The sequence below is a fragment of the Aminobacter sp. P9b genome (assembly GCF_045345995.1).
Lineage (GTDB): Bacteria > Pseudomonadota > Alphaproteobacteria > Rhizobiales > Rhizobiaceae > Aminobacter > Aminobacter niigataensis.
The window spans coordinates 4472892-4528221 of record NZ_CP150082.1; the positions used below are offsets into that span (position 1 = coordinate 4472892).

Sequence of the window (55330 nt, forward strand, 5' to 3'; positions counted from 1 at the left end):
GTCCGCCTTCGGCGTCGCGCTGTTTTCCTTCGCGCTCGACCGGCGTGACGCAATTCAGCAGGCGGCATGACGCTTTAGCGATTGTCAGCACTTCGCAGCTGCTGTAGCCACCTCATTGATGGTTCCTGCTGCCTGACTCGGGCAGCGGATTAAATGGGAACACGGTGAGACGTCCCTGACGCGAAACCGTGGCTGCCCCCGCAACTGTGAGCGGATAGCAAATCGGAAAATGCCACTGGCCAAACGGCCGGGAAGGCTCCGAGGAGTGATCACCCGCAAGCCAGGAGACCTGCCATCATCCGATTAACTCAACCGGCCGGGGTGTGCCGCGGAGATGATGATGGTTGCGACTGCCTTTTTCCGTACCGGCGCGCTCACCGGATCGTTCTGCCACCTCCGCCTGACTGCGGAGACAGGGCATGCTCGATCGCGTCCACACCGCTAGCCGCCTCGTAGGCACCACCCCGACACTGCTCGAACTCGACGGCGTCAGTTGGGGGCCTCGCGGTTCCCGGCCTATTCTCGAACCAGTGAGCCTTGCCGTCGCGCCTGGCGAAATGCTCGCCATCGTCGGCCCCAATGGCGCCGGCAAATCGAGCCTGCTGCGCTGCCTCTACCGCTACCACAGACCGGTCTCGGGAACGGTCCGGCTCGACGGCACCGACATCTGGACGATGAAGCCGCGTGACTGCGCCCGCCGCATCGCCACCGTGCTGCAGGAAAGCGCCTCCGACTTCGGGCTGACCGTGGCCGAGATCGTCGAGCTGGGGCTGACCCCGCACGCAACCGGCATTCGCACCGGCGATCAGGACTACGACCAGGTCGAGGCAGCGCTTGCATTGCTCGGCCTGACCGCGCTCGCCGCGCGCGACTTCAACTCGCTGTCCGGCGGCGAGAAGCAGCGCGTGATGATTGCCCGCGCGCTGGTGCAGCGGCCCGATCTGCTGATCCTCGACGAGCCGACCAACCATCTCGACATCCGCCACCAGCTTGAAGTTCTGGAGCTGCTCGGCAATCTCGGCTGCACCGTCATCGTCTCCCTGCACGATCTGGCGCTGGCCTCCGCCCATGCCGACCGCGTGCTGGTGATGGACGCAGGCCGCGCGGTTGCTTGCGGCAGGCCGGCAGACATCCTGACGCCCGAACGCATCCGCTTGAGCTTTTCCGTCGGTGCGATCCTCGACGACCATCCCATCACCGGTCGCCCGCGCTTTTCCTTCCACCTCGAACGCTGACAACAACTCAAGGAGCCCCAATGCGCCTGCCCATCATCGCCGCCGCCCTGCTCGCCACCTGTGCTTCCGCCGCTGCCAGCGGCTTCCCCGCCACCGTCAAGAGCTGCAACCGCGACGTGACTTTCGAGGCCGCGCCCAAAAGGGCTGTCTCCCACGACGTCAACCTGACCGAGATGATGCTGGTGCTCGGTTTGGCTGACCGCATGGCCGGCTATTCCGGCATTTCTGGCTGGAAGACGCTGGACGAGAACCTGCGCAAGGGCGTCGGCGAACTGCCGGAGCTCGCGCCGAAATACGTCACCAAGGAAGTGCTGCTGGGTGCCGATGCCGACCTGTTTTTCGCCGGCTGGAACTACGGCATGAAGGTCGGCGGCGACGTCACCCCCGACACGCTCACCCCCTTCAAAATCCCGGTCTACGAGCTGACCGAGAGCTGCATCCACATCATGAAGAAGGACAAGTCGTCACTTCAGGACATGTATGCCGACCTGCTCAATCTCGGCGCGATCTTCGGCGTGCGCGAAAAGGCGGAAGCGCTGGTGGCAGGCTACGAGAAGGAGCTCGCCGATTTCCAGGCGTCGCTGCCCAAGCTGGACAGGCCGGTCAGCGTGTTCCTCTATGATTCCGGCGAGCAGAAACCCTTCACCGCCGGCCGCTACGCCATGCCGACAGCGATCATCGAGGCCGCCGGCGGCAAGAACATCTCCGACGACGTCGAGTCGAGCTGGGTCGAGATCGGCTGGGAGCCGGTCATCGACCGCAACCCCGACATGGTGGTGATCGTCAACTATGGCGAGGTCACCGCCGAGCAGAAGATCGAGTTCATGCGCTCCAACCCGGCCTTCAAGGACATAACCGCGGTCAAGAACAACAGCTTCTTCGTACTCGAATACATCGAGGCGACGCCAGGTCCGCGCAACATCGCCGCCATCAAGCGGCTGGCCGCCGCCTTGCGGGCCGACTGACCGTGTCGCACCGCCACCTCGTCGCGGGGCCAAGGCACGCCCTGATCCATGCCATGCCGGCCCTGATCCCGGGGCTGGTCATACTGCTCGTCGCCGCCATGGTCATCGCTGTCGGCGTTGGTCCGGTCGCGATCCCTCTTGAGACCGTGTGGGGCGTGATCGCCAACAAGCTGGTGCCGGGAAGCGTCGAGGTGGCCTGGTCCAGCGGCCGCGAGAATATCGTCTGGGACGTGCGCGCCCCACGCGTCATCCTGGGCGCGGCCGTCGGCGCCTCGCTGGCGCTGGTGGGTGCGGCGCTGCAATCGGTGACGCGCAACCCGCTCGCCGACCCGCATCTGCTCGGCGTCTCGTCCGGCGCTGCCTTCGGCGCGATCATGGCGCTGATCCACGCCGGCATGATCTTCGGCGCCATCACGGTGCCGGTGTTCGCCTTTGCCGGAGCGCTGGCGGCGACAGCGCTGGTGCTGGCGATCGCCAATTTGGCACGGGTGCAGTCGGCCGGCCAGCTGATCCTCGCCGGCGTGGCGGTGAGCTTCATCATCAGCGCCGCCGGCAATTTGTTGATCTTCATCGGCGATCCCAAGGCCGCCCATGTCGCAATCTTCTGGATGCTCGGCGGGCTCGGCCTGGCGCAGTGGAGCCACCTGCCCTACCCGCTTGCAGCCCTCCTTGTGGGCGGCGCCTGGCTGATGACGCAGACGCGCAACCTGAACGCCATGACGCTCGGCGACGAGAGCGCCACTGCGCTCGGCATCCCGGCCCGGCGATTTCGGCTCAATGTGTTTGTCGTCTGCGCGCTGTTGACCGGATGTGCCGTCGCCTATTCCGGCGCAATCGCATTCGTCGGCCTGATGATCCCGCATATCGTGCGCTTCTTCGTCGGCGGCGACTATCGCCGCGTGCTGCCGCTGTCGGCGCTGGTGGGAGCCATCTTCCTGATCGCTGCCGACATGGCCGCCCGCACGGTGATGCCGCCGCAGGACATGCCGCTCGGCATCGTCACCGGACTGATCGGAGGCGTGGCATTCGTGGTGCTGATGCGGCGCCGGACGACAAATTGAGCGTCAGTTGGTAATGCAATGCAAGACGACGCAAATCCAGTTGCACCCCCGGTTTTTCCTAGCTATGGATTTGCCATGAACACGACTTCGCTCCAGAACATTTGGTGGCGGGCCAGCTGACAGCGGCCTCTTGAAGCGCGTGCGCGTGAAAATTGTGATGGCCGCAACGGGATTTCCGGGCGGCCATTTGCTTTTTTCGAACCAGGCTCCGGACGCTCCCACGGCAACAGATGGAGACGGGAATGACGTTGGAACTGCTTGATAACGGTGCCGAGCGCTACGTGACCGGAGGTGGTGTTTCCATCACCAGGCAGCGCCATGAGACCGCCTATGCCGGGGCGATCGAGACCTATCTCGATGGGCTGAACAGCCGGCGCGGCGCGGTCTTCTCCTCCAACTACGAATATCCCGGCCGCTATACCAGATGGGATACCGCGATCATCGACCCGCCTGTCGTGATCTCGGCGCGCGGCCGCGCCATGAAGATCGAGGCGCTCAACGCCCGCGGCGAGGTGTTGCTGCCGGTCATCCACGCGGCACTGGCGCCGCTCGAGGAACTGACCATCGGCGAGACGACGAAGCGCCTGATCGCGCTTCAAGTGGCAACGCCCGGGCGTGTCTTCACCGAAGAGGAGCGTTCGCGCGTGCCGTCGGTGTTCACCGTGCTGCGTGCCATCACCGCACTGTTCAAATCGGACGAGGACAGCAATCTCGGCCTTTATGGCGCCTTCGGCTACGACCTGGCCTTCCAGTTCGACCCGGTCGAGCACAAGTTGGAGCGTAAGGAGAGCCAGCGCGACCTGGTGCTGTTCCTGCCCGACGAGATTCTGGTTGTCGACCACTATTCGGCCAAGGCCTGGCACGACCGCTACGACTATTCCGGCAAGGGTTTCTCGACCGAAGGCATCGCCCGTGACAGCGCTGCCGAGCCCTTCAGGGCTTCCGACCGCATTCCCCCACGCGGCGACCACGAGCCGGGCGAATATGCCCAACTGGTGCGCCGGGCGATGGACAGCTTCAAGCGCGGCGACCTGTTCGAGGTCGTGCCCGGCCAGATGTTCTACGAACGCTGCGAGACCGCACCGTCCGAAATCTCGCGCCGGCTGAAGACGATCAACCCCTCGCCCTACTCGTTCTTCATCAATCTTGGTGAAAACGAATACCTGATCGGGGCGTCGCCGGAGATGTTCGTGCGCGTCAACGGCCGCCGCGTCGAGACGTGCCCGATCTCGGGCACCATTAAGCGCGGCGACGACGCCATCTCCGACAGCGAGCAGATCCTCAAGCTGCTCAACTCGAAGAAGGACGAATCCGAGCTGACGATGTGCTCGGACGTCGACCGCAACGACAAGAGCCGCGTCTGCGAACCGGGCTCGGTGCGCGTCATCGGCCGCCGCCAGATCGAGATGTATTCGCGGCTGATCCACACCGTCGACCACATCGAGGGCCGGTTGCGCGAGGGCATGGACGCCTTCGACGCCTTCCTCAGCCACGCCTGGGCGGTGACCGTCACCGGCGCGCCCAAATTGTGGGCGATGCGTTTCATCGAGAGTAACGAAAAGAGCCCGCGCGCCTGGTATGGCGGGGCGATCGGCATGGTGCATTTCAACGGCGACCTGAACACCGGCCTGACCCTGCGCACCATCCGCATCAAGGACGGCATCGCCGAGGTGCGCGCAGGCGCCACATTGCTCTACGATTCCATTCCCGAGGAAGAAGAAGCCGAAACCGAACTGAAGGCCTCAGCCATGCTTTCCGCCATCCGCGACGCCAAGACCGGCAACTCCGCAGGCACCGAGCGCACCACCGCGCGCGTCGGCGAAGGGGTCAAGATCCTGCTCGTCGACCACGAGGACTCGTTCGTCCACACGCTGGCCAACTACTTCCGCCAGACCGGCGCCGACGTCTCGACCGTGCGCTCGCCGGTGCCCGAGGAAATCTTCGACCGCATCAAGCCGGACCTCGTGGTGCTTTCGCCCGGACCGGGCACGCCGAAGGATTTCGACACGGCGGCGACGATCAAGAAGGCACGCGACCGCGACCTGCCGATCTTCGGCGTGTGCCTGGGCCTGCAGGCGCTGGCCGAAGCCTATGGCGGCGAGCTGCGCCAGTTGGCGGTGCCGATGCACGGCAAGCCGTCGCGCATCCGCGTCTCCAAGCCGGGCATCATCTTCTCCGGCCTGCCCAAGGAAGTGACCGTCGGCCGCTACCATTCGATCTTCGCCGATCCGGTGCGCCTGCCCAGCGATTTCGTCGTCACCGCCGAGACCGAGGACGGCGTCATCATGGCGTTCGAGCACAAGAAGGAGCCGATCGCCGCGGTGCAATTCCACCCGGAATCGATCATGACACTCGGCCACGACGCCGGCATGCGGATGATCGAGAACGTCGTCGCGCACATGCCGCGCAAGGCCAAGGACAAGGCGGCCTGAGCGGCCGCCGGGACTGCAAGCAGAGATCATGAGCGAAACCGAAACACAGAGCTTGTCGGCCACGCGCGGTGGACAGCCATCGTCCAAGCGGCGTGTCGCCAGGCTCGCCTTCTGGTCGATCATCATCGGCGCGGGGGTCATGGGCCTGAAATTCGTCGCCTGGTGGATGACGGGTTCCGTGGCGCTGTATTCGGACGCGCTCGAATCGATCGTCAACGTCGTCGCCGCCATGGCCGCCTTCTGGGCGATCAAGATCAGCCACAAGCCGGCGGACATGGGCCACCAGCACGGCCACCACAAGGCGGAATATTTCTCGGCCGTGCTCGAAGGCGTGCTGATCGTAGTTGCCGCCTTCCTCATCCTGTTCGAGGTCTGGCGCAGCTGGGGCGTGCCGATGGACGTCGAGCAGCCCTGGTTCGGCCTCGGCATCAACGGCGTCGCAGCAGTGATCAACGCGATCTGGGCAAGCGCGCTGATCCGCGTCGGCCGGGCCGAACGCTCGCCCGCCATGGTCGCCGACGGCCATCACATCATGACCGACGTGGTGACCTCCGCCGGCGTGCTGATCGGCCTCGTCGCTGCCGTTGTCACCGGCTGGAAGATCCTCGATCCGGCACTGGCCGTGATCGTGGCGCTCAACATCCTGTGGCAGGGCTGGCACGTCATCAGCTCGTCGATGGACGGGCTGATGGACCGCGCCGTCGAGCTCGACGAGCACATGCGCATCCGCGACATCATCTCGGCCAATTCCAAGGGCGCGATCGAGGTCCACGACCTCAAGACCCGCATCGCCGGCCGCGCCACCTTCATCGAGTTCCATCTGGTCGTCGACGCCGACATGACCGTCGGCGAAAGCCACGTCATCTGCGACCGCATCGAGGATGCGCTGCGGGCCGACATCCCGTCGGTGCGGGTGATCATCCATGTCGAGCCTGACGACGAGGCCAAGCTGCCCAGGGGCACTGTGGCGGTGCCTTTCGCGTGATCTTGAGCTGATGTAGCCCGGCCTGGCATGCGAAAACAAAGAAGAACGCGCACCGGCTCGAGGAAACGCCCCGCTCGAACCGATGCGCCCGGCCCCCCGCCGGATTAGTTGAACTGCCAGCTCACTCGCGCCATGATCGCGTGAAATGCGGTGTCGACATTGTGGGTCGAGCCGCGGGTGTCGATTTCACCCGTTTCGGAATCTCTGGCAAAGCTTGAAACAGTGAACGACCCCAGGTCTACATAGTTGTAGTCGAGCCCGAGGATGATGTTGTTCGTCCAGGCGTAGTTGACGCCTGCGCCGATGGTCCAGCCTGGCCGGGAAAACGTCTTCGTAACATCGAACCTGCCCGCGTCGCTGTAAGCGTCAATGCGGCTGCGCACCTGGCCATAGGCCAGGCCGCCCTTGGCGAAGAACAGCCATCTGTCGGAGGCATAGCCGAGCCGCGGCGTCAGCATCCCAAGCCAGTCGAGCCGCGTCGATATGGTGTCCTGCCGAGTGTCATTCCAATTGAACGGACTGTGGATGCCGGACCTGCCGACATTTGCGAGGGAAAGCGACCCCTCGAGGCCGAGCACGAGATTTTCGTGCTGCTGGTTGTAGCCGGCATGGACACCGAGCAATCCGCCGCCCATCCGATGTGAGAAGGTGTCTCCAGCTTCCCAGTTGAAGTAATTTTGCGAGGGAAAATCGATTCCTTCGTCGTTGGCGAAGGTGTAGTCGGCGTCACCCCAGCCGACCCCTGCATGGCCACCGGCGTAGAAGCCGGTCCAGTCGAACGGGACCACCGGCTCTGTTGCGAGAGGCTCTGCTGCAGACGCGATTGCGACGCTGCCAACCAGGATCGTCGCCGCCAAGACCAGTTTATGCATCTTACGCACTGCATTTCCCCCTGGACGCCGCAGCCGGCGTCCTGTCCCCGAATCCGATCGGCCAATCCCTATTGCCGTGCTGACCGATGCGTCTCGCGCAGCGAGCGGAAGTCTCCGGAATTGAGCGGAAATCGGGGCAAAGCATCTGTCAGCAGCCTTTCAGCCCAGCCACTTGCGACACTGGACATGAAGCTCCTGCACGCGCTCAATCGCCTGCGGCGGAGATTTGGATGCGAGGATACCGGGTATGTTCGGATTGATAGGCAAGATGCGCGCGCAACCCGGCAAGCGGGACGCGTTGCTGGCAATACTGCTCGACAGCACCGGCAGCATGCCCGGCTGCCTGAGCTACGTCGTCGCCAAGGATCCGGCCGATCCCGATGCGATCTGGATCACCGAAGTGTGGGACAAGAGCGAAAGCCACAAGGCCTCGCTTTTGCTGCCCGAGGTGCAGGCGGCGATCAAGCAGGCGATGCCGCTGATTGCCGGTTTCGACAGCAGCACCGAGATCGAGCCGGTCGGCGGCTTTGGGCTTCCGGGTTCCTGAACCCACCCAATCAGATCTTCACCAGCATGGCGGTGAGGTACATGAGGCCGGCACCTGCGGCGAGGCCGGTCATGGCGGCAGGGCTGAACAGCCCGCCAACGTCAACGCCGTCGCGCCGGCGCAACAATGCCGTAACCTCGACGATGACCTGCAGGATGGCCCCGGCGCCGATGGCGAGCGCCAGTGCCGACCATTGCGGCGCAAAGGCGAGGCTGCCGATCCACAGGCCAAGCACCGCCGGCCCGCCGGCGAGCAGCGTCAGCCAAACGAAGGTCCACAACGTCACCCTCTGGCGCAGGATGGGTGCGGCGATGCCGATCCCTTCGGTGACATTGTGCAGCGCAAAGCCGATCACCAGGAAAGTACCTAGCCCGGCAGCACCGGCGGCGAAGGCGGCACCTATGGCGAGCCCCTCGCCGAAATTGTGCAGCCCGATGCCGATGGCGATGTAGGTGGCGAGCGCAAGACCCTTCGGCGCGCCGTTGCGCCGGCCGATCCCCATCAGGATCAGGAAGCTGGCCGTTGCGGCCAGCACCACCATCACCTGCCCCTGGAAAATCGCGGCGGATTCTCCTGCCAACTCGAGGGCTTCGCTCAACGCATCGACCATCAGGAAAGCGAGCAGGCCGACGGTGAGCGCAAGGAGGAAACTCATGCCGGAGCGACCGACGCCGCGCAGCGCCGGATAGAACATCAGTCCGACCGCAACCGGCACGATTCCAACGAAGATGCCGAGGATCGCCTGCGTCAGCAGGCTCGAGCTGTCGGGGACCGGTGTCGCCACGGCAACGGGAATTTCGTGAGCGAAGGTGGCACCCGTGCTGGTCACCAGATTGACCGCGTGCGCTTCGCCAAGCACCCACGGGAAAGGCACGTGGATCCAGGCGGACGACCCTCGCGCCAAAGGCCCGGGGGGATCTTGCGTGAATTGCCAATAGGCATCGTCGACCTGGACCTGGGCGATGGTCATCGGTTCGGACCCGCCGGCACGGACTAGGACGCTGATGCCGTCGCCGGCAAGGATGACGCGTTCGAAGGCAATGTCTTCAACCGGCGGCGCACCGCTGTTGAACCTCGCCATCGGGTTGGTCGCAATCAGAACCGCGATGGCAGCCGCAAAGGCCAGCAGCGGCAGGACGACCCACCACAGCGCCCGGCGCGGCGAAGGCGTGCCGGGCAATTCGGCTTCGGTTTCGACGATCGGAGCGTCCCTCATGCGACTTCCTCCACGACGTCGAACATGCCGACCCAGCCAAGCTCGGTGAATTCCGACTGATGCGGATGGAACATGTAGAGGCCTGGCTCGTGATCGGCGAAGCTGAACTCGATGATGCCGCGCTGGGCCTGGCATTGGGTGATCAGGTCGACGGTCTTCAACGTCGGCGTCAGCGTCGTTCCCTGGTCGAAATAGTCGAAGAAGTTGCCGTGCAGGTGAAACGAGTTGATGGGATCGAACTCGACGACGTTGATCAGGTAGATCCGCACCGGCCTGTTCTTTGCGATCCTGATCGGCGAATTCATGTAGGTGTGCGCCACCGTGTTGACGGCATAGAACTCGTTCTCGCCGTCGAAATTGGTGTCGAAGGCGTTCATCACCATGACGAACTCCTGCCACTGCCTGTTCTCGGGCGTGCCATAGAGCCGCGAACGGGCGACATCGGCCTGCTCGGGATGGCGTGCGGGATCGGGATCGATGACGAAGGCGCCGTACATGCCCTTGTGGATGTGCCGTTTCAGCGGCAACGCGTGGCAGTGGTAGAGGTGGCAGCCGAAGGGCTTGGCGTCGAACTCGTAGACGAACTCCTCGCCGGGATTGATCAGGCCGGCCCCAGGCACGCCGTCCATGCGCGCCGCATGAATGCCATGGAAATGCATCGAATGCGGGTGCGAGCCGTAGTTCTTGAAAACGATACGTAAGCGCTCGCCTTCGGTCGCCCGCAGCGCCGGGCCGGGAACGCGTCCGTTGTAGGTCCAGGCCGGGAACATGACCCCCGGGGCGATCTCGATCTCCTTGTCCTCGGCAACGACCTCGAAGGTCCGGAGCGTGCGACCGTCGGGCAGAACCGACGTCGTTCCAACATCCCAGTCGGTAAGCATCTTGGCCGGGTCGAAGCCGTTGCGGACACTGTCGACCTCGCCGACCGTGACCATCGCGCCATGGGCGCCGCTGTGCCCGGATATTGGAGCGGCCTTATAGGCGCTGTCGGCACCAGCCGCGCCAGCGGCATCATGCCCGCCGTGCGCAGCCTGGCCCACGGCCGAACTGACGCTGACGGCGGTCGCGCCAGCCGTGCAAATGCCGCCGGCCAACAGCAACCTGCGGCTCAGCCGTTCCCGCAACCAACCTGGTGTTTCCACCTTACCCTCTTTTGCAAATGCGAATGATTTGCATCATGCACTCGCAGTCGCCAGTGCACAAGTTGAATCTGAGCGGCAGCGCCATGGCTCAAACCAGTGCCGTGCAAAGACAATCCAGCACGGGCGGAGAGACGCCCTCGCAAGCTACAGAGGAGAGGAGTTGCCTGTATTGCGCACATCGCTGGTTTCAGAGCCGCAGCCGACCGCGACAAACACCTGTTCCGATTCATCAATTCGGCGTCCACAGGTCGCGAACCGCAATTGCCTTTGTTGCCGCCAAACGCATGGCGCTCACGAAGATAATTACCCTTGGACAGGGCTGACACCGTCGGCCGAATAGGTCTAAGACGGCCGCATGAAGCCAGACCCGCAGCCTGCCGCCCCGCTGTCCGAAACGAAGCCCTGGCTGCAATGGCTGCTGCTGCTGGCTTGCTCGGCCCTGGTTGGCGGCGTGCTGGAAATGGTCCACCTGCCTGCCGCGCTGCTGGTCGGCCCGATGCTGGTGGCGATCGCACTCGGCAGCAGCGGCGCCACGGTCCGCGTGCCCAAGCCACTCTTCGTCGCAGCACAGGCGCTGTTGGGTTGCCTCGTCGCCAACTCGATCTCGCCCGGCATCTTCACCACATTCGCCGCCGAATGGCCGCTGTTTTTAGGCGCGGCGATTGCCACGGTTGCCGCCAGCAGCTTCCTTGGCTGGTTCATCTCGCGGCTCAAGGTGCTGCCGGGCACGACGGCGGTTTGGGGTTCGGCGCCGGGAGCGGCAACAGCGATGGTTCTGATGGCCGACGCCTTCGGCGCCGACGCCCGGCTTGTCGCCTTCATGCAATATCTGCGCGTCATCATGGTCTCGCTTGCCGCCGCGGTCGTCGCCCGGCTCTGGGTCGACACGTCGGGCGTCGAAACGCCGCCGATCGAGTGGTTCCCCGCGTTCCAATGGCCCGCCTTCGGCGCGATGATCGGGGTCGCCGTGGCCGGCAGTGCGCTTGGCGTTCTGCTGCGCATCCCCTCGCCCTACTTCGTCGGCAGCATGATCGTCGGTGCGACCCTGCATCTCGGCCTGGGCGTGCCGCAGCAACTGCCGGAGTGGCTGCTTGCCATCGGCTATACGCTGATCGGCTGGTCGATCGGCCTCAACTTCACCCGGCCCATCCTGCGCCACGCCGCGCGTGCCTTGCCTCAGGTGGTCGGCTCGATCGCGGCCTTGATGGCCTTCTGCGGCGCCCTGGCCTGGGGGCTGCACCAAATCCTCGGCGTCGATCCGCTGACCGCCTATCTCGCGACCAGTCCCGGCGGCATGGATTCGATCGCCATCATCGCCGCGGCGGCCGACAATGTCGACCTGTCGTTCGTGCTGACACTGCAGATGCTGCGCTTCCTGATCGTGCTCATGTTCGGACCCGCCCTGGCAAAGCTGGTGGCCAAGTCGATCAAGGATTGAGACGCCACGCGCACCGGCCAGCGCTCCCATTTCGACAAGATCGATCGCCCCTGTAGCATCGGCCACCCGTCGCTCGTCCTTTGGTCACTGGCACTGAAACCAACGGAAGGGACAATGGCGATGGCGCGCACCGGACCAGCAAGAGTCGAACTGGAAAACGTCAATCACCCCGGCCAGGTCAGTTCAGCCGATGCCGCCATGTATCATGCGATGAAGCAGGCGATCCTCAGGGTGCTGCCGGCAAAGTCGCCTGGGCTGACCGTGGCGCAGATGCAGGACGGCGTGCGCGGCCACCTGCCTGAAGACCTTTATCCCGGCGGCGCCAAGGCAGGCTGGTGGGCCAAGGCGGTGCAGCTCGACCTCGAGGCAAAAGGCATCATCGCCCGCGAGCGGGTGAGCCCCCTGCGCCTGCACAAGGCCTGACGCCCGACGGCATCACGCCGGAGTTGCCCGGCTGACATCCGCCCTGTCGCGGACGGCCGCCCTTGCGCACGCCCTGCGCCTCCTGTAAGAGAGCGGCCATGACTTCGCGCAAGATCATCGAAATCTCCCGTCCGGCCGCTTTTGCGGGCGAGACGCTGCGCGCGCTTTCTTCGGCTCTTCTTCTTCTCGGCCTTATCGGCGATCGCCGGGCTCGTTAAGGGAGCGTCCGGCGGTCGAATTGCCGCCGAGGCATCTGCTCCTTTACTCTTCACAACAGATCCGAAATTCTGATTTAAGACCGCTGAAGCATGCGCGCTATGTCGTGCATGGCGGCCAAGAGAACGAGACCGACAATGAGCAAGACCACCCCAGCTTCCGGCCGGAGCGCCGGCATGCCAACCGCCGCCGTCAAGTATCAAGCCTATCACAAGATCAACCTGCCCGACCGGACCTGGCCGTCCAAGGTCATCGACAAGGCGCCGATCTGGTGCTCGGTCGACCTGCGCGACGGCAACCAGTCGCTCGTCGACCCGATGGGTCACGACCGCAAGGCGCGCATGTTCCAGCTGCTGCTCGACATGGGTTTCAAGGAAATCGAAATCGGCTTCCCCTCGGCGTCGCAGACCGATTTTGATTTCGCCCGCTGGTGCATCGAAGACGGCAACGTCGCCGACGACGTGTCGCTGCAGGTGCTCGTGCAGTGCCGGCCGGAATTGATCACACGCACCTTCGAGGCGCTGAAGGGCGCGCACAAGCCGATCGTGCATTTCTACAACTCGACCAGCGAGTTGCAGCGCCGCGTGGTGTTCGGCAAGGACGTCGCCGGCATCAAGCAGATCGCCACCGACGCCGCCAAGATGATCACCGACATGGCGGCCAAGGCCGGCGGCGGCTACCGTTTCCAGTATTCGCCGGAAAGCTTCACCGGCACCGAACTCGAAGTCGCGCTTGAAATCTGCAACGCGGTCACCGAGATCATCAGGCCGACGCCCGACAACAAGCTGATCATCAACCTGCCCTCCACCGTCGAGATGGCGACGCCCAATATCTATGCCGACCAGATCGAGTGGATGTGCCGCAACCTCGACAATCGCGAGAACCTGATCATCTCGCTGCATCCCCACAACGATCGCGGCACCGGCATCGCTGCCACCGAGCTCGGCCTGATGGCGGGTGCCGACCGTGTCGAAGGCACGCTGTTCGGCAATGGCGAGCGCACCGGCAACGTCGACGTGGTGACGCTGGCGCTCAACATGTTCACCCAGGGCGTCGACCCTGAACTCGACTGTTCGGACATCGAGCGGATCAAGGCCGTCTACGAATATTCCAACCAGATGGTCATTCCCGAACGCCACCCCTACGTCGGCGAACTGGTCTACACCGCCTTCTCCGGCTCGCACCAGGACGCTATCAACAAGGGCATGAAGGCGATCAAGGTCGCCAACAAGCCGTTGTGGGAAGTGCCTTACCTGCCGATCGACCCGCAGGACGTGGGCCGCAGCTACGAGGCGATCATCCGCATCAACTCGCAGTCGGGCAAGGGCGGCATCGCCTATGTGCTCCAGGCCGACTACGGCCTCAACCTGCCGCGCAGCCTGCAGGTGGAGTTTAGCCAAGACATCCAGGCGATCACCGATGCCGAAGGCAAGGAAGTGTCGGTCAAGCGCATCCATGAGCGTTTCCTCGAGGTCTATGTAGACCAGCCGGCCGCACGCCTCAAATTCGTTGATCACCAGACCTTTCCCGATACGGTGATGAAGGGCCGCCGCGTCGTCGAGGCGACCATTGTCGACAACGGCAAGGAAGTGGTGATTTCCGGAACCGGCAACGGCCCGATCGACGGATTCGTCGATGCCCTGTCCCGCCATATCGGTATCGACCTTTCGGTGCTCGACTATTCCGAGCATTCGATCCAGCGCGGCTCCAACGCTTCGGCCATCTGCTACATGGAGGTCGAACATCCGCGCGGACGCCTGTTCGGCGCCGGAATCAACACCAATATCGTGGCGGCTTCCCTTGAAGCGGTGGTTTCGGCGGCCAATCGCATCCTGGCGCGTTAGGGTTAACGCCACTCCGGACACGCCTCGCCCGTGGATAACGGGCGAGGCGTTTGTGCATCGGTGCGCTGCATGCTTGTGCGCCACCGCCAGCCGACTATGATCCGATCATTCGTACCGGTTCGAAAAGGGTCGATACTTGGTTGCCTCCACGCCTGCCGCCCCCGCAGTGCGCGAAGCGCTTGAGCGGCTTGTTGCCAGCGAGACCTTCGGCCGGTCCGATCGGGCACGAAAACTGCTGCGCTATCTCGTGGAGCGCGATCTTGCCGGCGAAGCCGAGCGGCTGAAGGGCTTTGCCATCGCCGTCGATGTCTTCGGCAAGGACGCCGAATTCGATTCGGCAACCGATGCCGTGGTCCGCGTCCAGGCCGGACGCCTGCGCGAACTTCTGGCCCAGTACTATGCCGTCGAGGGCACGGCCGACCCGATCCGCATCACCATTCCCCGCGGCAGTTACGTGCCCGCCTACGAGGCGGTTGCCGAGAGCCCGCCCGACGTGCCCTCCCCTGGTGAAATCGAGGGAAACGAGACAATTGCGTCACCAGCCAATGTCGAGCTGGGGGCGGCGTCGCTACATGCCGAGGACCAGATGGACCCGGTGTTGCAGGGCACCAGCGTCAAACGGCAGCTCAGGTATTTCTGGGCGGCGATGGCACTGGTCATCGTCATGCTCGGCATCTTGGTCTTCCGCAACATCGGCGGCCCGTCCGCCACCAATTCCGCCAGCGTGACCGACTTCCGCAACTCCACCGCCAGTATCACCGATGCAGTCGACCAGTTGCCGGCCGTGCATATTCACCTCGGCCCGGAGGGCGGCGACACCGCGCGGGTCGCGACAGTGCTGCGGACGGCGCTGTCGGGCTTCGACACCATCGATCTCATCGCCCGCGACCGTTCGGAACGAGCCAGGCGTGCCGACGCAACCGATTTCGATTTCGCCGTGAATGCGGGCCCCTCGCCGGGCTCCGTGCTGATCGAACTGCAGCACATGGCCAGCGGCCGCATCCTCTTGTCGCGCGTACTGTCGCCTCAGGAGGTCCAGCCGGATGCGATCGACGACCGCATGGCCGAAATCGTCACCTCGGCGATTCCGGTTTCCGGCATGATCTATGGCTACATTGAGCAGAACGGGCTTCAGCGCGGGCTGGTGGCCTGCCTTCTGCTCAGCGACGACTTCTACATGGACCAGACAGCCGCGAGGCACCGCGCCGCTTATCAATGCATGGAAGAATTGTCGCGGCGCGGCGCCAAGTCTCCCATCGTCTATGCCGAACTCGCTTCGCTGCAACTCGAAGCCGTGACCGACAACTACCGCTATCCGCCCAACGCCACCGCTGACGGAGCCTATGCGCAGGCCCACAACGCGGTACAGACCGGTGCCACCAGCCCCTATGCGCATCGTGCCTACGGCTATCTGCAGTCACGCCTCGGCGACCGCACGGAGTCCATCCGCTGGATGCGCAAGGCCTACGAACTCAATACCTACGACCTGACCATGGCGGCCGCTTACGGCTATGCGCTGGTCCTGTCGGGGAGCTACAGCGACGGCGTGCCGATCATGAAGCGCGCGGTGGAAAGCACCAGTGCCCGTCCCGGCTGGTGGGACTATGGCCTGTTCCTCGGCGAATTCATGCTCGGCAACCGCTACGCCGCGGCGCGCGCCGCCAATTCGCTTACCGCGAACAAGAAGCCGCACTATCTGGCTGCACGCCTCATCGCCGCGGATTTCGCCGGCGACGAGAAGCTCACCGCATCGCTGGTGAAGGAGATTTCTGCAATCTACCCTGCCTTCGCCACCGACCCGGCCACCGCCTTCAACAAGGGCAAATATCCCGCGGAGCTGATAAAATCGCTGACGAAGGCCCTGCGCGCGGCCGGACTGGGCAACCAGACTTGAGTTTCGGTTTATTTTTAGACGGTTTTTTGCATATTGGGCGCGCTACAAACGTCCAACGGCATTTGAAATCCAACGAATTATACTTATAGTTGCAGTCGATTTCAGGCTTCGGGTTATTTCAGGGACGATGAATTACTCCATCCATGCGGCCGTTCGGGGAAACGGCACCAACGTGGTGGTCTTGCTTCACGGCTTCGGCGGCTGCTGCGACATCTGGGAGGATGTCGTCGACACGCTGGGTGATGCATTCAGGACCATTGCCTATGACCTGCCGGGACACGGCCGTTCGCTCGACTATCCCAAGGCCGGCTCGGCCAAGGTGGCGGCAAAGGCCGTTCTTGCCGATCTTGCGGCACGCGGCATTGCCGGCGCCCACTTCGTCGGCCACTCGATGGGTGGCGCGGTGGCAACGCTCGCAGCATTGCTCGACCCCGCGCGCGTCGCATCGCTGACACTGCTTGCGCCTGGTGGCTATGGACCTGAGATCAACGCTCCCCTGCTCCGGCGCTATGCGGCAGCCACCTGCGCCGACGAGATCCGCGCCTGTCTCGCCGAAATGTCGAGCCCTGACAGCACAGTGCCGGATGCCGCCATTCGCAACCTTACCGAGATGCGCGCCCGGCCCGGCCAGACCGAAAAGCTGGTCGCCTTTGCCGAGGCAATGACGGCCGACGGCAGGCAGGGAGTCATCCCGCGTCAAGACCTTGCCTCGCTGGCCATGCCGGTGATGGTGGTCTGGGGCACCGACGATGCCGTGCTGCCCTACAGCCATGCCGACGATCTCCCGCCTGGGTTCCTCGTTCACCACGTGCTGGAGATCGGTCACATGTTGCCCGAGGAGACGCCGGGCCTCGTTGCCGACATCGTGCGCCGCATGAGCCGCCGGCGCCAGCGGCGCCAGCCGACATTCACCGACCACAAGGCCTGATGAATCGGATTCTGCACGGCTGCCGGTAAAGGATTGTACAGAAACCGTTTTGACCGCGTCGCATCTGCGGCAGGACATTTCGGCGGGATACAATTCCGCCGCGATCGTGATTATGTTAACTCTTGCTTAACCGACACCAGAGGCAAGAGGCGATGAGCGACGACAACGTGACCGCGATGAAGCCGGCACGCGTGCTGTCGGACGCCATTCGCGATGTCAAGAACGCGACGGCGGATCGCACCGACGTCGTCGTCGACCTGCGCGAGGCCCATCGCATGCGGCTCGAATTGCTTGCCGCCGAGCTCGAGCAAGTCTTCGCCGACGTGCCGAAGGACATCGACAATTTCGACTTTGCCATATCGTCGGGCCTGCAGCCGCGACTGTGGATCGACGCCGTGAGCCATGTCGCCCTCGGTCGCGACCGCCGCACGTTCCGCTTCGTGCGCGACACCCGCATCGGACGCGTCGTCCTGGCCGAGACGACCGACACCAAGCGCGTCGCCGCCCAGGTCACCCGCTACATCGCCGAGCGGATCGTGGAGCGGCAGCAGATGATGGACGGAGGCGCCGAACTGGCGCTGCCGAGCTTTGCCAGGGACCCTGTCGCCGAAGCGGAGCCGCCGTTGCGGCCCATCGCCCGGCCGATATGGCCACGCTTCCTGTCCGGCTTCGGCCTGCTTGTCGCCGGCGCCGTCGCCGGCATCGCGGTGATGGCCGCGCTCTACTGGCTGCGCCTCGCCGCGACCGGCGTCAGCTTCTGACCTCGACGGTCGAACGCGGAACCATTGCCGTCAGGTCAAGGCTTGCGATCTCCGCAGGCGCCATCGCAGGTCCCACCAGGCCGCGCCGCGTCAGTTTCACATTCCAGCCGCCTGGCTCGCCCGAGATATCGATCAGGTTGAACTGCGCTGCCGGCCTATGGCCGCCGGGCGCCTGCCCAGCGGCTGCAACGCCGACCACCGGCACCCGGCCGGCCGGCCCGTGAATCCAGTGCAGCGTCGGCAAATGCGAATGGCCGTGCAGCACCAGCTCGGTACCGTAGCGACCGACCAGGCTCTGGAACTTGCCGATGCCGAACAGCCGCTTGTGCTGGCCCACGGCACCGCGCACCGGCGGATGATGGATCATCACCACCCGAAACAGCCCCCGCCTGCCCGTCTCCTCCAGAATGCGCGCCAGCCGTGCGGCCTGGCCTTCGCGGAAAAAACCGCTGGCCATGAAGGGTGCGGTCGCGCGCGCCGTCGACACGCCGATCAGCGCCACGTTCTTGCGCACGCGAAGATAGGGAAAAGTGTGGCGGCCGACGGGATCATGGGAGCCGTCGCCATTCATCCATGGAGCCCAGGCGTGACAGGCCTTGTCGAAGGCACCGGGCACATAGGCGTCGTGGTTGCCCGGCACGACCGAGACGTCGGCCGGCGTGCCAAGCGTTTCGAGCCACATCCGCGCCAGCTCGATCTCGCCGTCGAGCGCTAGGTTGACCAGATCGCCGGTGACCGCGAGATGGTCGGGTGCCTGCGCCTTGAGGTCGGCGACAATCGTGTCGACGATGCCGTCGTGATGGTGGCGGCTCCGGTTTCGCTGCCAGTTGACGTAGCCGACCATGCGCTTGGAGGCGAGGTCGCGATAGGTTACATCCGGAAGCGGACCAAGATGGACGTCTGAGATATGCGCAAGCCTGAACATCCTTCCCTTTTAGGTGACGCTGCTCCGGCTTTCCACCCATGGCGGCTCGCCTGATGGGGAATCGCATCAAGGCCGCTCCGCAGCGCCAAAGCCTGTGGGCGCGGCTGCGAGGCAGGCTGTTTCACCTCTATTTTCTGCTGAGAAGGCCGATGACGCTCGGCGTGCGCGGCCTCGTTCACGACAAGGCGACCAACGCCGTCTTCCTCATCCGCCACACCTACGTGCCCGGTTGGCAATTGCCTGGCGGCGGCGTCGAGATCGGCGAGACTTTTGTCGAATCGCTGACACGCGAACTGGAGGAGGAAGGCAACATCAGCCTCACCGCGCCGCCCGTGCTGAAATCGATCCACCTCAACAAGCAGGCGACCCGGCGCGACCATGTCGGGTTCTACCTGATCGAAGCATTCAGGCAGGACCGGCCCAAGCTGCCCGACCATGAGATCGCCGAGGCGGGATTCTTTCCGCTCGACGCCCTGCCGGAGGGTACGACGCCAGCGACGCGGCGGCGCATCGCCGAAATCTTTCAGGGCGTGATAGCGTCGCCGTATTGGTGACGGACTCCTCAAACCCTCACGGCGAGCTGTCGAACCACGGGTTTGGGCAAGCAGAATAGAGCCAAGCGCCCTCGTGGTTCGACAGGCTCACCATGAGGGCTACTGAGCGCCAACAGGGGACGCTCAGGCCGCCTTCAACAACTTCCCGCGGTTGTGCGGTGCCGAAAAATCGACCTCCGGGCCGACCGGCACGACCCCGGTCGGATTGATGCCGGTGTGGCTGCCGTAATAGTGCGACTTGATGTGATGCAGGTTCACCGTCTCGGCAACCCCAGGCACCTGGTAGAGCTCGCGCAGATAGTTCGACAGGTTCGGATAGTCGGCGATCCGCCTGAGATTGGTCTTGAAATGGCCGACATAGACCGGGTCGAAGCGAACCAGCGTCGTGAACAGCCGCCAGTCGGCCTCGGTCAGCGTGTTGCCAACGAGGTAGCGTTGGCGCGACAGGCGGTCTTCCAGCGTGTCGAGCGCTGCAAACAGCTCGCCGAAGGCCTCTTCATAGGCGGCCTGGGTGGTGGCAAAGCCGGCACGGTAGACGCCGTTGTTGATCGAGGGATAGACGAGGTCGTTCATCGCATCGATCTCGCGGCGCAGCGCCTCGGGGTAGAAGTCGAGCGAGGCATCGCCCCATTCGTCGAACGCCGAGTTCAGCATGCGGATGATCTCGGACGATTCGTTCGAGACGATCGTGTTTTCCTTCTTGTCCCACAGCACCGGCACGGTGACGCGGCCCGAATAGGTCGGGTCGGCCTTGGTGTAGAGCTGGTGCAGGAAGTCGAGCCCATAGAGCGTGTCGCCAGTGGCGCCGTCGTCGGTGCGGAAGGTCCAGCCGTTCTCGCCCATGAAATGATGCACGACCGACACCGAGATGATGTCCTCGAGCTTCTTCAGCGCGCGGAAGATCAGGGTCCTGTGCGCCCACGGACAGGCGAGCGAGACATAGAGATGGTAGCGCCCCGGCTCGGCCTTGAAGCCGCGCGTGCGGCCTTCCGCCGGCTTGCCGTCAGCGGTGATCCAGTCGCGCCATTGCGCATGCGAGCGCACGAATTTGCCGCCTGTCGACTTGGTGTCGTACCAGCGGTCCTGCCATTTGCCTTCGACCAGCAATCCCATCGTGAAATCCTTTCGTTTGCCAGCATGTAGGGCATGACACCGGCAATCCGAAGGTCCGCATCCTGAACGCATCGTTCAACGTTGCGCGCACATCGGCGAAATCCGCGATGGACGACCACGCGAAATGATGATAGCGGGCATTTCGATGTCACATTGCTTTGCAAATATCCGGATTGACCGACGACGAATGAGCGCACGCGCCTGAGGCGCTGACTTGCGAACGCTGCGGCTTGGCTCGCGGCACCTCATCCCAGGACACCGGACTGCAACGAACATGACCCTCGCCGACGTCACCTATCTGCCGGAAGCTCCGGCGCACGACCTCGAAATCGACGACATCAACGCCGAGGCCTTCGGCCCGGGCCGTTTCACCCGCGCTGCCTACAAGATCCGCGAAGGCGGCCCGCACGACCGCTCCTTGTCTTTTGTCGCCATGCACGCCGGCCAGGTCGTCGCCTCTGTGCGCATGACGCCGATCGCTGCCGGCGAAGGCCGCGCCCAGATGCTGGGACCGCTCGCCGTGCGGCCCGACTTCAAGAACCTCGGCATCGGCCGCAAGCTCGTCGCCATGGCGCTGGCTGCAGCCGCCAAGGCCAATGAGCCGGCGGTGATCCTGGTCGGCGACGAACCCTATTACGGACCACTTGGTTTTGCCCGCATTCCACGCGGGCAGATCGAGATGCCTCGCCCCGTCGACCTCAACCGCCTGCTCGCACACGAGGTCGTTCCCGGTGCGGTCGCGCTGCTGTCGGGCGAAGTCTGCCACGCCGACCTGGCCAAGACCCCGCAACGCGTGGCCGAGCCCGCCTGAACCCGACTGCCCTTTCCGTGCAGAGCGCGGTCTTAATACCGATTTCGGTTTTCAGGCCGATGCGATAGACCATCCGTTCACAGCAAGAAGAGGACAGGCTGACATGAATCCAAACGGGCAGATCGCAGTGGTCACCGGCGCCGGCTCCGGCCTTGGCGAGGCAACCGCACGCGCACTCGCAGCCAAGGGCGCCAAGGTTGCGATCTTCGACCTCAGCCTCGAACGGGCCGAAAAGGTTGCCGCCGACATCGGTGGCGTGGCGGTTCGCTGCGACGTCAGCAACGAGGAAAGCGCTGTCGCCGCCTTCGCCGAAGTCGCCGCCAAGCTCGGAACCCCGCGCATCCTGGTCAACTGCGCCGGCATCGCCGTCGGCGTGAAGACAGTCGGCAAGGACGGGCCCCACCCGCTGAGCGTCTTCCGCCAGGTGGTCGAGGTCAATCTGATCGGCTCGTTCAACATGATCCGCCTGTTCGCCGACGGTGCGGCCAAGCTCGAGCCGTTGCAGGGCGGCGAGCGCGGCGTCATCATCAGCACGGCATCGGTTGCCGCCTATGACGGCCAGATTGGCCAGGCCGCCTACTCCGCATCCAAGGGCGGCGTCGTCGGCATGACGCTGCCGATCGCCCGCGACCTCTCCCGTTCGGGCATCCGCGTCGCCACGATCGCGCCCGGCATCTTCAAGACGCCGATGATGGCAGCAATGCCGCAGGAGGTGCAGGATTCGCTCGGTGCCGCCGTGCCGTTCCCGCCGCGCCTCGGCGAGCCGTCGGAATATGCGGCCCTTGCCCTGCACATCGTCGAGAACCAGATGCTCAACGGCGAAACCATCCGCCTCGACGGTGCCATCCGCATGGCGCCGAAATAAGCTCCTGACGTCTGCAATTCGTCTATCGTACAGCCCCGGACGCGCAAGCTCCGGGGTTGTCTCGTCTTGGACAAGGCACGCCCTTGCCAAACCTGCGAGGATAAAGATAAGTAGATTGAATTATTCATATTTGATGGTGAAGGTGTTGGAAGAGCGCAAGAAGGATGTCATCCGCGAAACCGATGCAGAGGCGATCGCGCTGGCGCGTTCGCTGATGCGCACCGCGCGGCATGGCGCGCTCGCCGTCATCGAGCCGGAAACCGGCGCCCCTCTCGCCAGCCGCGTCGGCACCGCAACCGATGTCGACGGCACGCCGCTGATCCTGATCTCCGGCCTCTCCGCCCACACCAAGGGCATCGTCGCCGATCCGCGTTGCTCGCTTCTCGTCGGCGAGATCGGCAAGGGCGACCCGCTCGCCTATCCGCGCATCACGCTGTTCTGCCGGGCGGTTCGCCTGGAGCGCGGCACGCCGGAGCAGGCCCGCGCCGAACGCCGCTACATCAACCGCAACCCGAAGGCCAAGCTTTATGTCGGGCTTGGCGACTTCGCCATTTATCGGCTCGAACTGGATCGCGCCAACCTCAATGGCGGCTTCGGCAAGGCCTATCTGCTCAGCCGCGACGACCTGCTGCTGCAAGGCCCGGCGGTGGACGCCATTGCCGGCGCCGAACAGTCGGCGCTCGATCACATGAATTCCGATCACCGCGAGGCGATCGCCATCTACGCCAGCCATTTCGGCAAGCTCACCGACGGTGCCTGGACGCTCAGCGGCTTCGATCCGGAGGGGATGGATCTTGCCGCCGGCGACGAAACCGGACGGGTAGTTTTCCCGGAAATGCTTGTCGAAGCCGCCGATCTCAGACGCAGCCTTGTCGAAATGGCAAGAGTAGGCCGCGAAGCAAAGTCTTGATTTTTTAGAGGAAAGCTGATTTCTGCTGGTTTTGTTAGATCATTCATTGATTCCATTGAGGATCTGGCGTGGTAATTCGGTGTTGTTGCCCCCATGACGCCGGAAAGCATTGAAGATACACGGGGTTCGCATGAAACCGAAGAAATTGACGGCAAACGCGGAAGCCGCAGCCTCATTGCTCACGCTTATGGGCAATGAAAAGCGGCTGATGATCATGAGCCACCTGCTCGACACGGAGATGTCGGTCGGGGCCATCGCTGAAAAAGTGTCGCTGAGCCAGTCGGCGCTTTCGCAGCACCTTGCGCGGCTGCGCAACGAGGAGCTGGTCGAGACACGTCGCGACCGGCAGATGATCTATTATACCTGCAAGTCGGAAGCCGTGCGCAAGCTGCTCGGCACGCTGGAAGGCATTTTCGACGACGCCTGACGGGCATCCATGCCTTTTCGGCTCCCATAGCGGCCTGCCCTCCGCTATGGAGCAAGCCATGAACATCATCCGCATCGAAGACCCGGCAGACCCTCGTGTCGCGCCCTATCTCAGCATCCGCGAGCGCGATCTGGTCGGCCGCGAAGGGCGCTTCATTGCCGAAGGCAAGGTTGTGCTGAACGTACTGTTCGCCGCCGGCAGGTTTCAGGCAGAATCGGTACTGGTCCTCGAAAACCGCCTCGCCGGCATGACCGAGACGCTCGGCTTCGCGCCCGAAGGCATGCCCGTCTACGTCGCCTCCGCTGCCGTCATCGACGCCATTGCCGGCTTCCACATGCATCGCGGTATCCTCGCCATCGGCAACAAGGGCTCAGCCCCTTCGGCCGACGAGATGCTGGCCGCCCTGCCCGAGCGCGCGCTGGTCGCGGTTCCGGTGGGCATTTCCAACCACGACAATATCGGCTCGATCTTCCGCAATGCTGCAGCCTTCGGTGCAGATGCGGTGCTGCTCGATGAAACCTGCTGCGATCCGCTCTACCGCAAGGCGATCAGGGTCTCGGTGGGCGCCGCACTCAAGGTGCCCTTCACCACCGGTGGAACGGCCGGCGAACTCGCCGACGCGCTGTCGCGCCATGGTTTCGAGCAACTCGCGTTGTCGCCGGCTGGAAAAGCTGATATCCGCGACATTCGACGCCCGAAGCGCCTGGCGCTCTATCTCGGCACCGAAGGCGACGGCCTGCCGGAACCGCTGCTGAAGCGGCTGACGACGGCAAGGATCAGGATGGCGCCGGGCTTCGACAGCCTCAACGTCGCGGCCGCCTCGGCGATCGCGCTGCATCATTTCACGGATGCAACCGGATAGACCTATTCGGCAGGCGGGGACTTCTGCAGAGCCCTGACCCGATCGGCGAGGCTGATCATCGCCGGCCCGTCATCATTGGTCGGAGCCGTGGTGCCGCCCGCCTTTGCGAGTGCCTGGGCGATGGGCGATTCCGGTCCCTCGAGCCGCGCCGTGAGTGCCACGACTTCGGCCGCGAGTTCGTGCATCTGCTCGCGCAGCACAGAGTCTTCGCCCGCAACCGGCGCAGATCGCCCTGCCCGGGCAAGTTCGCCCTTCAGCCGCTTGTTCTCGCGCAGGAGCGTAGTCAGCCGGCCTTCGAGACGTTCGCGCTCGGCCGATGGAGCGGTTTCATTGTTCATGCTGCCGGCCTCCTGCGCCGCCGGCGCGCTTTTCAGTTGCGCGCGTACGCGGGCAAGTTCGCCCTCGCGCCGCTCTATCTTGTCGTCGCGATCGCTCAGCGACGTCACCATTTGCTGCAACTTCTTGTCGAGGTCCGCAGCGCGCCGGGTTTCCGCCGTCAACGCCTCGCGCACGGCCTTGTTGTCGGCTTCGAGCTCGCTCACGCGCCGATCCGTGTCTTTTCGCTGATGGCGCAGCGCCGACATGTCGTCCGACAGCTTTCCCATCTCGCTCTCGCGGCTCACCAGTTCGATCTGACGATTGCTGGATGAAAGGCTGGCTTCGTCATAAAGCCTGCCCATCTCCTCGATTTCCTCGGAGCGCTTCTCCAGCAGCCGCTCTGCCTCGGCGAGCTGGGCGGCGAGCGCCTTGACCTGCTCGTCGCGCTTGCCGACCTCTTCATGCAGATTGCCGCGCTTGGCCTCGAGCTCGCTGACAACCCGGTCCTTCTCGGCATGCCCGTCGGCGACCAGCTTCTTTGCCTCGCGGTGGCGGCTGAGCTCAATGGCTTGCGCCAGCACCTTTTCCTGCGAAGCCTTGAGTTGGACCTCGACCTTGCGCAGGGCCATGGCATGTTCGGCGCGGAGACTGTCCTTGTCGGCGCGAATCTCATCCAGGGTCATGGGAAGCTTCGCCTGGACCCTTTGCCGCGTAACCGAAACGGCGCGCCGCCATACCGACGGCGCGACCAGAAGCACGAGAAACCCGGCGGTCAGGAAGCCAAGAACGAAAAACAGGATCGACTGGACCAAGGCACATTACCCGTTACGGACAGGCCGACTTTGCCATGTTCCCATGGCAGGAATCCAGCACCGCTGCAAACGCTATGGCACCCGACCAGCCTGTTCTTCACACAATCAGAAGGGATTCCACGTCGGCTGCTGCGTCAACTTCAGGTAGCCGAGATTGACCCCCAGTCGCGCCCCCACGCCCGTGCGCACCGGCACCAGCAGGATGTTGCCGCGCTTGAGCACGTTGAAACCGACGCCGGCAACGATGTAGGCCGAGCCGGCCACACCGCCGTAGCGGTCGTAGAGATTGTTGATGTCGTCCAGATTGTAGACGAGGATCATCGTCCGCGAGCCCTGGCCACCGAAATCCCAGCCAAGCGAAGGCCCCTGCCAGAACACCTTATGGTCGCCGGCATTCTTGGTATAGAGCGTGCCTTCGCCATAGGTCAGGCCGCCGACAAAGGCGCCGGAACCCTCTTCGCCAAGCACATAGCCGTTAGGCAGGCCGTAGGACGCGAAAACCTTCTCGACGACGCTGGCGAGACCGCCCGAGGTCGAGCCGAAAAACCGGTGTCCGGAATCGAGGATCTCCTGCGCCGTGTATTGCTGCGCGCGAGACGCAGATGTCGAAAATGCCAGAACGCCGACAAGGACGAACATCGCGGCAACTAGCCGGGCGAACGTCCGGCCATAGAATCGGGAAATCATGCTTCCAAATCTCCGTCAGGGAGCACACTTTCTCCGACGCCCCGGACTGCTGCTGCTCTTGATCGGCAGCTGGCTCGTCCAACTCCGGCAAACTATGCCGTAATCCTTTTTCAACCATTAAACTGCCTGATGAAGATGGCGGATCGAAGGCATAAAACCCTGTGGAAAGGCCGGATTTGCGCCCAAATGTAGGCGTTTTAATCAAGTGCAGTATGCTGATTCTTGCCGCCGCAACGGGCGCTGTGTAACCAAGAGTACCGTCGACCAGCCCTGATTCGCATTGTGGGTCCTGGTCTCATTTTGAACTTAAGCTGCTGCCGAGGGATGTCGTTCATGGCCGAATTGATGATGCTTTCCGCCCCCGATCTCGCGGCGCTGCTGTGCAGCAGGGTCTGCCACGACATCATTTCGCCGGTCGGCGCCATCAACAACGGCCTCGAACTGCTTGACGAGGGCGGCGCCGACGAAGACGCCATGCGCCTCATCCGCACCAGTGCGCGCAACGCATCGGCGCGATTGCAGTTCGCCCGCATCGCCTTCGGTGCCGCCGGTTCGGCCGGCATGCTGATCGACACCGGCGACGCCGAAGCGGTCGCCACCGCGTTTCTCAAGAACGAGAAGCCGGAACTGGCATGGTCGGGCGGGCGCGCGCTGTTGCCCAAGAACAAGGTCAAGCTGCTGCTCAACCTGCTTCTGGTTGCCCACGCCGCGATCCCGCGTGGCGGCAAGCTCGGCGTCACGCTCGAAAACGTCGAGACCGCGCCGAAATTCACCCTGTCGGCCAGCGGCCCGATGCTGCGCGTGCCGCCGAAGTTCCTCGAGCTGCATTCCGGCCAGAAGCCGGAAGAGCCCATCGACGCCCATTCGGTTCAGCCCTATTACACGCTGCTGCTCGCACGCGAGGCTGGCATGACGATCTCGATCCACGCCACGCCGGAAGAAATTCTGCTGACTGCCGAGTGAAAAGGCTCCGCGCGCCACTATTCGCAGAGTAAAATTGGCCGCCTTGCCCCTTCTGGCGGCATGGAACCTGGTGGCACCGCGTCCTGCACGGTCGCAGCCCTTATTGACCGGCGTCGTTTCCACGAATTTTACCATTCGGGTTTTCAGCTTCTTTACGAGGTCGCGCTAGGGTGAGTGCATCACCCCGGCGCGCCTGGCGCGTTCGGCCCCCGCAAGAAGGACCGGGCCATGAAGCGCTGCCTGTTCGTCGATGACTCCAGCGTCATCCGCAAAGTCGCCAAACGCATCCTCAACAGCCCCGATATGGCCGTCGTCGAGGCGTCGACCGGCGCCGAAGGGCTCGACATGTGCGCCTATGACATGCCTGACATCATCGTGGTCGACGGTGCGCTCGAGGACATGGCGACCGCCGACTTCATCCGCCGCGTCCGTGCCCTCAACAGCCGGGTCAAGCCGCAGATCGCGATCTGCCTGACCGAAGTGGACATCGGCGCCATCATGCGTGCCAAGCGGGCCGGCGCGCAGGGTTATCTCCTGAAGCCGTTCACCAGGCCGCAACTGCTCGACCGCTTCCGCGCCTTCGACGTCGCCGCCTGATTCGCGGCAAAGAAAAACCCGGCACGGAGGCCGGGTTTTGACTGAAATCGGAACAAGAAATCAGGCGATTTCGCGAAGCTCTTCCGGCTCGCGCAGAACATAGCCGCGGCCCCAGACAGTTTCGATGAAGTTCTGTCCGCCGGATGCGGCGTCGAGCTTCTTGCGCAGCTTGCAGATGAAGACGTCGATGATCTTCAGCTCAGGCTCGTCCATGCCGCCATAGAGGTGGTTGAGGAACATTTCCTTGGTCAGAGTCGTGCCCTTGCGCAGCGAGAGCAGCTCCAGCATCTGGTATTCCTTGCCGGTCAGATGCACGCGCTGGCCACCGACCTCGACCGTCTTGGCGTCGAGATTGACGATCAGGTCGCCGGTCATGATGACCGACTGGGCGTGGCCCTTCGAACGGCGGACGATGGCGTGGATGCGCGCTACCAGTTCGTCCTTGTGGAACGGCTTGGTCATGTAGTCGTCGGCACCGAAGCCCAGGCCACGCACCTTGTCCTCGATGCCGGCCATGCCGGAGAGGATCAGGATCGGGGTCTTGACCTTGGACAGGCGCAAAGTACGCAGAACCTCATAGCCCGACATGTCGGGCAGGTTCAGGTCGAGAAGGATGATGTCGTAATCATAAAGCTTGCCGAGATCGACGCCTTCTTCGCCGAGATCGGTCGTGTAGACGTTGAAGCTCTCCGATTTGAGCATCAGTTCGATGCTCTGTGCGGTTGCACTGTCGTCTTCTATCAGCAGAACGCGCATTCAAATCCCCTTTTCTGCTGCCGGAACATCTTCGCGGTCTCGTCCATACCGGCCCAGTGCTACTGAATCGGAGGCTGCCATCGAATGGTTAACAAAACCTAATTTCGTATGGAAGACCATATCAGAAATTTTAACCGGCGCATACACCCTCTTGAATCCAAACATGAATCACACGGTCAACATCTTAACGCGACGCATTAACTAGGTTGACTAAGCGACTCCAGAGAAGGACCGATCACATTCGCGGCGAAAACCAGAATCTTTACCGGGCCTTAAGTCTCGATGGGTATGATTAACGATGCCCGTAAACGAATGGTTACCGGCGGAGAAAAACTTTAAAAGTTTGTTTTCCATAGCCGGGAGTTCAGAACCGGTTCGGGTGCGGCAGGGTCCCTCGGGGCCAAAGTAGGCGAGTGCAAGTGCGTTTTTCGTTGTTCGGGAGTGTCGGGTCATGAAATCACGTGAGAACCTGGTCAGGCTCAAGCAGTTTCAGGTGAACGAAAAGCGCCGCCAGCTGATGCAGCTTGATTCGATGATCGCCGAGTTCGACCGGATGGCGAACGAACTCGAGATGCAGATCGTCGCCGAGGAAAAGAAGGCGGGGATCACCGATCTCAATCATTTCGCCTACCCGACCTTCGCCAAGGCGGCGCGGCAACGACGTGACAACCTGAAGAACTCCCAGCATGACCTGGCGCAACAGCGCGCCGCTGCCGAATCCTTACTCTCCGAAGCTGAAGCGGAGCTGTCCAAGGCGGAAATGCTGGAATCGCGCGACCGCACCACCCGCGAGGCCGAGACGGGTGGCCGCAACGCGATGATCGGCTGACAAGCCGCTCCTTTAGACAGATTCTGGCCCGGCGGCGCCCGGCCGGCAATTACACGACGAGTTCGCCTTCGAGCGACCTTGCCCGCGCGTCGCGAATATCGGGCGCGTGCTGCTCCGACCACACCCTGATCTGATTGAGCAGGTCCGCCAGGTTCCGGCCGAGGTCGGTCAACTCATATTCGACCCTTGGCGGAATGACCGGGAAGATTTCGCGCCGCACCAACCCGTCCCGCTCCAGCACGCGCAACGTCTGCGTCAGCATCTTGGGCGTGATGCCCTCGACCTTGCGCTGCATCTCGCCATAGCGCCGCTTGCCCGGCTTCAACACCCCGACAACCAGATAGACCCACTTGCTAGCCAGCATCTCGAGCACGGTGTGCGACATGCATTGACGCCGGAAGGCGTTGTAGCCGAATGGGGTATCGGGAGCGCATTCACTATCCATGGGGTACCTATATATCATTGGGGTACATTCTCGACAATCGATTGATACTATCCAAATGATAGTGGCACATGCATCATCCCAAGGAGGACAATCCCATGCGTGCCATTACCCAGGCCACAGTCGGCGGCCCAGAAGTGCTTGAGCTTGCCGAACGCCCCGCCCCGCAGCCCAAATCAGGCGAAGTGCTGATCCGCGTCAGGGCAGCAGGCGTCAATCCGGTCGATGCCGCCGTGCGCGGCGGCTATTACCCCCTGCACGGCGAACCGCCCTTCGTGCTCGGCTGGGACGTCTCGGGTACGGTCGAGGCGGTGGGCCCCGGCGCCAATGGTTTCGCCCCCGGCGACGAGGTCTTCGGCATGCCCAACTTCCCGGCGGAGGCCGCGGCCTATGCCGAATTTGCGACCTCACCGGCAACTGAGGTCGCACACAAGCCAGCAGCGCTTGATCATGCCTCGGCTGCGGCCCTCCCCCCTCGCCGGACTGACCGCCTGGCAGGGTCTCGTGACATCAGGAAAGCTCAAGGCCGGCGATCGCGTCCTGATCCATGCTGCCGCCGGTGGTGTCGGCCATCTCGCCGTGCAGATCGCCAAGGCGCTCGGTGCCCATGTCGTTGCCACGGCAAGCCCCGGCAAGGTGGAGTTCGTCCGCTCCCTCGGCGCCGATGAGGTAATCGACTATACATCGAGCGACTTCGTCGCCGTGGCCGGGCAGGTCGACCTGGTGTTCGATCCGCTTGGCGGCGAGCATGCCGAGAAATCGCTCAAGGTGCTGCGTAAGAGCGGTGTGCTCGTTGCCCTGCTCGACCCCAGCGAGAAGGCAAAGTCGGACGCCGAGGCCCTGGGCATCCGGCTCGAGCGCATCCTGGTGCGGCCCGACCGCGAGGGGCTGGAGGAACTTGGCCGATTGGCCACCGCCGGCAAGCTCAAGGTGCATGTCGCCAAGAGCTTTGCGCTCGAGGACGCAGGCGCAGCCCACACTTTCCTCGCCACCAAACCGAGGGGCAAGGTAGTGCTGGCGATCTAGCCCTGCAGGAAGGCAGGGCTCAAACGAAAAAGGGTGCGGCAAGCCGCACCCTTTCTTGTTGGTTGGCCGTAACGGCCGGTGTCAATGACGGTATTGCTGGATGCGCGTGGTGCGCAGTCCGGCAAGGCCATATTCGTCAATGGAAGCCTGCCAGGACAGAAACTCCTCGGTCGTCAACTTGTAGCGTTGGCACGCTTCGTCGAGACTGAGCAGCCCTCCCCTGACCGCTGCGACCACTTCCGCTTTGCGGCGGATAACCCACCGGCGCGTATTGGTCGGGGGCAGATCGGCAATCGTAAGCGGGCTGCCGTCCGGCCCGATAACATATTTGACACGCGGTCTAACCAGATCGGTCATCGTACTCTCTACTAAAAACTCAAAGACCCAATCACCTGCCACACTAGCGCCACAGCTTTAAAAATTGCCTAAGCGTGTCCTAAGAGCTAAGTAACGAACGTGAACAGAACGTTAGACTCTCAATCCGCAATTTAACCACCTGCCCAGTTGGCGGGTTTGCCGCCGAAAAAGGTGGACCAGACCGCTTCGGGTGGCACTGCGGCGAGGCTTGACCTATATTGCAGCCATTGGCATGCAGCCGACCTAAAGACAGCGGAACGCAATCCCGATGAACAGCCTGGACCTGCCCGGACGCCCCGAAGACACCCGCGTGGTTGTAGCCATGTCGGGCGGTGTCGACTCTTCAGTTGTGGCAGGCCTGCTCAAACAAGAAGGCTATGACGTCGTCGGCGTCACGCTACAGCTCTACGACCACGGTGCCGCCACCCATCGCGCCGGTTCGTGCTGTGCCGGACAGGACATCGCCGACGCCCGCCGCGTCTCCGAGACGCTCGGGATTCCCCATTACGTGCTCGACTATGAAGAGCGCTTCCGCAAGGCCGTCATCGACCCGTTCGCCGAAAGCTACGTCGCCGGCGAGACGCCGATCCCGTGCGTGTCGTGCAACCAGACGGTCAAGTTCGCCGACCTGCTCGCCACCGCACGCGAGCTCGGCGCTGATGCGCTGGCTACCGGCCACTACATCCGCTCCAGGCAGAATGGCGCCCATCGCGCGCTGTATCGCCCGGTCGACGCCGACCGCGACCAGAGCTATTTCCTGTTTGCCACCACCCAGGAACAGATCGACTACCTGCGCTTTCCGCTCGGCGGCATGTCCAAGCCCGAGGTTCGCGCCGCAGCCGAGCGCATGGGCTTGACGGTTGCCGCCAAGCAGGACAGCCAGGACATCTGCTTCGTGCCGCAGGGCAAGTATACCGACATCATCGCCAAGCTGAGGCCCTCCGCCGCCAATCCCGGCGACATCGTCCATATCGACGGCCGCGTGCTTGGCCGCCACGAAGGCATCCTGCGCTACACCATCGGCCAGCGCCGTGGCATCGGCATCGCTTCCGGCGAACCGCTCTACGTCGTCCATATCGACGCCGAACGCGCCCGTGTGATCGTCGGCCCGCGCGAGGCGCTGGAGACGCACAAGATCTTCCTGCGCGGCATGAACTGGCTGGGCGACGAGGCGCTGTCTGCCGTTCCCGCGGGCGGCCTCGAGCTCTACGCCAAGGTGCGTTCGTCGCGCCCGCCCCGCCCCGTGGTTCTGCATCATCGCGACGGCGCGACCTGGGTCGAACTCGTCGATGGCGAGTCGGGCATAGCGCCCGGCCAAGCCTGCGTGCTTTATTCCGACGAGGTCAACGAAGCGCGCGTCTTCGGCGGCGGTTTCATCGAACGTTCCGAACGCCATGCCGACGCCGAGGCGATGCTGTCGCGGCTGGCGGCAACGCCGGGCTCCATAGCCGCAGAATAAGCTCGATATCCGTGCTGGAAGCGGCCAAGCGCTGGGCGCGGCTCCTCAAGCGCGATGTCGTGGCCCTCTACCTCGCCGCGCGCAGCCGGTCGACGCCCTGGTATGCCCGCGTGGCAGCCGCCTGCGTGGCGGCCTACGCGCTGAGCCCGGTCGATCTCATTCCCGACTTCGTGCCGGTTCTCGGCTATCTCGACGACCTGCTGATCGTGCCATTGGGCATCTGGCTGGTCATCCGCATGATCCCGCCCGAACTGATGGCCGACTTCCGTGCCAAGGCAGCCGAAATCAACGCCAAGCCCAGGAGCTTGGCAGGCCTCGCCTTCGTCGTGACGGTATGGCTGGCAGCTCTCGCCCTTGCCGGGTGGTGGGTGATGAGGGGAATAAGGCCGTAGGAAAGAGGCACCAGGTTCCCCTATTCCCCTATTCCCCTATTCCCCTCACTTCAGTCGTGCGTAACCGTGCCCGCGGTCAGGATCCTGAGCACACCCAGCGCCTCCTCGGCACCGGTGCGCGGTTCTTCGCGCGTCTGGATGCAATGGATGAAATGCTCGAGTTCACGCGTCAGCGGCATGGCATTTTCGAGCGCGATATAGGTCGGCTCGTTCATCGTCGAGGTCCATTGCCCTTCGTCCCGCCACACCGCATGCCGGTAGAGCGCCAGCTTGCGCTCCTGCGGCTCGACGTCGTCGAACACCGCCATGCCCTTGGTCCCGACCACCGTCAGCCGGCGCTCGCGATACGGATTGAGGCGCGAGGCAAACAGGTGTCCGCGCAAGCCATTGGGGAAACGCATGTGCAGGTGGGCAAAATCGCTGAGGTGATTGAGCACTGCAGCGCCCTCGCCGCGCACCTCGATCGGGGCCGTGCCGGTAATCGCCAGGATCATCGACAGGTCGTGCGGAGCAAGATCCCACAGCGCGTCGTTTTCGGCGTGGAACTTGCCGAGGCCCAGACGATGCGAATGGATGTAGCCGACTTCGCCGAGCTCGCCCTTGTCAACCAGCGCCTTGAGCCCTTCGAAAGCCGGATGGAAGCGCAGCACGTGCCCGGTCATGAACACGCGGCCATTGTCGCGCGCGGCTTTCACCGCGCGTTCGGCATCGGGCACGGTCAGGGCGATCGGCTTTTCGACCAGCACGTCCTTGCCCGCCTCGACGGCACGAATCGCGAAATCGGCGTGGAACTGCGGCGGCAGCGCCATGACGACGGCGTCGACGTCGTCGCGGGCAAACAGTTCGTCCGGCGTCAGCGCAAGGCAGCCCTGCTCGGCGGCAAATCGTTCGGCGCGGGCCGGGTCGACGTCGGAGACGGCATGAAGGGCGCCGAGCGACTTCAGGGTGCGGATATGATTACCGCCCCAATAGCCGCATCCAAGAACTGCAATACGCGGATTCATCAGGCTCTTTCCAGGGGGATTTATGTCGGCAGACATAATGTCCGAGCCTCTCTAACTCAACCCCGCAGCCTGCGCCAAAATCACCTAGCTCGCATGCACGCGGGTTCAAGCATACGCCAAAGATCGTTAACCGCACGCTCTACGGCCAGGCTCCCATCATGCGCTGCATATTAACGTTGCGGGCCGGCGCAGGAGCAATACCGCCCAAAAACCAACCGCAAACAGGCTGAATAGCAACCGGCGATGCGTCCTTGGCAATTATCCGGAATTGCGCAATGTCACTGCTTGACAGGTTCGTCATCCAGACATTATATCCGCCCGACCTTGGCGAACGCATCGACGCCTGCCTCTTCCGAGACAGTTTTTCGAGCCTTCTCCACCCTGGCGGGATAGCTCAGTTGGTTAGAGCACGGGAATCATAATCCTGGGGTCGGTGGTTCGAGTCCACTTCCCGCTACCACTTCCCCTCCGGAATCATGCCTCTAAAGTGTGAAGCCTCTCGGCATCTGCGAGGCGAACTGGCCGCGATGATTCCGGCCAAGCGCACGATCGCGGATCTCACGCCACGGACATTCGTCGGACCCGACATATTCTGGCAACGATTTTTACACCCCCCGGCAGGGTGGCATGCCTGTCCATGATACTTGCCGCTATAATGTCGCTCGTTTCGAATGGGCCGGGATGGTTCGGCATCGGCGCTGGCACGCATGTGAGGCAAGATACTGGTGGGTTTCCTGAATTTCCGGCAGCAGAACAGGCCGCAGGGGCGCGAACGGGTCGAACTCGACCTGTCCGACACGGTCGTCTATGCCGTCGGCGACGTGCATGGCTGCTTCAGGGAACTGCGCGCGCTCGAGGCGAAGATCGTTGCCGACGCGGCAACGCTGCCAGGGCGGAAACTGATCGTCATGCTGGGCGACTACATCGACCGCGGCCCGGATTCGGCGCGCGTGCTCGACCACCTGATCGCCCCACCGCCGGCCGGCTTCAAGCGCATCTGCCTGATCGGCAACCACGAGGCCCAGGCCCTCGACTATCTCGACGGGAAACTCTCGCTCGAACGCTGGCTCGCCACGGGTGCACGCAGCGCCTTGTTTTCCTACGACATCGATGCCGAGCACCTTGCCGAACTCTATGGCAGCAGCGGCAAGCTCGACGAGTATATCCGCGCCAACATTCCGCGCGACCACATCCGGTTCATGCGCTCGCTGCCGATCATGGCCTATTCGGAACGTTTCCTGTTCGTGCATGCCGGCATCCGGCCAGGCGTGCCCCTCCTCGAGCAGAAGGACGACGACCTTCTCTACATCCGCGAGGAGTTCTTCGAGGCGTCCCGGCGGCTCGACCGCTGGGTGGTGCACGGCCACACGCCGACTGACTTCCCGCGCATCGAGGGCCGCCGGCTCGGCATCGACACCGGCGCCTTCAAGACCGGCCGGCTGACGGCGGTGCGGATCGCCAACAAGGGCGGCCGACTGCTGTTTTCCTAGGCCACGCCCCGAAAGGCGGTCCCGGTTCTCGGGAGGCCCATGCGGGCTCCGTGCCTCAGCTGGCGACCTTCACCTTGGGCTCGCTCTTGTCGACATAGTAGCTGGAATATCTCTCCAGGAACTGCTCCGAGCCGCCATAGGCGCCGTAGCGCGGCAGCTTCTTGAGATCGACCTTGTTGAGCACCAGGCCAAGGATCTTGCTGGCGATCTGGGGTTCGGCGTTGAGCGCCGAGCGGACGAGCGGCCGCGGCGTCGCACCCCATTCGGCGACCAGCACGAAGCCGTCGGCGAGTGGCGCGAACGCCTTGGCGTCGACCACCGGGCCGAGCGGCGGCAGGTCGACGATGATATAGTCGAAGGTCGCCTTGGCGTCGTCGATGAAGCGCCGCATGCCGGCGGACGAAAGCAATTCGCTGGTGTGCGAGAAGCGGCCCCGAACCACCGCGGGAACGATCGCCATCTTGGTCTGGCGATCGACCTTGATCACCGATTGCCAGCCCTGGTCGTTGACAACCGCCTCGACCAGCCCCTGCTCGGCATCGATGCCGAGGCTGCGGCTAAGACCGGGATTGCGCAGGTCGGCGTCGATCAGCAGCGTCTTGGCGCCATTGCTGGCGATCAGGCCGGCGAGATTGGCGGCGACCGTCGACTTGCCCTCGCCCGGAAGCATCGAGATGATCCCGATTACCTTGCAGCCCACATCCTGAAGCACGATGTCGCCGGCGATTTTGGTGCTGCGCAGCGTCTCGGCGAACATCGAGGCCGGGGCATCGACGGCGATGCGCATCTTGGCCCTGCGTTTCGCCGCCTCGGCGGCGCGCGTCGGGGGCTGTGGCGGCGGCGTGCCCATCTTGCCCTTCTCGGGTTTGGTCGCGTCCTTCTTGTCGTCGCTCGACCCGAGCAGCGGCAGATAGCCGAGGAACTTGACGCCAAGCCGCTCGCGCACATCCTCGGCGGTGCGGAAGAAGCGCTCGTTGAACTCATTGAGCGCGCCGAAGGCCGCACCGATGACGACGCCGAGCACGAGCGCCAGCCCGAACACCATCGAGGTTCGCGGGCTCGACGGGCCGCGCGGCGTCGTCGCCTCCGAAATCACCCTGACCTTGGCGATCGGGAAGGAGCGCTGCTGCGACGCCTCCTCGTAGCGCGACAGGAAGGTCTGGTAGAGCGTGCTGAGTGCGGTCGCCTGCTGCTGCAGTTCGCGCAGGCGCACCTGTGCTTGGTTGGCGCTGGAGTTCTGGCCGGTCGCCTCCATCACGCTGTTGCGCAGCGCGGTCTCGCGCGACTGTGCCACTTCATATGCGTTGCGGTAGGTCTCGGAAAGCTGGCTCAGTTCGCGAAGAATCTGGTTGGACAGGTCCGCCTGCTCCTTGCGCAGGGCCACGGCCTGGGGATGGTTGGGCCCGAAGCCGGCCGAAATCTCCTGCTCGCGCTTGGACACGCCGGAATAGCGTTTCTTGAGTTCGGAGATCAGCGGATTTCCCGCCTCTTCCGCCGACAGGGTCGAATTGCCGACGGCAGCTTCCGGCCCACTTTCGACGATGGTGCGGTATTGTTCGTAGCGCGCCCGGGCCTTGGCGGTGTCGGCCTGGGCAAGGATCAGCTGGGCATTGAGATCGGACAGCTGCTGTTCGGCGATGGTTTCGCCGCGCGCCGCCGCAAGACCGTTCTCGGCGCGGAACTTCTCGACCTCGAGTGCCGCCTTCTGCGAACTCGTGCGCAGCTCCTCGAGCCGGCCCTGGAGCCAGACGGCGGCCTTTTCGGTGGCGTCGAAACTGGCGTCCAATTGGTCGGCGACGAAGGCGTCAGCATAGGCCTTGGTGATGGCTGCCGCCAGTTGCGGATCGTGCGAGCGGTAGCCCATGGAAATGACATAGCTGCGGCCGGAGCGCTCGGCCATGATGTCCGCCTGGAGCATCGCCACCGCCTGCTCCTTGCGCGACGCTGCCGCCATTGCCTTGCGCTGCGCTTCGGTGAGTTCCGCGCCGCCCGCGACATCGGGGGCGGAACGGAAGATCTGCAGGAAGCCGCGTGCGTACCCCACCAGGGTCGACAGCAGCGACTTCGGCGGCTGCATGAAATTCTGGTTCTGGTCGAGCTTTTCCTTGTCGACGACCACCGCGGCCAGTCGCGCCGACTTGATGATCTCGATTTGGGAGAGGATCGCCGCATCGGTTTGCATGTTGACCGGCGTCGCCGAAACCTCGTCGACCATCTTGTTCATGCCCTCATCGATCAGCACGCGGGTGGAAGCGGTGAAGGTCGGAGGGGTGGTCTGGAGGTAAACGAGACCGAGCAGCAGGCCGATGATTGCGCCGACGCCGACGACCTTGGCCTGGCGCTTGGCCATGGAAAGAAGGCGTTCGAGATCGATGAAGTCGCTGCCTTCCCGCGGGTCCTCGCGAGACGCGGGTATGCGGTTGTTGAAGGGAAAGCTGGCGTAGTTCATCTGCATTCCAGTTCTTGCTGAGCAGCGTCTGCCGCTCGATGGGTTCTGGCGGAGCCGACTTCAGCTACGCAACTGCGGTGCCGACCGGGCACGCGTTATCTCAAATGTCGTCGAAGGCGAACCGTTTCGCCCGCCTCCGACAACGGTTCATGGCTTCAGGCCGCAGCGACGTGATCGTGCTCGGCGACCATGTCGCGGATGGCATCGAGCACGGAATCGCGGATGTCGGCCCGCTTCAGCGCAAAGGCGACATTGGCCTGGATGAAGCCTTCCTTGGAGCCGCAGTCGAACATCCGGCCATTGAACGGCCGGGCGAAGAAGGCCTGGCTCGCGGCAAGGCGAACCATGGCGTCGGTCAGCTGGATCTCGCCGCCGGCGCCGCGCTTCTGGGTGCCCAGCAGGTTGAAGATTTCCGGCTGCAGGATGTAGCGGCCGTTGATGTAGAAGTTCGACGGCGCGTTGGCCGGCGCCGGCTTTTCGACCATCGCCGTCACCTCGAATCCCGAGCCGACGTCGGGCCCCTTGCCGACGATGCCGTATTTGTTGGTTTCGCTCGGATCGCACTGCTCGACGGCAATGACGTTGCCGCCTGTTTCGGCGTGCAGGTCCATGATCTCGGCCAGGCAGCCGCGCTTGCCGAACGACACCATGTCGGGCAGCAACAGCGCGAACGGTTCGTCGCCGATGATGTCGCGGGCGCACCAGACGGCGTGGCCGAGGCCATGCGGCGCCTGCTGACGGGTGAAGCTGGTGGCGCCCGGAATCGGCAGTAGGCTCTCCAGCGATTTGATCTGCTCGACCTTGCCGGCCTGTTCGAGCGTGCCCACCAGTTCGGGATGAAGGTCGAAATAGTCCTCGATGACCGCCTTGTTGCGGCCCGTGACGAAGACGATGTGCTCGATGCCGGCTTCCAGTGCCTCGTCGACTGCGTACTGGACGACGGGCCTGTCGACGACGGGCAGCATTTCCTTGGGCATGGACTTGGTCGCGGGAAGGAACCGCGTGCCGAGCCCCGCCACCGGGATCACCGCTTTCCTGACTTTCTTCATCGTGCCAATCCTCTCGCTCATTTCAGTCTCCTCGTCTTGGTCTTGGCCGTCCCGGCTGTCGCATCATTTGCTGGGCCGGTATGCGAACTGCCTGGCAACCCGGCGCAACCGGACTGCGATCGGCATTCGCAAATGGCGAACCGCCGCCGGGTCCCCCAGGGCGGTTCTGATCGCCTTGAGCGGCGACCGCTGCTTGATGTGCTCAACCAGTGACAGGAATGAGGCAGCCTGAGAGAGGCTGCGTGTCCGTCGCGTGAACGCTTTTCGTGCCTCGCCGTCGAGCCTGTTGCGCGCCGCGAAGGCGGCATCAGCGCGCTGCATCGCCTCGATGTGGCGAAGCTCCAGAACCCTTGAAATCGAGCCGCTGCGGACATGATAGGCATAGCCTACGGCGGGTTCGACGGTGCAGCGCCCACCATTGGCGAGCGCGCTGGCGAGCAGGATGTAGTCCTCACCGATGCGCAATTCCTCGTCGTAGCGAAGGCCATGGCGCTCGAGATATTCACGCAAGAATATCGGCTTCATGTAACCAAAATTGAACGTGGATTCGAAGACGACATTGCCGCCGATGAAGTCGGCCAGCGTGAGATCTGCCAGTTCTTCGAGATAGCGCTCGGGAAACATCACCTCGGGCGGCGTGCCGTCTTCTCGAATCACTGCGATGTTGTCGACGGCCATCTCGGCAGAGCTCTGTTCGGCTCGGGCGATCATTGCGGCAAGCCTGCCCGGCAGCACCGCGTCGTCGGAATCGAGTACGGCGACCCATCGGCCCCGCGCGGCATCGAGACCGGCATTGCGCGCCCCGCCCGGGCCACGATTTTTCTCCAGCGCCACGACGCGGACGCGCGCGTCGTCGTAAGAGCGCGCAAGCGCAAGCGTTGCGTCGGACGAGCGGTCGTCGACGGCGATCACCTCGACGGTCACGCCACGTTGCGCCAATGCGCTGTCGATGGCGCGGCCGAGCGTCACCTCGGCGTTGTAGGCGGCGATGACGAAGCTGACGTCAGGCTGCATCCTGGCCTCCTTCGTTGCCGTAGAGGCGCAGTTCGCGTGCGCCGACCAGCCCGCTGAGCACGCCGACATGCATGACCCCGCGCAGCAGGCTGCGGTTGCGGCTGACCGGCTGGAACGCGGTCAGCCCTGCAGCGGCGAAGCAATAGCTGGCCTTGGCCGAGGCGCGAGCCAGTTCGCCGACCCGGCCCATGCCCGGGCGCTTCGAGCCGAGCAGCCGGCCATGCGTCTGGCCGACGCGGAAGCGCCTTTTGGTGAGCCAGCCGAACGAGGCACGCGACGATGGAACAGGCTCCTCCACCCAGGCCTCGGCGGCATAGGCAATGCGCCCGCCAGCGCCGTGGACCTGATCGAAGAACTCGGTGTCCTCGCCGCCAGACTGGCCGCGCGCCAGGCTGAAGCGGCGGCCGGAGATGCTGGGCGAACCCATCCTGAGCAAGGCATTGCAGGTATAGCCGGTGCGTATCTCGCCCTGGACGAATACCGGATAGGTCGAATGGAAGTCACCGACCTGCATCCAGCCCGGCGCCCCTGCCCCGTAGCGCGCCTTGACCGGTCCGAGCACCACGTCGGCGCTGGTCGCCTGGGCGGTCTCGACCAGCCGTTTCAGCCACGTGCCCGTCGCCTTTTCGTCATCGTCGATGAAGGCGACGAAATCGGCCGCGCTGGCATCGAGGCAGGCATTGCGGGCGAGCGAGATGTTGCGTGCCGGGCAATGGATGTAGCGGACCGGCAGCGGCAAGTCCTGCGCAAGCTCCGAGACCAGCGGCGAAGCACTCGGCACCTCGTCATTGTCGGCGACGACGATGCCGATGCGATATCCCTCGGGCAGGTCCATCGCCGCCAGCGAGCGCAGCGTGTCGGCAAGTTCGCGGCGCCTGAAGGTGCAGACGCAGATGTCGATGCCTGGCATCCCGGTCATGCGGTTCGCCCTCCTGCCGGCATGCCGAGCAGCTGGAGCCAGAAGCCGAGCGACCATGCGAAATGCATGACCATTGCCGACACGCCGGCAAGCGCCAGCCCGGGCCTGCTTTCGCGCAAGGCAAGGGCCGCGCCATAGCTAAGGCAGATCGCCACCCAGACGAGCAAAGGCACTGTGAATATCCAGTGGACGACGGCAAGGCTCGCCAGAAGTGCCGTGGGCACCACCATCAGCGGCACCATCTGCCGGAGCTTGGGGATGACCCGGTGCTTCAGCACGTTCTTCGCCCGGCCCCGGCCGTAGCCGAGATATTGCCGGAACAGGCCGGCAAGGGAGGCACGCGGAAAATAGGTCATGCGGGTGCTGCCGCTCATCCAGATGCGGTAGCCGGCCTGACGCAGGCGATGGTCGAACTCGGCGTCCTCGTTGTGGCTGAAGCTTTCGTCATAGCCGCCGACGTCGCGGAACGCGGCTATGCGGATCAGGGCGTGGTGGCCGTGGTCGACCCATTCTCCCGCCGAGCCATGCCTGTGCTTGGAGCCGCCAGTGCCCAGTTTCGAGTTCTGCGCCGCGGCCGCGGCCTGCTGAACCGTGCCGGTGCCTTCAGTCAGCATCGAAACCACGACGGAATCCGCACCGGTTTCCAGCGCTTCTTCGAGCAGCCTGTCGCAATAGTCGTCGGGGTAGCCGCCATGGGCGTCGATGCGGATCAGGTAGTCGACACCATCGCCGAAAAGCTCGACCGCACGGTTGATGGCAGCACTCTGGATGCGCGCGGGATTGTCGATCAGCACGACATTGTCGTCTTGTGCCACAACGCCGGAAACGATAGCGCGCGTGGCATCACGGCTGCCGCCATCGGCAACGACGATCCGGGCCCCAAGCCGCCTTGCAGCCGGGCGAAGCCTGCCTAGCAGGCCGCCGATATGGCGCTCCTCGTTGAGGCACGGAATAACGATGATGGTGGAGGACGTCTCAATCATGAAGCTGCTTGTCTTGGATGGGTTGGGAATCAGGCGGCGATAGCGCGCGCGTCGACTTGCCCGTTCTCGGCAGCGACGCGTTCGAGCTTCGCCACCAGCGCGCGGCAATCGGAGCGGCTGCACACCCATGTCGCGGGATCGCGCGCAAGCACTGCCCCGTGCAAGGCAGCGTACCGCTCCGTCGTCACGTCCGAGAGCGTTTGCGTCAGCGCCGCGACCGACGGCTCGGACAGCACCAGTCCGACATTCTGGCGTTCGAGGAAGCTGGCTGTTTCGGTGCCGGCCATGGCGATCGGCACCGTGCCGAAACGGCAGCCTTCATAGAGCCTGTTGGGCAGCAGCCATGTCGAATTCTGGCCTTCCTCGAAGAAATCGATCGCCCAGGAGAAATGCACTTGCGAATAGATGTCGGCCATATCCTCGGGGTTTCGGTAGGCACCCTTAAAGGCCAAATGGGGCTCGGATTCGACGAAACCATGGAAATCCGGAAACTCCGAAAGCGCCGGGCGCCCGCGCATGACCAGTTCGAAACGGCCTTCCGCGCTGCGGGTGAAATCGGCCAGCAGTTCGAGCGACTTGCGGCAGCGCAGCGCGCCGAACCAGCCGATCTTCCAAGGCAGCTGCGGAACCTGTGACGGCCGCAAATCGAATCGCGGCTCCAGTTCCAGCAGCTTGTTCTCGATCAGTTCGATGGGTGCGTCGATCTGGCCGAACCTTTCGAAATAATGCCTGACGAAGGCCGGCGAACTGGTCAGCAGCAAGCTGACATTGCGCCCAAGCAGGCGCTCGGCACCGCGCAGGCCCTTGCCGAGCAGATCCTCGCGCAGCACCAGCCGATGGATGTCGAGGCACTCATAGACGGTCGGCACGGACGAAGAGAACGCACTCCGCGCGCGCTGCGCCAGCGCCAGCATTTCAAGATTGCGGGCTACGATCACGTCTGGCGCCGCGACTGATTTCAGCGACGCGGCAATGCGCGTCGCCGCCATGGCGACCGCGCCCAGCCGCTGCGCAAAGCGGCCATCGCGCGTGATACCAAGGTCGATCGGCGTCACGCCTTCGATGTCTTCGAGTTCTTGCGTCCGGCGGAAACCAGCGAGCGTAACGCGCGCGCCACCGGCCTTGAGCATGATGATCCGTCGGCGAACTGCCGGGTCGGAAACATCATGCACCAGGTACAGAACATGCAGCATGAATTCACGCTCGCAGTTTGGCCCACCGATGACGAGGCTAGAGCACCCATTGCTGCATCGCAACAATTATTGACTGGCAGGACCTCAAATATTGTTGCGCCGCAAAATGGCCCGGTTAGCCTGTACTTAATTTCCCGACACGACCAATCCGAGGAGGCCAAGGCCCATGAAGACAGTCATCGTCGAAAATACCGTCTGCCTGAACAGCGGCGATGCGGCGATCCTGCTGGCCATCAGGCACATCCTCAAGGCAGCCTATCCCGGCGAGCTGCGCTTCCAGGTGTTCGACAGCCAACCCGAAGTGGCGTCGCGGCTCTACTCCAGGCAGGCCTATCCCGACATCGAGATTCGCAAGCTGCTGTCGGAATCGATCTTCAAATACCCCTACGACGACAACCGGCTGAAGAACCTGGCCAAGCCGATCTACAACCGTCTCGCACTGAGCGCGCTGCGCCACTACGGCAAGAGCCGGGCGCTGGATGAGACCATGTTCGGCGCCGAGGACCGCCGCAGCCTCGACATGTACCGTCAGGCCGATTTGGTCGTCACCACGGGCGGCACCTATCTGGTCGAGAATTACAATCTCGAACGCCGCCTCAACCAGTTCCGCATCGATGCCATCTTCGGCAAGGATCCGGTCTTCTTCACGCAATCGCTTGGGCCGTTCGCCAAGGACTACAACCGCCGCGAATTGAAGCCGGTGTTCGACCGCAGCCCGCTGATCCTGCTGCGCGACGAACGCTCGCGCGGCCACCTCGCAGGCCTCGTCGACAACCCCGGCAAGTGCCATGTCGTCGCCGATTCAGTGTTCGCGCTTGCCGACAGGGCGCGCATCGAAGCGCTGCTTTCGGCCGGCACGCCGCCCCGGCCGTCCGGTCGTGTCGGCATTTCGGTGCGACACTGGAACTACGTCAATGATGGCGCCGACGGCATGCGCCGCTACATGGATTCGATCCGCGACATCGCCACCGCGCTGGTGCGCGACCATGGCAAGCAGGTGACGTTCGTCTCGACCTGCCAGGGCGTGCCCGAATACGCCCACGACGATTCGAAGACGGCGCGGGCGATCGTCGCCGAACTGGCGCCCGAGATCGCCGCCCAGGTCAGCGTTGACGCCGGCTTCCACACGCCCGAACAGCTGATGGAACTGGTCAAGGGTTTCGACTTCGTCGTCGCAACGCGCATGCACATGATGATCATGTCGCTGTGCGTCGGTGTGCCTGTGCTGCCCATCGCCTACGAGTTCAAGACCCGCGAGCTTGCCAAGCGTGTCGGCCTCGCCGAGCTGCTGCTCGACATCGACACGGTGACCCCCGACGAAGCCGGCCAGAAGCTCGCGCGCTTTGCCGGCAACCTCGACCGTTATCGGGCGACGACCCTTGCCGCGGTGCTGGAAGAACATGCCTCGGCTATGTCGGCCGCCGATTTGGTCAGGCCGCTTCTGGCGGACGCTTCAGCGGATGTTGCGGGCGACGGTCTTCCAGGTCTCGACAAGGGCGCGGCGGGACTGCGGAACGGCGACCATGAAGGCAAGCGCCACCGCGTAGCTTAGGGTGGCGGCCGTAAGAGCTGCCACGAGATTGGACTGCGCGGTCAGCGATGCCGGCAGGTAGCCGTAGCCTAGCCAGGCGACTGCAGCCGCAACGATCAGCAGTCCCTGGACCATCAGGAAGTCGAGCGCCGAGACCGGGCCGGTGCGCCCGAGCATCACCGCCAGCACCGGCAGCCTGAGCACATAGCCGCTGATCGCATAGGCGGCGGCGACCCCGACTGCCCCCCATTTCAGCCCGACGGCGAAGGACAGAACCGTGGTCAGCGCGGAATAGACGCCCCAGCGGAACATCGTCTTCGTTTTGCCCTGGCAGATGAAGATCCAGCCCGTCGTGCTCGACACCGGCTGCATCAGCCCGGCGATGCCGAGCCAGGCGAAGATCGGCGCCACCGCCAGCCAGCGTTCGCCGAACAGGATGGCGACCACCGGCTCGGCGGCGATTGTGAGTGCGGCGATGCCGGGCACGGTGACGAAGGCAAGCAGCCAGTTGGTGCGCAGGTAAAGCTCGCGAAAGCGCGGCTTGTCGTCCTGGATGCGGCTGAGCAGCGGCACCATCAGCCGCGACAGCGGCTGGTTGATGTTCTGCAGCGGAAACAAAAGCAGCTTGTAGGCGCGGTCGTAATAGCCGAGCTCGATCGGGCCGGAGAACTTGCCGATCAGGATGTTGTCGAGGTTGCGCGAGAAGAAGTTGACGAGGTTGAAGCCGGTGAGATTGGCACCGAAGGACAGGATCTCGCGCTCCACCTTGACGCTGGGCCTGCCCGGCTTCCAGCGCGTCGCCAGCCAGGCGCCGAGCAGCGTCACCACCGCACCGGCCGCAGGACCGATCACCAGCGACCAGTAGCCAAGCCCGGCATAGGCGGCGGCAATCGCCGCCCCAAGGCCGGCGAGTGCAGTCGCCACGTCGTTGATGGCAAGTTGCCCGAACTGCAAGTTGCGGTTCATCAGCGCCAGCGGCAGCGCGGCGAGACTACCGAGCAGCAGCGGCATTGCGGCGGCAAGCGTGATGCCCGTCATGCGGGCATCGCCGTAGAAGGCCGACACCGCCGGCGAAAGCGCAGCGATCACGATCGTGCAGATCAGGCCGGCCAGCGCACTGATCCAGAACACCTGATTGAGCTGCGGCTGGCCGATCTCGGGGCGCTGGATGACCGCCTGCTGCAGCCCAAGATTCTGGAACAGCCCGACAAAGGCGATGATCGGCCCGACCGAGGCGACAAGGCCGAAATCCTCCGGCGCCAGCATTCGCGCCAGGATCACCACCGAGATGAACTGGATGCCGATCTTGATCGCCTGGGCTGCTGCGGTCAGCGCTCCGCCACGCAGGGCGATGCGCCCCAGCTGCTGGGATTCGGCCGTCATGCCGCGGCCTTGGTGGCAGCAAGGCGGAACAGCGTGTCGGCGAAAGCGTCGTTGAGCCGGACGGAATCGAAGTCGTCTTCGATCTTGCGTCGCGCAGCGACGGCCAGGCTTTCGCAGGTGCTGGGGTTGTCGGCGATCCAGATCAGCTTTTGCGCCAGCGCGCCGACATCCCTTTCGGGCGCCAGCAGGCCGGTCCTGCCATCCTCGATCAGTTCGGGGATGCCTGAATGATAGGTGCTGACAACGGTAAGGCCTGCCGCCATCGCCTCCATCAAAGCCACGGGTATGCCCTCGAGATCGCCGTCCCTCGCCCTGACGCTGGGCAGCACGAAGACATGCGCCTTGCTCAGGCGCTGCTTGACCTCGCTGTGCGGGCGGGGCCCGAGGAAGGCGACACGATCGGATATATTGAGCCTTGCCGCCAGTTGCTTCATGGCGTCGAGCAGTTCGCCGCCGCCAATGATCGTGTAGGACCAGTCGATGTCAGGCCGCACAGCCTGCACTTCCGCGAGCGCGCGCAGGGCAAATTCGATGCCCTTCTTTTCAGTCAGCCGGCAGACCGAAACCAGCGAAAGCGTAGCGTCACTGCGCGCAACCGCCTGAAAGCCGATCGCGTCGGTGTCGACACCCATGTGATGCACCGCGACGGTTTCGGATGCCGCACCCGCTCCAATGAGCGCGTCGCGGAAGTAGCCGTTGACCGGCAGCTGCAGGGCACCTTGCTGGAACACCACCTCGTAGCGCGACAGCGTGCCGTCATGCATCGGTGCACCGACATCGTGGCCGTGAAAAATCGTCACCAGGGGGGCAGCAATCCGTCGCCGCTTCATCGATCTTGCGACGCGCAGGCCGTTGTTGCCGAAATGCGCGACGATGACGTCGTATTTTTCGAGCTTGCCGGCAAAGGCGATGTCGAGCGCCGTCGATGCCTTGTCCCAGAGCTTTCCCGACCACCTGCGGAGCCTGGGCCGCAGCGGCCCGAGCGCGCCCCACCATTGCTCGACACCGCCAGGGAGATTGCGCCAGCGCGGGTCATCGATGTTGCGCTCCTTGCCGAACGTCGTCTCATTACAGACGACGCCGACCTCGATACCGCGCTCGAGACATCCCTCGATCTGGTCGAGCACGAAGGTCTCGGAGAGCGAGGGAAACTTGTCGACGACGAAACAGACCTTCATCGATCCGCTCTCCTGGAACCCAGCCGGACAATCGCCAAGTCAGGCAGCCTTGTGCAGGCTTTGCGCCGCTGCGCGTTCGAGCACGCCCATGAAGGTGGCGAACTGGGCATCGGGTTCGAGTTGGGGGCGCTCGGAAAACTCGCGGGCCGCGGCCGACAGGCGGTTGTACGCGACCCTGTCCTGCCACAGCCGGCGCACGGCATCGACCCAGTCGTCGAGCGGCGCGTCGTAGTCGAGAACCACGCCGCCCTTGCCGATCGCCTCCGGCAGCCCGCCGCGGCGCGAACCGACGACGGGAATACCGCTGCAATGCGCCTCGGAGGCGACACGGCCCCAGGCCTCTTCCCATTTGCTCGGTGCGAGCAGGATCTTCGTGCGGCCATAGACCGTCTTCATGTTGTTGGTGCGGCCTTCAAGCCTGACATTGCCGAGCGGGGCGATGGTCTCTTCGATGCGGGCGCGGTGGTCGTCGGCTAGTTTCCAGCTTTCGACGAACAGGAAGGGAATGTCGGAGCAGCGCCCGGCGATCCGCACCGCGAGCTCGAAACCCTTCTCTTCGTAAGGGTTGATCAGCGTCACGAATTCGCCTGATGTCGGCGTGGCATAGAGCGCGGGATTGATCGTCGGCGGAATGACTGTCGATTCGATGCCGAACCTTTGCCCGTAGGCGCGGGCGGTGAACTCCGAATTGGCAATATACTGCGCCGAGCGCAGCTCGCTCAGTTCGCCGGCGAGTTCATGGAATTCGACATTCCTGAGATAGACGACCAGCGGCACGCCCTGAGCTTCCAGCGCCTTTCCGATCGGCACCGACTTGTGGCACTGGACCACAGCGACGTCGGGCTTGAGCTTCTGCACGGCAAAGCCGGCGGCCTCCCACGGGAACCAGGCGCGGACCACAGGGTAGCCGGGAAAGCTGTCGATGACGGCGCGTTGCCGCGTCAGCTTCATCTTGGCGCGGGCCTTGAAGCCGAACATGCCGTCGCCGAACAAGGCGGCGAGGACAGAAGCCTCGTGGCCATGCGCCCGCAGCTGCTCGACCAGATGATGCGTGCTCGACTGAACCCCGCCGCTGAATTCGGGCGTGTAACCGTTACCGCCGGCAAAAAGGACCCTCATGCTGCCAGTTCCTTTGTCGCTCTCGAATTCTGTTCGCCAACCTTGCGCCCGATGGAGACGTAATGGAGGCCATGGCGGGCGACGACCGCGGGATCGTAGAGATTGCGGCCGTCGAAGATGACGGGTGTCGAAAGCGCCTGCCTGATCGTCTCGAAGGACGGTGCCCGGAAGTTCTTCCACTCGGTGGCGATCAGCAGTGCATCGGCCCCGCGCAGCGCCGCCTCCTTGGTGCCGCAGAGCAGCAGGTCGTCGCGCTGGCCATAGATCTGCTGCGCCTCGTTCATCGCCTCGGGATCGTAGGCCTGGACCTTGGCGCCAGCGGCCCACAGCGCCTCCATCAGGACGCGCGCCGGGGCCTCGCGCATGTCGTCGGTGTTGGGCTTGAACGCCAGTCCCCACAGCGCAAAGGTCTTGCCCGCGAGATCGCCGTTGAAGTGGCCCTTGAGCTTGTCGAACAGCACCGCCTTCTGGGCGTTGTTGCGCTCCTCGACCGACTTCAGCAGCACCGGCTCGAAGCCGACATCGTCGGCGGTGCGGATCAGCGCGCGCACGTCCTTGGGAAAGCACGAGCCGCCATAACCCAGGCCCGGATAGATGAAGTGATAGCCGATGCGCGGGTCCGAGCCGATGCCCTTGCGCACCTCCTCGATGTCGGCGCCGAGCAGTTCGGCCAGGTTCGCCATCTCGTTCATGAAGCTGATCTTGGTCGCCAGCATGCAGTTGGCGGCATATTTGGTGAACTCGGCCGAGCGCACGTCCATCACGATCATCTTCTCGTGGTTGCGGTTGAACGGCGCATAGAGCTCGCGCATCACCGCCTCGGCGGCCTCGCTTTCGGTGCCGACGATGATGCGGTCGGGCTTCATGCAGTCGGCGACCGCCGAGCCTTCCTTGAGGAACTCCGGATTGGAGACGACGTCGAAGGCCAGCTCCTCGCGGCCCCTGGCCTTCAGCGCCGAAGCAATGGCCGCCCGCACCTTGTCGGCGGTGCCGACCGGCACGGTCGACTTGCCGACGACGATCTTGGGTTCGACCATCTCGCGGCCGATCGTCTCGGCCACGGCCAGGACATATTTGAGATCGGCCGAGCCGTCCTCGCCCGGCGGCGTGCCGACCGCGATCATCTGGATCTCGCCGTGGCGCACGGCCAGCACCGCATCCGTGGTGAAGACGATGCGGCCCGCCGCATGGTTGTCGCGCACCAGCGCCTCAAGCCCCGGCTCGAAGATCGGCACGAACCCCTGGTTCAGCCGCTCGACCTTGGCCGCATCGACATCGACGCAGACGACGTCATGCCCGACCTCGGCCAGCACCGCCGCCTGCACAAGACCGACATAGCCAATTCCAAATACCGTGAGCTTCATACGGTCCGTTCCTGTCTATTGATGATGTTGAGGCGCGGACGGACCGCGCCTGCATGCCTGCCGGTCATTGCAGCGTGCAAGCGACCGACTCCTCGAACTGGCAAGGCTCGCCCAGCGCCGTGAAGGCGACGCGGTCGACGGCCATGGTCACCGGCTTGCCGGGATCCGAGAAGGCGCCCATCCATTCGCGCAGCGTGTCGGTGCCCCAAAGGCTGAAGAAGATTTTCTGCGGATGGCTCGGCAGTTGCGATGGCTCGGTCACCTCATGCACCAACTGGCCGTTGACGTACCAGCGCAGCCGCTCCTTCTCCCAGACGAAGGCATAATCGTTGAAGGCCTGGTCGGCGCCGCCGGGCACGTCGACGAGCTTCTCGTCGTTGGACTTGCCGCCGACATAGGCATTGACCTGCACCTTGGAAGGATCCTTGGTCAGCACCTCGAAATCGATCTCGTCATGCGGCTGTTTGTGCACCGGGCCGATATAGGTGAAGAAGGCTGCATTCAGCCCCGAGCCGGTGCCGCTCTTCATGCGCGCCTCGTAGGTGCCATAGCTGAAGCGCTGCTTGGTCTGCACTTCGCCGCAGGAATAGTCGCGGTCTTTCAACGGCTTCTTCTCGAAGCTCAGCGTCAGGTTGCCATCGGCGACCTTGACCTGTTCCTTCGACCAGGTGCAGTTCTGGTGCTTGCCGTTGTCCCAGCCGTCGGAGACGAACCAGCGCGAACCGCTCAGCGTGTCGAACGTTTCCACGAAGGACTTGCCGGTGGCATCCTGTGCCAATGCGCCGCCCGAAGCGGCAAGCAGGCCGGCCAGCGCGACCGACAGGCGCAAGCCCCATGAGCGGCGACCGATCCGGCCGGCTGCGTGATGTGTGACGTTTGCGTTCATAGCCAAGTCATCCTTGTGCCTTCGCGCCTCCCGCCCGAGAACCGCATTGCAACCGCCGGCCAGGGGTTTCGCCCCGACCGGAAAACAACCTCCCATCCTCCCGAAAATGCTGGCCCGTCAGGGCCGGTGCCGGACCTCCTCCGGCGCCGAAGCTGCCGACGATCCCTCATCGGCCTTGCGACTCTCGTCGACAAACGTGTCCAGCGCATGACGAAGCCCGGCGATGAATTCGGTCTGCCGCCCCAGTGCCTCGATGCGGCGCAGACAGGTCTTCAGCGATTCCGTCCATCGGTCCATGTCGTCGGCCCGTCGCGACGAGGCTTCGGAATTGTCCATCGCCTCGACCAGGAACGCCGCGTTGGCCGAGACGGCCTCGTATCGGTTCCGGATGCCGGTCCTCTCGGCATCGATCTCCGAGGTCAGTTGATCGAGCGAACGCGCCAGCTGTTCGAAGCGGGTCACGTCGGTTTCCCGGTCGCGGTCCGGGCTGCGTGTGCGGAAAGCGAAGATCGATGCCATGCTCTGCTACTCCACGTTTGCCCGAGCGTGCCAGTTCCAGGCGCTCGACACAATCGCGGCGAGGTCATGGCGCGGCGCCCAGCCGAGAACGTCGCGCGCCTTCGAATTGTCGGCGACGAGCGACGGCGCATCGCCTTCGCGCCGCGGTGCCAATTCGACCGGGAATGTCCGGCCAGAGACCTCCTTCACCATCGACAGCAATTCGTTGACCGTCGTGCCCTGCCCCGTGCCGAGGTTGAGCGCGACGCTGTCGCCTCCGTCGATCAGATACTGCACGGCGCGGCTATGCGCGTCGGCAAGGTCCATGACGTGGATGAAGTCGCGGACGCAGGAGCCGTCGCGGGTGTCGTAATCGTCGCCGAACACGCTGAAGCCGGCGCGGCGGCCGAGCGCTGCGTCGATCGCCAGCGGGATGGCATGCGTCTCGGGCTCATGGCGCTCGCCGATGCGACCCTCGGGGTCGGCGCCGGCGGCGTTGAAGTAGCGCAGCAGCACCGAGCGGAAACCCTCGTAACGGTCGAGATCGCGCAGCATGTCCTCGACAATCAGCTTGCTGCGGCCGTAGGGATTGATCGGCTGCTGCCGGTGCGTCTCGCGCATCGGCGTCTCTTCCGGCTCGCCATAAGTGGCGCAGGTCGAGGAAAACACCAGCCGCTTGCAGCCCGCAGCACTGGCTGCGGCGAACAGGTTCAACGAACCCGCGACATTGTTCTCGAAGAACGCCATCGGATTCCTGACCGATTCCCCGACCTCGATCAGGGCGGCGAAATGGATGACTGCCGCCGGACGGTACCTGGCGAAAACCTCGTCGAGCCGGGCGCGATCGCGGATGTCGCCTTGCTCGAGCGGTCCCCATTTGACGAATTCGGGGTGGCCGTTGCTGAAATTGTCGTAGACGACCGGGCGAAAACCTTTGCGCGCCAGATAGAGGCAGGTGTGGGAGCCGATATAGCCGCCGCCGCCGACGACCAGAATGTCTTGCATGTCTTGTGGCCTCACTTTTGGGCACCTGCGTTCTCGGCCGTAATCAGGTAGCGCAGGCGCGGTTCGGGAGCCGAGGGCACCGACCCGGATTTCGCGAGCGCATCGAACTTGTCCATGGCCACCCCGCGAACGACCGCCAGAAAACTGGCAGGAGACGAGGTTGCAAACCTTATCGCCGCAGCCATGCCGTCGGCCGCCTTGAGGTCGAGGAAGCGCCGCAAACGGTACTTGTCGCGCACATGCCGCTCGTGGCGGCGAAGGATGCGTTTGTCCTCTGCCGCCAGCCCCGGCTGTGCCAGCAGCCCGAGATCGGCATCGGCCAGACGCTGCAGATCCTCCGTGCGGTGCTGGCCGCTCAGCGAACTGGGCCGCACCACGGCGCAATAGCCGCAGGACCTGACGACTTTGAAGCGGGCGCCCATCAGCATGGCCCGCGCATAAAGGGCATAATCTTCGCCGAGCCGCAGTTGCTCGTCGTAGCTCAACCCGTGCCGCTGGAGCATGGCTCGGCGCATCACCGGCTTGAGGAATCCGAGTTCGCCGCGCCTGGCGCCACGGCTGGAAATGTTGCCGGCGATGAACTGCGCGAATCCGAGCAGCGCCGGATCGGCGTCGAACTGCGCGACGCTGCCCGACAGTACATCACGCACCGAAGCGTGCTCGACGAACACGATGTTGTCGGCGACAAGATCCCAGTCGTCGCCACCGACAAGGTTCGCAAACCGTGCAGGCAGGAAAAAATCGTCGGCATCCAGGATGCTGATCAGTGCCGATCTGGAGTTGCGTATCGCCATGTTGCGGGCGAATGAGGGGCCGCGGTTGACGTCCAGCCGCAGCACCAGAAGCCGGCCGCTGCCATCGTCGGCGGCGCGCGCCACGGCTTCGGTCGCATCGGTCGAGGCATCGTCCACGACCACGACCTCGGCCACTTCGGGCTGCCGCAGCGCCGAGGTGATGGCCGTCGTGATCGTTTCCGCCGCGTTACGCGCAGCAATGATGACACAGACGTCAGTTCCGCTCACGTCGGTTGCCTTTCCGTCATAGCCCGCCGACGCCAGAGCTATATTGCACCTGCGAACAAGGAAACCCCAACTTTTGTTACGGCGCTTCACCGTTGGGGTCGTGAAGACCCGGTGCCGACCGCCGCGACATGCGGCTTTCCAAGGGCTGCAGGCGCGTTGCCGCGATCACGCCGGATGCCTCCATAATCCGTGGCGACGGCAACGCGGCATCACCTGAAGGCAGCAAGCCTGGGCATGAAAATGGCCGCACAAATGGTCGGAAAAGCAGAACCGATTCCTGCGGAAACCCAGTCCGTGCGGGGCCTTGAGCCCACCACAGCGGCCTAGTGCGCGCTGCCCTTTGGCGTCAGGTCGTCGGCCGGAACTGCCGGTGCGCCTTCGGCCACGGTCTTTGTGCTCTTGATTTCAGCCGCTTTGGGGCTCGTACGCAGCACCATGGCCAGGATGACAAGAAAGTATCCGACCTGAAGAATGACGGCGCAGGCCAGCACGCGCAGCAAGATCGTGCCCCAGCCGGCAGCATCCAGATAGGACCACAGCGCCACCACGGCGATTACCATCGCCATGCCGAACACGAATTTTGGCAAGGTCATAGCCGTTGACCGTCAGGCCCGAGGAATCGGCACTGATTTTGTCGCCATGTTGCTTGCAACTCCCCTAGCCCTGAAAGCTCCACCCGCATCGTTCCTTCGTTAAATTTTGATGCCGACATGCTGCTTGGCGGTCGACCGGAAGAACGTCGTTTCATTATATTGGTCCGCCCAGCAGTCAGCAAGCGGAGCCCTCTTTCGCCGAGAGTCTTGCCGATGGCGCCGGATGCTGCATTGCACTTTCACAGCTGGTCGAAAGTCGATAACATTTTCATTCAGGATGCCATTATTTCAGAATATTTTGGCGAATACCCACGTGATGCATAATATGTTTTATATTTTGGTGCGCATTGCTGGAACGTTTACCAACATGGTGCAGATACAATTTTCGACATTTCACCTGTATTGACACATTCGATTCTGCTCATGCATGCGGCCATTGGACATAAAACTGTCGCATTGAGATTTTCTTGTGCACGCCATGCACGGATTTTGGTCATCTACTGGTATAAATATTTCACGCGTCAAAAAAACGTGTGTTGCAGCGCAGCATGTCGGCCGTATCCTGACACAGGGCGATTCTGGGGCGATTCATCGACCAATTGGAGTTGCAGCATGAGGGATCTTGCCAAGTCGACGAGCTTGGAGTTTCCACACGTCGCCACCGACCTCCCCCCTCTGGGTGGCGTGGCCAAGCGCGGATTCGACATCATCGGTGCGGGTCTCGGGATTATCGCATTAAGCCCGTTGTTCCTGCTCATTGCCTTGCTGGTAAAGGCCTCGGACGGCGGCTCGGTCTTCTATGGCCATCGCCGGATCGGCCGTGGCGGCCGTATCTTCCAGTGCCTCAAGTTCCGCACGATGGTCCCCGACGGGGACGCGGTACTTGCGGCGCATTTTCGCAATGACCCGGAAGCCAGGGCCGAGTGGGAGGCAACGCGCAAGCTCAAGGACGACCCTCGGGTCACGCGTGTCGGCACGGTGCTGCGCAAGCTCAGCCTCGACGAGCTGCCGCAGATCCTCAACATCCTTCTCGGCGACATGAGCATCGTCGGCCCACGCCCGGTGGTACGCGACGAGCTCGATTATTACGGCAAGGCGGTCGTTTTCTATCTCAAGTCGCGGCCCGGTCTCACCGGGCTCTGGCAGGTCAGCGGTCGCAACGACGTCTCCTACGACAGCCGCGTGGCGTTCGACCGTCACTATGTCGAGAACTGGTCGCTGGTCGAAGACATCCGCATCATCCTGAAGACGGTTCCGGCCGTTTGCATGTCGCGCGGCAGCTACTGAGCCTGCCGCAAACGAGGCTGCGCCCATGTGGGGGCGCGCAGCTTCTTCCGCCGTCGGGCTGCAGAAGATGCCCGCGGCACAGGAACGGACGATAACCTTGAACCTAAACGGCTCCCATTCCCGCGCACGGCGCATGCTCAGCCTGGGCGGCGCGCTCTGTCTCACGCTGGCCATTTCGGCATCCGCAGCGTTTGCCGAAGACTACAAGCTCGGAACCCAGGACAAGCTGACCATCCGCGTCGTCGAATGGCAGACGGTCGAGGGCGCCTTCCGCGACTGGTCATCGGTAAGCGGCGACT

The 55330-nt window shown here is 63.7% G+C and carries 55 protein-coding genes, 1 tRNA gene, 1 pseudogene and 1 riboswitch (2 of these 58 only partly in view); of the genes and pseudogenes, 31 read left to right on the plus strand and 26 right to left on the minus strand.

Annotation, left to right across the window (positions count from 1 at the left end; translation table 11 throughout):
- From WHT83_RS22080 to WHT83_RS22105, 6 genes are all read left to right on the plus strand, one after another.
- Nucleotides 1-70, plus strand: partial view of an MFS transporter gene (locus WHT83_RS22080; RefSeq protein WP_108607249.1) — the 3' end only. 1097 nt of this gene lie to the left of the window's left edge; only the last 70 of its 1167 coding nucleotides appear in the window; its start codon lies beyond the left edge, outside the window; it ends in the stop codon at nt 68-70.
- A gap of 32 nt (nt 71-102) precedes the next feature.
- Nucleotides 103-312: riboswitch (cobalamin riboswitch) on the plus strand.
- 107 nt (nt 313-419) lie between these two features.
- Nucleotides 420-1235 carry an ABC transporter ATP-binding protein gene (locus WHT83_RS22085; protein WP_406872398.1) on the plus strand — a complete coding sequence of 272 codons (816 nt, stop codon included), beginning with the start codon at nt 420-422 and terminating at the stop codon, nt 1233-1235.
- 20 nt (nt 1236-1255) lie between these two features.
- Nucleotides 1256-2200, plus strand: a complete 945-nt coding sequence (locus WHT83_RS22090) for an ABC transporter substrate-binding protein (RefSeq protein WP_406872399.1) — start codon at nt 1256-1258, stop codon at nt 2198-2200.
- Between the two features lie 53 nt (nt 2201-2253).
- Nucleotides 2254-3261 carry a FecCD family ABC transporter permease gene (locus WHT83_RS22095; protein ID WP_406872400.1) on the plus strand — a complete coding sequence of 336 codons (1008 nt, stop codon included), beginning with the start codon at nt 2254-2256 and terminating at the stop codon, nt 3259-3261.
- Nucleotides 3262-3503: 242 nt separating this feature from the next.
- Complete coding sequence (locus tag WHT83_RS22100; protein WP_406872401.1) at nt 3504-5693, plus strand: anthranilate synthase; 2190 nt, start codon at nt 3504-3506, stop codon at nt 5691-5693.
- A 28-nt stretch (nt 5694-5721) separates the two neighbouring features.
- The gene (locus WHT83_RS22105; protein WP_406872402.1) at nt 5722-6678 is read left to right on the plus strand and encodes a cation diffusion facilitator family transporter; all 957 of its coding nucleotides are present in this window, start codon (nt 5722-5724) and stop codon (nt 6676-6678) included.
- 104 nt (nt 6679-6782) lie between these two features.
- Here WHT83_RS22105 and WHT83_RS22110 read toward each other — a convergent pair whose 3' ends face one another.
- A complete protein-coding gene (locus WHT83_RS22110) occupies nt 6783-7550 on the minus strand; it encodes an outer membrane protein (RefSeq protein ID WP_406874036.1) in 768 nt (255 codons plus the stop codon).
- A gap of 247 nt (nt 7551-7797) precedes the next feature.
- Here WHT83_RS22110 and WHT83_RS22115 point away from each other — a divergent pair, with 247 nt between their 5' ends.
- Nucleotides 7798-8097, plus strand: coding sequence for a putative quinol monooxygenase (locus WHT83_RS22115; RefSeq protein ID WP_318763945.1), 300 nt, complete (start codon nt 7798-7800; stop codon nt 8095-8097).
- Between the two features lie 10 nt (nt 8098-8107).
- On the opposite strand, the gene WHT83_RS22120 is transcribed toward WHT83_RS22115, so the two are convergent.
- Nucleotides 8108-9313, minus strand: a complete 1206-nt coding sequence (locus WHT83_RS22120; RefSeq protein ID WP_183264330.1) for a ZIP family metal transporter — start codon at nt 9311-9313, stop codon at nt 8108-8110.
- Nucleotides 9310-10248, minus strand: coding sequence for a multicopper oxidase domain-containing protein (locus WHT83_RS22125; protein WP_406874037.1), 939 nt, complete (start codon nt 10246-10248; stop codon nt 9310-9312). Before WHT83_RS22125 ends, WHT83_RS22120 begins: the two co-directional genes overlap by 4 nt.
- A 562-nt stretch (nt 10249-10810) precedes the next feature.
- Here WHT83_RS22125 and WHT83_RS22130 point away from each other — a divergent pair.
- From WHT83_RS22130 to WHT83_RS22155, 6 genes are all read left to right on the plus strand, one after another.
- Nucleotides 10811-11893, plus strand: a complete 1083-nt coding sequence (locus tag WHT83_RS22130) for an AbrB family transcriptional regulator (protein ID WP_183264331.1) — start codon at nt 10811-10813, stop codon at nt 11891-11893.
- A gap of 114 nt (nt 11894-12007) precedes the next feature.
- Nucleotides 12008-12316: a DUF6958 family protein gene (locus WHT83_RS22135; RefSeq protein WP_406872403.1), complete on the plus strand. Its 309-nt coding sequence runs from the start codon at nt 12008-12010 to the stop codon at nt 12314-12316.
- Nucleotides 12317-12708: 392 nt separating this feature from the next.
- Entirely contained in the window at nt 12709-14376 is a 1668-nt protein-coding gene (gene leuA / locus WHT83_RS22140) for a 2-isopropylmalate synthase (protein WP_406874038.1), read from the plus strand.
- 136 nt (nt 14377-14512) lie between these two features.
- Nucleotides 14513-16270 (plus strand): tetratricopeptide repeat protein, encoded by a 1758-nt coding sequence (locus tag WHT83_RS22145; protein WP_406872404.1) that lies wholly within the window; start codon nt 14513-14515, stop codon nt 16268-16270.
- Between the two features lie 127 nt (nt 16271-16397).
- A complete protein-coding gene (locus WHT83_RS22150) occupies nt 16398-17198 on the plus strand; it encodes an alpha/beta fold hydrolase (protein WP_406872405.1) in 801 nt (266 codons plus the stop codon).
- Between the two features lie 152 nt (nt 17199-17350).
- On the plus strand, nt 17351-17959 hold the full coding sequence (locus tag WHT83_RS22155; RefSeq protein WP_183264334.1) for a hypothetical protein: 609 nt from the start codon (nt 17351-17353) through the stop codon (nt 17957-17959).
- On the opposite strand, the gene WHT83_RS22160 is transcribed toward WHT83_RS22155, so the two are convergent.
- Entirely contained in the window at nt 17949-18884 is a 936-nt protein-coding gene (locus tag WHT83_RS22160; RefSeq protein ID WP_406872406.1) for a metallophosphoesterase family protein, read from the minus strand. The two genes, WHT83_RS22155 and WHT83_RS22160, sit on opposite strands and share 11 nt — an antisense overlap.
- A 53-nt stretch (nt 18885-18937) precedes the next feature.
- On the opposite strand from WHT83_RS22160, the gene WHT83_RS22165 reads away from it, so the two are divergent.
- A complete protein-coding gene (locus WHT83_RS22165; RefSeq protein WP_406872407.1) occupies nt 18938-19438 on the plus strand; it encodes an NUDIX domain-containing protein in 501 nt (166 codons plus the stop codon).
- Nucleotides 19439-19561: 123 nt separating this feature from the next.
- On the opposite strand, the gene WHT83_RS22170 is transcribed toward WHT83_RS22165, so the two are convergent.
- Nucleotides 19562-20551: a glutathione S-transferase family protein gene (locus WHT83_RS22170; RefSeq protein WP_406872408.1), complete on the minus strand. Its 990-nt coding sequence runs from the start codon at nt 20549-20551 to the stop codon at nt 19562-19564.
- 274 nt (nt 20552-20825) lie between these two features.
- Here WHT83_RS22170 and WHT83_RS22175 point away from each other — a divergent pair, with 274 nt between their 5' ends.
- The 5 genes from WHT83_RS22175 (at nt 20826) to WHT83_RS22195 (ending at nt 24426) form a co-directional block, all read left to right on the plus strand.
- Complete coding sequence (locus WHT83_RS22175) at nt 20826-21362, plus strand: GNAT family N-acetyltransferase (RefSeq protein ID WP_406872409.1); 537 nt, start codon at nt 20826-20828, stop codon at nt 21360-21362.
- Nucleotides 21363-21465: 103 nt separating this feature from the next.
- Nucleotides 21466-22227, plus strand: a complete 762-nt coding sequence (locus WHT83_RS22180; RefSeq protein WP_108607233.1) for a 3-hydroxyacyl-CoA dehydrogenase — start codon at nt 21466-21468, stop codon at nt 22225-22227.
- A gap of 133 nt (nt 22228-22360) precedes the next feature.
- Nucleotides 22361-23137: a HugZ family protein gene (locus WHT83_RS22185; protein ID WP_199914627.1), complete on the plus strand. Its 777-nt coding sequence runs from the start codon at nt 22361-22363 to the stop codon at nt 23135-23137.
- 130 nt (nt 23138-23267) lie between these two features.
- Entirely contained in the window at nt 23268-23564 is a 297-nt protein-coding gene (locus WHT83_RS22190; protein ID WP_055973517.1) for a helix-turn-helix transcriptional regulator, read from the plus strand.
- A 58-nt stretch (nt 23565-23622) separates the two neighbouring features.
- Entirely contained in the window at nt 23623-24426 is an 804-nt protein-coding gene (locus WHT83_RS22195) for a TrmH family RNA methyltransferase (RefSeq protein WP_406872410.1), read from the plus strand.
- A 2-nt stretch (nt 24427-24428) separates the two neighbouring features.
- Here the strand turns inward: WHT83_RS22195 and WHT83_RS22200 are convergent, their stop codons facing one another.
- Together WHT83_RS22200 and WHT83_RS22205 are read right to left on the minus strand one after the other, a co-directional pair.
- Nucleotides 24429-25427 carry a hypothetical protein gene (locus tag WHT83_RS22200; protein WP_406872411.1) on the minus strand — a complete coding sequence of 333 codons (999 nt, stop codon included), beginning with the start codon at nt 25425-25427 and terminating at the stop codon, nt 24429-24431.
- Between the two features lie 234 nt (nt 25428-25661).
- Nucleotides 25662-26243 (minus strand): DUF1134 domain-containing protein, encoded by a 582-nt coding sequence (locus WHT83_RS22205; RefSeq protein ID WP_055973511.1) that lies wholly within the window; start codon nt 26241-26243, stop codon nt 25662-25664.
- Between the two features lie 333 nt (nt 26244-26576).
- On the opposite strand from WHT83_RS22205, the gene chpT reads away from it, so the two are divergent.
- Both chpT and WHT83_RS22215 read left to right on the plus strand, forming a co-directional pair.
- Entirely contained in the window at nt 26577-27206 is a 630-nt protein-coding gene (gene chpT, locus WHT83_RS22210; RefSeq protein WP_108609783.1) for a histidine phosphotransferase ChpT, read from the plus strand.
- Between the two features lie 228 nt (nt 27207-27434).
- Complete coding sequence (locus WHT83_RS22215) at nt 27435-27803, plus strand: response regulator (RefSeq protein WP_406872412.1); 369 nt, start codon at nt 27435-27437, stop codon at nt 27801-27803.
- 60 nt (nt 27804-27863) lie between these two features.
- On the opposite strand, the gene ctrA is transcribed toward WHT83_RS22215, so the two are convergent.
- Nucleotides 27864-28559 (minus strand): response regulator transcription factor CtrA, encoded by a 696-nt coding sequence (ctrA, locus tag WHT83_RS22220; RefSeq protein ID WP_018429116.1) that lies wholly within the window; start codon nt 28557-28559, stop codon nt 27864-27866.
- Between the two features lie 451 nt (nt 28560-29010).
- Here ctrA and WHT83_RS22225 point away from each other — a divergent pair, with 451 nt between their 5' ends.
- Nucleotides 29011-29388, plus strand: coding sequence for a flagellar export protein FliJ (locus tag WHT83_RS22225; RefSeq protein ID WP_108607231.1), 378 nt, complete (start codon nt 29011-29013; stop codon nt 29386-29388).
- A 49-nt stretch (nt 29389-29437) separates the two neighbouring features.
- Here the strand turns inward: WHT83_RS22225 and WHT83_RS22230 are convergent, their stop codons facing one another.
- Nucleotides 29438-29773: a winged helix-turn-helix transcriptional regulator gene (locus WHT83_RS22230; RefSeq protein ID WP_406872413.1), complete on the minus strand. Its 336-nt coding sequence runs from the start codon at nt 29771-29773 to the stop codon at nt 29438-29440.
- A gap of 155 nt (nt 29774-29928) precedes the next feature.
- On the opposite strand from WHT83_RS22230, the pseudogene WHT83_RS22235 reads away from it, so the two are divergent.
- Nucleotides 29929-30204 (plus strand): annotated as a pseudogene (locus tag WHT83_RS22235) (alcohol dehydrogenase catalytic domain-containing protein); the annotation flags it as partial.
- A 76-nt stretch (nt 30205-30280) separates the two neighbouring features.
- On the plus strand, nt 30281-30856 hold the full coding sequence (locus WHT83_RS22240) for an NADP-dependent oxidoreductase (protein WP_406872414.1): 576 nt from the start codon (nt 30281-30283) through the stop codon (nt 30854-30856).
- A gap of 81 nt (nt 30857-30937) precedes the next feature.
- Here the strand turns inward: WHT83_RS22240 and WHT83_RS22245 are convergent, their stop codons facing one another.
- Entirely contained in the window at nt 30938-31213 is a 276-nt protein-coding gene (locus tag WHT83_RS22245; protein WP_013529904.1) for a DUF1153 domain-containing protein, read from the minus strand.
- Nucleotides 31214-31481: 268 nt separating this feature from the next.
- On the opposite strand from WHT83_RS22245, the gene mnmA reads away from it, so the two are divergent.
- Both mnmA and WHT83_RS22255 read left to right on the plus strand, forming a co-directional pair.
- Complete coding sequence (gene mnmA, locus WHT83_RS22250; RefSeq protein ID WP_108607229.1) at nt 31482-32672, plus strand: tRNA 2-thiouridine(34) synthase MnmA; 1191 nt, start codon at nt 31482-31484, stop codon at nt 32670-32672.
- 5 nt (nt 32673-32677) lie between these two features.
- On the plus strand, nt 32678-33064 hold the full coding sequence (locus WHT83_RS22255) for a YkvA family protein (RefSeq protein WP_406874039.1): 387 nt from the start codon (nt 32678-32680) through the stop codon (nt 33062-33064).
- Between the two features lie 50 nt (nt 33065-33114).
- Here WHT83_RS22255 and WHT83_RS22260 read toward each other — a convergent pair whose 3' ends face one another.
- Complete coding sequence (locus tag WHT83_RS22260; RefSeq protein WP_108607227.1) at nt 33115-34068, minus strand: Gfo/Idh/MocA family protein; 954 nt, start codon at nt 34066-34068, stop codon at nt 33115-33117.
- A 383-nt stretch (nt 34069-34451) separates the two neighbouring features.
- Between WHT83_RS22260 and WHT83_RS22265 the strand changes: the two genes are divergently transcribed.
- Nucleotides 34452-34528: transfer RNA gene (locus WHT83_RS22265), tRNA-Met, on the plus strand.
- A 274-nt stretch (nt 34529-34802) separates the two neighbouring features.
- Nucleotides 34803-35558 carry a metallophosphoesterase family protein gene (locus WHT83_RS22270; protein ID WP_406874040.1) on the plus strand — a complete coding sequence of 252 codons (756 nt, stop codon included), beginning with the start codon at nt 34803-34805 and terminating at the stop codon, nt 35556-35558.
- A gap of 55 nt (nt 35559-35613) precedes the next feature.
- Here the strand turns inward: WHT83_RS22270 and WHT83_RS22275 are convergent, their stop codons facing one another.
- The 6 genes from WHT83_RS22275 to WHT83_RS22300 all read right to left on the minus strand — a co-directional run bounded on the left by WHT83_RS22275 (nt 35614) and on the right by WHT83_RS22300 (nt 43165).
- Nucleotides 35614-38007, minus strand: a complete 2394-nt coding sequence (locus WHT83_RS22275; protein ID WP_406872415.1) for a polysaccharide biosynthesis tyrosine autokinase — start codon at nt 38005-38007, stop codon at nt 35614-35616.
- 155 nt (nt 38008-38162) lie between these two features.
- Nucleotides 38163-39056: a UTP--glucose-1-phosphate uridylyltransferase gene (locus WHT83_RS22280; protein ID WP_318764187.1), complete on the minus strand. Its 894-nt coding sequence runs from the start codon at nt 39054-39056 to the stop codon at nt 38163-38165.
- A gap of 63 nt (nt 39057-39119) precedes the next feature.
- Nucleotides 39120-40070, minus strand: a complete 951-nt coding sequence (locus WHT83_RS22285; protein ID WP_406872416.1) for a glycosyltransferase family 2 protein — start codon at nt 40068-40070, stop codon at nt 39120-39122.
- Nucleotides 40060-40989 (minus strand): glycosyltransferase, encoded by a 930-nt coding sequence (locus WHT83_RS22290; RefSeq protein ID WP_406872417.1) that lies wholly within the window; start codon nt 40987-40989, stop codon nt 40060-40062. Before WHT83_RS22290 ends, WHT83_RS22285 begins: the two co-directional genes overlap by 11 nt.
- Nucleotides 40986-41972 carry a glycosyltransferase family 2 protein gene (locus WHT83_RS22295; RefSeq protein ID WP_406872418.1) on the minus strand — a complete coding sequence of 329 codons (987 nt, stop codon included), beginning with the start codon at nt 41970-41972 and terminating at the stop codon, nt 40986-40988. The genes WHT83_RS22290 and WHT83_RS22295 overlap by 4 nt, the downstream gene beginning before the upstream one ends.
- A gap of 29 nt (nt 41973-42001) precedes the next feature.
- Nucleotides 42002-43165: a glycosyl transferase family 1 gene (locus WHT83_RS22300; RefSeq protein WP_406872419.1), complete on the minus strand. Its 1164-nt coding sequence runs from the start codon at nt 43163-43165 to the stop codon at nt 42002-42004.
- A 166-nt stretch (nt 43166-43331) separates the two neighbouring features.
- Between WHT83_RS22300 and WHT83_RS22305 the strand changes: the two genes are divergently transcribed.
- Nucleotides 43332-44717, plus strand: a complete 1386-nt coding sequence (locus tag WHT83_RS22305) for a polysaccharide pyruvyl transferase family protein (protein ID WP_406872420.1) — start codon at nt 43332-43334, stop codon at nt 44715-44717.
- On the opposite strand, the gene WHT83_RS22310 is transcribed toward WHT83_RS22305, so the two are convergent.
- From WHT83_RS22310 to WHT83_RS22350, 9 genes are all read right to left on the minus strand, one after another.
- Nucleotides 44619-46079 carry a lipopolysaccharide biosynthesis protein gene (locus WHT83_RS22310; protein WP_406872421.1) on the minus strand — a complete coding sequence of 487 codons (1461 nt, stop codon included), beginning with the start codon at nt 46077-46079 and terminating at the stop codon, nt 44619-44621. The two genes, WHT83_RS22305 and WHT83_RS22310, sit on opposite strands and share 99 nt — an antisense overlap.
- On the minus strand, nt 46076-47257 hold the full coding sequence (locus tag WHT83_RS22315) for a glycosyltransferase (RefSeq protein WP_406872422.1): 1182 nt from the start codon (nt 47255-47257) through the stop codon (nt 46076-46078). Before WHT83_RS22315 ends, WHT83_RS22310 begins: the two co-directional genes overlap by 4 nt.
- A 39-nt stretch (nt 47258-47296) precedes the next feature.
- Nucleotides 47297-48376 carry a glycosyltransferase gene (locus WHT83_RS22320; protein WP_108607218.1) on the minus strand — a complete coding sequence of 360 codons (1080 nt, stop codon included), beginning with the start codon at nt 48374-48376 and terminating at the stop codon, nt 47297-47299.
- Nucleotides 48373-49740, minus strand: a complete 1368-nt coding sequence (locus WHT83_RS22325) for a UDP-glucose/GDP-mannose dehydrogenase family protein (protein WP_183264441.1) — start codon at nt 49738-49740, stop codon at nt 48373-48375. The genes WHT83_RS22320 and WHT83_RS22325 overlap by 4 nt, the downstream gene beginning before the upstream one ends.
- A 64-nt stretch (nt 49741-49804) precedes the next feature.
- Nucleotides 49805-50626, minus strand: a complete 822-nt coding sequence (locus tag WHT83_RS22330; protein ID WP_406872423.1) for a glycoside hydrolase family 16 protein — start codon at nt 50624-50626, stop codon at nt 49805-49807.
- 117 nt (nt 50627-50743) lie between these two features.
- The gene (locus tag WHT83_RS22335; protein ID WP_406872424.1) at nt 50744-51145 is read right to left on the minus strand and encodes a hypothetical protein; all 402 of its coding nucleotides are present in this window, start codon (nt 51143-51145) and stop codon (nt 50744-50746) included.
- 6 nt (nt 51146-51151) lie between these two features.
- Nucleotides 51152-52129: a UDP-glucose 4-epimerase GalE gene (gene galE, locus WHT83_RS22340; protein WP_406872425.1), complete on the minus strand. Its 978-nt coding sequence runs from the start codon at nt 52127-52129 to the stop codon at nt 51152-51154.
- An 11-nt stretch (nt 52130-52140) separates the two neighbouring features.
- Nucleotides 52141-53151 (minus strand): glycosyltransferase family 2 protein, encoded by a 1011-nt coding sequence (locus WHT83_RS22345; protein WP_406872426.1) that lies wholly within the window; start codon nt 53149-53151, stop codon nt 52141-52143.
- Nucleotides 53152-53474: 323 nt separating this feature from the next.
- Nucleotides 53475-53744: a hypothetical protein gene (locus WHT83_RS22350; protein ID WP_406872427.1), complete on the minus strand. Its 270-nt coding sequence runs from the start codon at nt 53742-53744 to the stop codon at nt 53475-53477.
- A gap of 612 nt (nt 53745-54356) precedes the next feature.
- On the opposite strand from WHT83_RS22350, the gene WHT83_RS22355 reads away from it, so the two are divergent.
- Both WHT83_RS22355 and WHT83_RS22360 read left to right on the plus strand, forming a co-directional pair.
- Nucleotides 54357-55031 (plus strand): sugar transferase, encoded by a 675-nt coding sequence (locus tag WHT83_RS22355; RefSeq protein ID WP_108607211.1) that lies wholly within the window; start codon nt 54357-54359, stop codon nt 55029-55031.
- A 133-nt stretch (nt 55032-55164) separates the two neighbouring features.
- On the plus strand, nt 55165-55330 hold the 5' portion of the coding sequence (locus tag WHT83_RS22360) for a polysaccharide biosynthesis/export family protein (RefSeq protein ID WP_406872428.1). Its footprint extends 1049 nt past the window's final position; 166 of the gene's 1215 nt are visible here — the first part of the coding sequence; it begins with the start codon at nt 55165-55167; the stop codon falls past the right edge of the window.

What these genes read in the sequence shown, in the direction of transcription:
- WHT83_RS22095 (WP_406872400.1), top strand. Translation starts at nt 2,254, where the DNA reads ATGCCGGCCCTGATCCCGGGGCTGGTCATACTGCTCGTCGCCGCCATG.
- WHT83_RS22245 (WP_013529904.1), bottom strand. Translation starts at nt 31,213, where the DNA reads ATGACCGATCTGGTTAGACCGCGTGTCAAATATGTTATCGGGCCGGAC.
- WHT83_RS22350 (WP_406872427.1), bottom strand. Translation starts at nt 53,744, where the DNA reads ATGACCTTGCCAAAATTCGTGTTCGGCATGGCGATGGTAATCGCCGTG.
- WHT83_RS22135 (WP_406872403.1), top strand. Translation starts at nt 12,008, where the DNA reads ATGGCGATGGCGCGCACCGGACCAGCAAGAGTCGAACTGGAAAACGTC.
- WHT83_RS22175 (WP_406872409.1), top strand. Translation starts at nt 20,826, where the DNA reads ATGACCCTCGCCGACGTCACCTATCTGCCGGAAGCTCCGGCGCACGAC.
- leuA (WP_406874038.1), top strand. Translation starts at nt 12,709, where the DNA reads ATGCCAACCGCCGCCGTCAAGTATCAAGCCTATCACAAGATCAACCTG.
- WHT83_RS22355 (WP_108607211.1), top strand. Translation starts at nt 54,357, where the DNA reads ATGAGGGATCTTGCCAAGTCGACGAGCTTGGAGTTTCCACACGTCGCC.
- ctrA (WP_018429116.1), bottom strand. Translation starts at nt 28,559, where the DNA reads ATGCGCGTTCTGCTGATAGAAGACGACAGTGCAACCGCACAGAGCATC.
- WHT83_RS22300 (WP_406872419.1), bottom strand. Translation starts at nt 43,165, where the DNA reads ATGCTGCATGTTCTGTACCTGGTGCATGATGTTTCCGACCCGGCAGTT.
- WHT83_RS22230 (WP_406872413.1), bottom strand. Translation starts at nt 29,773, where the DNA reads ATGTCGCACACCGTGCTCGAGATGCTGGCTAGCAAGTGGGTCTATCTG.
- WHT83_RS22105 (WP_406872402.1), top strand. Translation starts at nt 5,722, where the DNA reads ATGAGCGAAACCGAAACACAGAGCTTGTCGGCCACGCGCGGTGGACAG.
- WHT83_RS22155 (WP_183264334.1), top strand. Translation starts at nt 17,351, where the DNA reads ATGAGCGACGACAACGTGACCGCGATGAAGCCGGCACGCGTGCTGTCG.
- WHT83_RS22180 (WP_108607233.1), top strand. Translation starts at nt 21,466, where the DNA reads ATGAATCCAAACGGGCAGATCGCAGTGGTCACCGGCGCCGGCTCCGGC.
- mnmA (WP_108607229.1), top strand. Translation starts at nt 31,482, where the DNA reads ATGAACAGCCTGGACCTGCCCGGACGCCCCGAAGACACCCGCGTGGTT.
- WHT83_RS22125 (WP_406874037.1), bottom strand. Translation starts at nt 10,248, where the DNA reads ATGGTCACGGTCGGCGAGGTCGACAGTGTCCGCAACGGCTTCGACCCG.
- WHT83_RS22100 (WP_406872401.1), top strand. Translation starts at nt 3,504, where the DNA reads ATGACGTTGGAACTGCTTGATAACGGTGCCGAGCGCTACGTGACCGGA.
- WHT83_RS22315 (WP_406872422.1), bottom strand. Translation starts at nt 47,257, where the DNA reads ATGAAGGTCTGTTTCGTCGTCGACAAGTTTCCCTCGCTCTCCGAGACC.
- WHT83_RS22215 (WP_406872412.1), top strand. Translation starts at nt 27,435, where the DNA reads ATGAAGCGCTGCCTGTTCGTCGATGACTCCAGCGTCATCCGCAAAGTC.
- WHT83_RS22130 (WP_183264331.1), top strand. Translation starts at nt 10,811, where the DNA reads ATGAAGCCAGACCCGCAGCCTGCCGCCCCGCTGTCCGAAACGAAGCCC.
- WHT83_RS22260 (WP_108607227.1), bottom strand. Translation starts at nt 34,068, where the DNA reads ATGAATCCGCGTATTGCAGTTCTTGGATGCGGCTATTGGGGCGGTAAT.
- WHT83_RS22165 (WP_406872407.1), top strand. Translation starts at nt 18,938, where the DNA reads ATGGGGAATCGCATCAAGGCCGCTCCGCAGCGCCAAAGCCTGTGGGCG.
- WHT83_RS22280 (WP_318764187.1), bottom strand. Translation starts at nt 39,056, where the DNA reads ATGAAGAAAGTCAGGAAAGCGGTGATCCCGGTGGCGGGGCTCGGCACG.
- WHT83_RS22170 (WP_406872408.1), bottom strand. Translation starts at nt 20,551, where the DNA reads ATGGGATTGCTGGTCGAAGGCAAATGGCAGGACCGCTGGTACGACACC.
- WHT83_RS22090 (WP_406872399.1), top strand. Translation starts at nt 1,256, where the DNA reads ATGCGCCTGCCCATCATCGCCGCCGCCCTGCTCGCCACCTGTGCTTCC.
- WHT83_RS22160 (WP_406872406.1), bottom strand. Translation starts at nt 18,884, where the DNA reads ATGTTCAGGCTTGCGCATATCTCAGACGTCCATCTTGGTCCGCTTCCG.
- WHT83_RS22225 (WP_108607231.1), top strand. Translation starts at nt 29,011, where the DNA reads ATGAAATCACGTGAGAACCTGGTCAGGCTCAAGCAGTTTCAGGTGAAC.
- WHT83_RS22325 (WP_183264441.1), bottom strand. Translation starts at nt 49,740, where the DNA reads ATGAAGCTCACGGTATTTGGAATTGGCTATGTCGGTCTTGTGCAGGCG.
- WHT83_RS22320 (WP_108607218.1), bottom strand. Translation starts at nt 48,376, where the DNA reads ATGAGGGTCCTTTTTGCCGGCGGTAACGGTTACACGCCCGAATTCAGC.
- WHT83_RS22330 (WP_406872423.1), bottom strand. Translation starts at nt 50,626, where the DNA reads ATGAACGCAAACGTCACACATCACGCAGCCGGCCGGATCGGTCGCCGC.
- WHT83_RS22185 (WP_199914627.1), top strand. Translation starts at nt 22,361, where the DNA reads ATGGTGAAGGTGTTGGAAGAGCGCAAGAAGGATGTCATCCGCGAAACC.
- WHT83_RS22240 (WP_406872414.1), top strand. Translation starts at nt 30,281, where the DNA reads ATGCCTCGGCTGCGGCCCTCCCCCCTCGCCGGACTGACCGCCTGGCAG.
- WHT83_RS22275 (WP_406872415.1), bottom strand. Translation starts at nt 38,007, where the DNA reads ATGAACTACGCCAGCTTTCCCTTCAACAACCGCATACCCGCGTCTCGC.
- WHT83_RS22205 (WP_055973511.1), bottom strand. Translation starts at nt 26,243, where the DNA reads ATGATTTCCCGATTCTATGGCCGGACGTTCGCCCGGCTAGTTGCCGCG.
- WHT83_RS22285 (WP_406872416.1), bottom strand. Translation starts at nt 40,070, where the DNA reads ATGCAGCCTGACGTCAGCTTCGTCATCGCCGCCTACAACGCCGAGGTG.
- WHT83_RS22305 (WP_406872420.1), top strand. Translation starts at nt 43,332, where the DNA reads ATGAAGACAGTCATCGTCGAAAATACCGTCTGCCTGAACAGCGGCGAT.
- WHT83_RS22310 (WP_406872421.1), bottom strand. Translation starts at nt 46,079, where the DNA reads ATGACGGCCGAATCCCAGCAGCTGGGGCGCATCGCCCTGCGTGGCGGA.
- WHT83_RS22335 (WP_406872424.1), bottom strand. Translation starts at nt 51,145, where the DNA reads ATGGCATCGATCTTCGCTTTCCGCACACGCAGCCCGGACCGCGACCGG.
- WHT83_RS22150 (WP_406872405.1), top strand. Translation starts at nt 16,398, where the DNA reads ATGAATTACTCCATCCATGCGGCCGTTCGGGGAAACGGCACCAACGTG.
- WHT83_RS22120 (WP_183264330.1), bottom strand. Translation starts at nt 9,313, where the DNA reads ATGAGGGACGCTCCGATCGTCGAAACCGAAGCCGAATTGCCCGGCACG.
- WHT83_RS22190 (WP_055973517.1), top strand. Translation starts at nt 23,268, where the DNA reads ATGAAACCGAAGAAATTGACGGCAAACGCGGAAGCCGCAGCCTCATTG.
- galE (WP_406872425.1), bottom strand. Translation starts at nt 52,129, where the DNA reads ATGCAAGACATTCTGGTCGTCGGCGGCGGCGGCTATATCGGCTCCCAC.
- WHT83_RS22290 (WP_406872417.1), bottom strand. Translation starts at nt 40,989, where the DNA reads ATGACCGGGATGCCAGGCATCGACATCTGCGTCTGCACCTTCAGGCGC.
- WHT83_RS22200 (WP_406872411.1), bottom strand. Translation starts at nt 25,427, where the DNA reads ATGACCCTGGATGAGATTCGCGCCGACAAGGACAGTCTCCGCGCCGAA.
- chpT (WP_108609783.1), top strand. Translation starts at nt 26,577, where the DNA reads ATGGCCGAATTGATGATGCTTTCCGCCCCCGATCTCGCGGCGCTGCTG.
- WHT83_RS22110 (WP_406874036.1), bottom strand. Translation starts at nt 7,550, where the DNA reads ATGCATAAACTGGTCTTGGCGGCGACGATCCTGGTTGGCAGCGTCGCA.
- WHT83_RS22085 (WP_406872398.1), top strand. Translation starts at nt 420, where the DNA reads ATGCTCGATCGCGTCCACACCGCTAGCCGCCTCGTAGGCACCACCCCG.
- WHT83_RS22115 (WP_318763945.1), top strand. Translation starts at nt 7,798, where the DNA reads ATGTTCGGATTGATAGGCAAGATGCGCGCGCAACCCGGCAAGCGGGAC.
- WHT83_RS22295 (WP_406872418.1), bottom strand. Translation starts at nt 41,972, where the DNA reads ATGATTGAGACGTCCTCCACCATCATCGTTATTCCGTGCCTCAACGAG.
- WHT83_RS22195 (WP_406872410.1), top strand. Translation starts at nt 23,623, where the DNA reads ATGAACATCATCCGCATCGAAGACCCGGCAGACCCTCGTGTCGCGCCC.